This window comes from Pseudohongiella acticola, from assembly GCF_001758195.1.
Taxonomy (GTDB): domain Bacteria; phylum Pseudomonadota; class Gammaproteobacteria; order Pseudomonadales; family Pseudohongiellaceae; genus Pseudohongiella; species Pseudohongiella acticola.
This window is the reverse complement of sequence record NZ_MASR01000003.1, coordinates 1-57,545: the sequence shown is the minus strand read 5'-3', so window position 1 is coordinate 57,545 and position 57,545 is coordinate 1. Positions and strand designations below refer to the sequence as shown.

Sequence of the window (57,545 nt, the reverse complement as noted above, 5' to 3'; positions counted from 1 at the left end):
GGCCCCGGCAGCGCTATAATGCCGCCCTTTCCCGAACTGACACGCTGCTGGATGGTATAGCAATGAGTGATATTGACGCCTACATGAACAGGCTTGGCAAGCAGGCCCGCGCCGCTTCCCGCCTCATGGCTGCTGCGACCACGTCACAAAAAAACGCGGCATTACTGGCGATGGCCGATGCCATTGATGACAGTCGAGAGCGTTTGCAATCCGCCAACGAACTGGACCTGGCGGCAGGCCGGGAAAAGGGTCTGGATGCAGCCATGCTCGACCGTTTGGCACTGACGCCAGCCCGCATTGACGGCATGCTGGAAGGTCTGAGTCAGGTCGCCGCATTGCAGGATCCGGTGGGTGAAGTGACGGATATGCGTTATCGGCCCAGTGGTATCCAGGTCGGACGTATGCGCGTCCCGCTGGGTGTCATCGGCATCATTTATGAGTCCCGCCCCAATGTTACCTGTGAGGCCGCCAGCCTGTGCCTGAAGTCAGGCAATGCTGCCATCCTGCGCGGTGGTTCCGAGGCCATTCACTCCAATCAGGCGATTGCTGAATGTATCAGTCGTGGTCTGGCCGCGGCAGGTTTGCCGGCCCATGCTGTGCAGGTTGTGGAGACCACTGACCGGGCTGCTGTTGGTTTGCTGATCAGCATGCCCGAATTTGTAGACGTGATCGTGCCGCGCGGTGGCAAGGGTCTGATTGCGCGTATCAGCGCCGATGCCAGAGTGCCAGTGATCAAGCATCTGGATGGCAACTGCCATGTCTATATTGATGACAAAGCCGATCTGGACAAAGCCCTTCAGATAGTCGTCAATGCCAAGACCCAGCGCTATGGAACCTGCAATACGCTCGAGTCATTGCTGGTTGCCGATGCTGTCGCCGAGCGCGTATTACCCGAGCTGGCCACCCGGTTTGCCGAGCACGGAGTCGAGCTACGGGCCTGTCCACAATCTCAGGAGCTACTGCCAGGCGCCGTTCCCGCCAGCGAACAGGACTGGGGCGAAGAATATCTGGCGCCGGTTTTGTCGGTGCGCCGGGTGCCGGATCTGGATGCGGCCATTGCCCACATCAATCAATACAGTTCAGGGCATACCGAAGCGATCATTACGGAAGACTTCAGTCGCGCTCAGCGGTTTCTGCGCGAGGTGGACTCCAGCTCTGTCATGGTCAACGCGTCAACGCGATTCGCAGACGGGTTTGAGTATGGCCTGGGTGCAGAAATCGGCATTTCCACCGATAAACTACATGCACGGGGGCCGGTCGGGCTGGAAGGGCTGACGTCGCAGAAATATATTGTCATTGGTGATGGTCACATTCGCACATGAGCCTGCGTGTCGGTATCATGGGAGGCATGTTTGATCCCGTGCACCGGGGTCATCTGCAGGTCGCATTGACGGCATTGAATGCGCTGGCACTGGATCATCTCAGGCTGATTCCCTGTGCTTTGCCCAATCACCGTGAGGGTGCCAGCGCGCCTGCCAGCCACAGGCTGGTCATGCTGGAGCTGGCGCTGACGGAAATGAATGAGCCGCGTTTGCAAACCGACGACCGCGAATTTCACCGTCCGGGTGTGTCCTATATGGTCGATACCGTGGCCTCACTGGCACAGCAGTTTCCCGAAGCCTCGCTGGTTTATGTGATGGGCCGGGACAGTTTTAATACCTTGCCGAATTGGCATCGGTGGCAGCACATGCTGGATTATTGCCATCTCTGTGTCGTCAGCCGTCCGGGGGTGAGCCTGGCGCTGGACACGATGTCGGCGCCGGCTGCGCAGTGGTTGCGGGCCCGCCAGGTTACGGACCCGATGGCTCTTTTTACGGCCGGTGAGGGTTCTGATGCCAGAGCGGGACGCGTTTGCATGCTCGACGAACTGGAAGAACCAGCATCCTCCACTGATATTCGCCACAAGCTGGCCGCTGGCAGTCAGCAGATGACAGGCATGCCGGCCGTGGTCCTGGAATACATTAAGCAACATCAACTCTATACAACGCCCTAACATAACGCTCTAACACAACGCTCTAACACAACGCTCTAAGACAATGCCTGACGGCAGGAGAAACGTTTCATTGGATACTAAAGATATTATCGCGCTGGTGACTTCTGCGCTGGAAGATGTAAAAGGTCAGCATATCGAGACCTTTGATGTGAAAGACCTGACCCCGGTGACAGATGCCATGATTATCTGCACAGGTACCTCCAATACGCATCTGAAGGCCCTGTCTGATGAAGTTGTGGTCAAAGCCAAAGCGGCGGGTCTGCACGTTAGTGGTGTTGAAGGCCGGCTGCAGGCTGAATGGGTGCTGGTCGACCTGGGTTCAGTCATTGTCCATGTCATGATGGGCGCGACACGCGCTCTGTATCGGCTGGAAGACCTCTGGGACTTCTCACTGGAACCGGAAGACCGTAAGATGCCGCGGGACAACGGTGAAGATTAATCTGATTTCAGTCGGCACCAAAATGCCGGCCTGGGTGGAGCAGGGCGTGCAGGAATACAGCAAGCGCCTGCCCGCCGAGTTCAGCTTCAGCTGTGTCGAAGTGCCTCTGGGCAAGCGTGGAAAAAGCAGCAGCATTGAGCAGGCCATGCGGCAGGAACAGGAGGCGCTGCTGGCACGGCTGGGTGCGCGCGATTATGTGGTCGCCCTGGATGTGCAGGGCAAGACGCTGAGCACCGAAGCGATGGCAGCCAGAATTGGCCAGATACGGGACGATGGTCGTCACCTCAGCCTGCTCGTGGGTGGCCCTGACGGCCTGACCCCGACCTGCCTTCAGCAAGCCGACGAACGCTGGTCGTTGTCGGCATTGACCTTGCCACATCCTCTGGTCAGAACTGTGATGGCGGAGCAGATTTACCGGGTCTGGAGTCTGCTCTCCGGACATCCCTACCATCGCGCTTGAAAGCAATGTAAACTTATTCCGCAAAACCTTGTCTTATCTGCAATAAATTCAAAAATTACCCGGTCGATATCGGGTATCGGGCAAAACCGGGCAGTTTCATTTTTACGCGGTCAGTATAGAGACTATGGCACCAAAATTTCGTCTCGACGGACATAAGCAGGAAATCCAGATTTTCAACCGGCGACTCGTGTTTGCCTGCGTTGTGGTGATGCTGCTGGTACTGGCACTGATCGGCCGCATGGTGAATCTGCAGTTTCTGAACCATGAATATTTCTCTGCCCGCTCCGATGGCAATCGCCTGCATTCACAGTATATCCCGCCAACCCGCGGCCTGATCTATGACCGCAATGGCAATCTGCTTGCCGACAATCGACCCATTTTCAATCTCACCGTCGTACGCGAAGCGGCCGAAGGGTTTGAGCAGTCATTGTCGATTCTGCGTGATGTGATCGGACTGACCGATGAAGAGTTGGAGCAGTACTACACGCGCCTGGGTCGCCGTGCTGTGCCGCAATCCTCAGTGACCCTGAAGTTTCAGCTCAGCGATGACGAGATCGCGCATGTAGCTGTCAATCAGCACAAGCTGCCGGGTATTGCCGTTGAGGCCCAACTTGTGCGTTATTATCCGTTTGGCCAGAGCGCTGCCCATGCGCTGGGATATGTCTCGGAAATCAATCGGGATGAGTTGCAGAGCATGACCGAAGAGGAAGTGCGCAACTATCGTGGCACCAACCAGATCGGCAAGAACGGCATAGAAAAAACCTACGAAGATTATCTTCACGGCAGTGTTGGCTTTGAAACTGTTGAGAAAAATAACCGGGGCCGCGTCATGCGTTCGCTGGGGCGAACCGACCCACAGCCAGGTGCTGATATCCAGTTGCATCTGGATATTGCCTTGCAGACGGCGGCAGAACAGGCGTTAGGTGATCGACGTGGCGCCATCGTCGCCATTGACCCGGCGACCGGCGGAATTCTTGCCATGGTCAGCCAGCCTGGTTATGACCCCAACCTGTTTGTGACCGGCATCAGTCGCAGTCAGTTGGCAGAATTGAATAACTCACGACATTCGCCCATGTTCAATCGCGCCACGCACGCGCGCATTCCGGGTTCCACCATCAAACCGTTTATCGGTCTCGCCGGTTTGTACCACGGCGTTATCACGCCGGAATTTGTCATCAATGATCCCGGCTACTATCGAATACCGGAACGCAGGCGCCCTTATTATGACTGGACCTGGTGGGTGGATAAATCCGGGCACGGCCCGATAAATCTCGAGCGCGCCATTTACCAGTCCTGCAATACCTACTTTAGCCATGTTGCCGTGGAGCTGGGTATAGACCGTATTCACGATTATCTGCTGACCTTTGGTTTCGGCGATAACAGGGCGCTCGACGTACCGGACGCGTCCGCTGGTCTGGTGCCATCGCCACAATGGAAACGGGAAACCCGTGGTGAGCCCTGGTATCCGGGCGAGACACCCGCTGAAGGGTTTGGTAATGGCATGTTCCAGGCGACAACACTGCAAATGGCCAGCGCAGCGGCCACCCTGGCCAATCATGGCGTTTTCAAGCGCCCGCGCATGCTCAAGTCCATGGGCTCGGATGTCGATGATTTTGCCGACATCATTTTTGATGAGGGCGAAGTTCAGCAACCGCTACTGCCCGCTGCCGATGAAGTCGCGCTGGTGCGTAAGGCCATGGAGCATACCGTCAGCAAACCGCGTGAGCGCGAGCATCGCCGCCATGAAGGCACCGCATACGACTATGTGCAGGGGGCCAGGCCCTTGGCGTACCCGATGGCAGGCAAGTCCGGTACCGCCCAGGTCATCGGGGTGCAGGTGGATGCCAGAGGCAATCGCATAGAGCCCGATGAGATTCGTGACGAGCATCTCAACCACGCCATGTTCATTGCGTTTGATGCCTCGCCGGAGTCGCGCATTGCGGTTGCCGTGTTTGTTGAGAATGGCGAGGGTGGCAGCTCGGTCGCAGGTCCGCTGGCGCGGGAGGTACTGGATGCCTATATGTTGCCCATCATCGAGCAGGAGCGGGTGCTGGAGACGGGCGGCGAGGGTGGCCAGTTACTGACAAGCAGCCACTAATTGCGGTAACATGAAGCTGCATCCGGAAGCGCTCGTCAGCGTAAACTGCGTTGTTGCATGGGGAAGGTTAAGACATTGAATTATAAAATTATTTTGCTGCTGATTGGCAGCGTTCTGATCGCCGCCTGCAGCAGTGTGTCATCACCTCCGCAAACGTCCGGGTCGGCACCTGTTGCCAATGCTGGCCGCTACAGTATCTCTCAGGATCGTGCTCCAAGTACCCCGCTGGACCCCGGTCTGATCCGCGATGTTGAATTGTTACCGTTAAACCGGACCATGGCGGGCAATCGTTCACCTTACACGGTCAATGGCAAACGCTATCAGGTCATGGCCACCGAGGAAGGGTTTCAGCAGACCGGCCTGGCGTCCTGGTACGGGGAAAAGTTTCACGGCCACCTGACGTCCAACGGTGAGACATTTGATATGTACCAGGTGTCGGCGGCGCACACCGGCCTGCCCATCCCCAGTTACGCGCGGGTCACCAATCTGGAGAATCAGCGCAGCATCATCGTGCGCGTCAACGACCGCGGTCCATTTCACAATGACCGTATTATCGATCTTTCCTATGCGGCGGCCCACAAACTTGGTTTTTCCAATCAGGGCACGGCTCTGGTTCACGTCGAGTCCATAGTGCCCGGCCAGCACCAGGTGCTGCTGGCCGGGGCATCACCGCGCAGTGACGAAGCCGTCAGCGCACCGGCGGTCAGCGCACCCGTTGGGCGATACCTGCAGGCAGGCGCATTTTCAGATCTGCGGGCAGCGCAGCGACTGTCCGGCCGTCTCCGGGAGTTGACCACACGGCCGGTTTTTATCCGATCCGTGCAGGCACAGAATTCGCAACAATTGCATCGCGTCAGGGTCGGCCCGATTGCCGATGCTACGGAAATTGAACGAATCACTGAAATGATGGTTGCTGCTGATCTTGGGCAGCCTTATATGGTAGATGAATGAACACACAGACCGGGACTTTATGTATGAAAGGTTTTTTTAAGACAACAGCGACAGGTTTTTCCAGCCGGAGAGCGCGAGTTTCAACAGTGTTGTCTATGATACTGGCAGTTGTCCTGTCAACGGCAGGGGCAGGTGTACATGCCCAGTCCATCATGCCCCGGGCACCCGAAATAGCAGGCAGCAGTTATATTCTGATTGATGCGACGACCGGCCATGTCATCATGGAGCAGAACGCTGATGAGGCATTGCCGCCAGCGAGCCTGACCAAAATGATGACAGCCTATATAGCCGAGGTCGAAATCGACAATGGCAACATGAGCTACGATGACCTGGCGTTCATCAGCGAGAAAGCATGGCGCACGCAGGGCTCCAAGACATTTGTCGATGTTAACAGCCGGGTCCGCATAGAAGACCTGTTGCGTGGCATCATCATCCAGTCTGGTAACGATGCCAGTGTCGCGATGGCAGAGCATATTGCTGGCAGTGAAGAAGCCTTTGCCGACCTGATGAATCAGCATGCACGAGCGCTGGGAATGAATGATTCATACTTCGTCAATTCCAGCGGGCTTGATGATGACGGCAATACCAATCTGATGTCTGCCAGAGATCTGGCAACATTGGCGCGGGCCACGATAGTTGAGCACCCGACCCACTACGCCATGTACTCGGAGCGTGAATTTACCTTTAACGGAATCACTCAGCCCAACCGCAACACCCTGTTGTTCCGCGACCCGACCGTAGATGGTATGAAGACCGGCTGGACCACACAGGCAGGTTTTTGCCTGGTGGCCTCCGGTGAGCGAGATGGCATGCGCCTGATTGCGGTCGTGATGGGGACTGCCAGTGAAGATGCACGGGTTGTCGAAACCCAGAAAATGCTCAGTTATGGTTTTCGTTTTTTTGAAACCTACAGACTTTATGATGCCGGTGAAGTAATCAATTCCGCGCGTGTCTGGTCCGGTGCAGAGTCGTCCGTGGATCTGGGTATTCAGGAAGAGGTGCTGATCACTCTTCCGCGTGGTCGATCCGAAGACCTGGTGGCAACGTTGAACACCGATGACGTTATCCGTGGTGGTTTCGAAGCCGGAGAGGTCATGGGTACTGTCGAGGTCAGCCTGGAGGACGAGGTTCTCTATTCAGGCGATGTTGTTGCCATACAGGCGGTTGAGCGCGGTGGTTTGTTGCGCCGGTTGATTGATGCGCTGACCCTGTTCTTTATGGGGCTGTTCAGCTGAGATGACAACTGACAACCCAGACATGCCAGCCACGCCAGAGCAGCAAGCGCCCAAAATCGCATTTCCGTGTCGCTATCCGGTCAAGGTGATGGGTGAGGCAGCGGATGGATTTGAACAGGACGTGCTGGCCATATTTCAACGCCACGCACCTGCAACCAGCGTAGACGATATGGCCGCCAGGCCCAGCGCCAAGGGTAATTATCTGGCGTTGACGGTCACTATTGAGGCAACCGGGCTTGAGCAGCTGGAGGCGCTGTTTGCTGACCTGAAGACACTGTCGGCGGTTAAACTGGTGTTATGACAGCCCTTCGCCCGCTGATTGTTCGCCGCATGGGGCTGCGAGACTATGAGCCGGTCTGGCGAGCGATGCAGACATTCACCAGTGAACGGGACGAAGACACGCCTGATGAGCTCTGGCTATTGTCGCATCCGCCGGTATTCACTCAGGGGCAGGCCGGCAAGCCTGAGCATCTGCTGGCGCCCGGCAATATTCCTGTGATTCCGATAGATCGCGGTGGGCAGGTGACCTATCATGGCCCTGGCCAGCTCGTCATGTATTTACTGATTGATGTCAGACGGGTGGCGCTGGGGGTCAGGGACCTGGTTAATTTGATTGAGCAGGCAATTATCGATACCTTGTCTGGCGTTCGAATTACCGCGCAGACCCGACCCGGCGCACCGGGTGTCTATGTCGATGACGCTAAAATCGCCGCTCTCGGGTTGCGTATCAGACGGGGTTGTTCGTACCACGGCCTGAGCCTGAATGTGGCGATGGATCTGGAGCCATTTGCTCGCATCAACCCGTGCGGTTATCAGGGGCTGGCGGTGACTCAGGTCGCGGACTTTGTACACGATGCGGATGCGTCGGAACTGATGGTTACCATCGAAAAATTATTGTTGCAGCAATTGCTGCAATCACTTGGTCAATATAGCTGGATAGATGTCAGACAGGAGTTCGAATGAGTTTTTTGTGTAACCTGGGAAACAGTGTCTTTAAGCGCAGCTTTATGGCGGCTGTGCTCGGTGGCTCTTTGCTGCTGAGCGCGGGCGTGCAGGCAGATACTCTGGTGCGAGTGAGCACCAGTTACGGCAGCTTCACTGTCGAACTTTTTGATGAGGCGGCACCGGATACGGTGGCCAATTTCCTGGGTTATGTGGACCGGGGCGATTATGCCCGTTCGCTGTTTCATCGCTCAGAGCCCGATTTTGTTGTACAGGCAGGCGCTTATCAATGGCAGCGAAACTGTGCCACTGGTATGGATCCGGCTACTTGCTCAGTTGCATCAATACCCTCACAGGGCAATGTCCGCAATGAACCCGGTGCTTCCAATACCCGAGGTACACTCGCCATGGCCAAGCTCGGTGGGGCACCGGACAGCGCCACCAGTCAGTGGTTTGTCAATCTTGCCGACAACACCGATCTTGATACCCAGAATGGCGGTTTTACCGTGTTTGGCAAGGTGCTGGGCGATGGCCTGTCGGTAGCAGACGCCATCAATGATCTGCCGTTTATCAACGTCGGTGGGGAAGCACAGCAATTACCGGTTCGCGACTTTGATACACAACAAAATCAATTGCCGGTTGAGTCCAATCTGGTTTTGATCAACATGCACCGGGTTGAGCGTTTCAGCTCCTCGGTCAATGTCTTTGAATACGGCACTGCGCTGCTGACGACCTCGGTTGATGCCGGCGGGCTGGGCAGCCTGAGTCTGAACATGCGCCTGGTCAATGACGGCCCGGAAGTGGTGTTTGAAGTCATTCCTGACAGCATTGTGCCGTTGGCGAACCTGCCGGAAGGGCACGGTGTGTTTACGGATGCAGACCAGCGCTTGCGCCTGCCCCGGGTTGAAGTTAATGACAACGGTCAGGTCAGCGTCATTACCAATGTTGTAATGCGTCTGACGGACGCGGCCCAATTACGTTTTGTTGTTGAGTCCTACTAAGAATAATAAACATACAAGAGTCAATGTCCCTATGAGTGCTCCCCGCGGCGAATTCAGTTCACGTTTTGGTTTTCTGATGGCTGCGGCCGGCTCGGCCGTGGGGCTGGGCAACATCTGGGGTTTTCCGACCAACGCTGCCACCAATGGCGGCGCGGCTTTCCTGTTTACCTATCTCGTGCTGGCCTTTGCGCTGGCCTATCCTGCCCTGATGGCGGAACTGATTATCGGGCGTCACGCCAAGGCCAATGCCGTCACCGCGCTGCGCGGCCTGGCGCGAGGTCCGGCGACCGCCAGACTTGGCGTTGCCGTGGGTTATGCGGGCATGATTACGGTCAGCCTGATTCTCAGTTTCTACGCGATTGTCAGTGGCTGGATGATGGCCTTCATGTTTTCCTCGCTGGCCGATATTGCTGGTCTGTCGGCATTGTCACAATGGCTGGCGACCGGCAGTCTGGCCCGTGATAGCGTGTTCACGGCTGCGTTCATGGTGCTCACGCTCTATGTGGTCAATGCCGGTGTTCGGCACGGTATCGAAAAATGGGCATCTCGCCTGATGCCGGCGCTGGTGTTGATACTGTTGGCACTGATCATCTATGTTATGACCCTGGACGGAGCCATGGACGGGTTGCGTGTTTATCTGGTACCTGACTTCAGTCGTGTAGCCGATACCGGGTTGTTGCTCAGTGCACTGGGGCAGGCGTTCTTTTCGCTGTCATTGGGTGTCGGCACCATGTTGATTTATGGCTCCTATGTCAGCAAGCGTGAGAACCTGCCTGCACTTGGCGGCATGGTCACTTTGCTTGATATCGGCATTGCCGTGACCGCAGGTTTGCTGATCCTGCCGTCGATGTACGTGGCGCTGGCCAACGGCATCGAGATTTATAATGACCAGGGCGGTCTGATTGCCGGACCGGGATTGATTGTTGCGGTGTTGCCGGCGCTGTTTGATCAGATGGGAGAGGCCGGCGTGCTGGTGGGGCTGGCGTTTTTTGTGCTGATGACCATCGCGTCGCTGACCTCTTCCATATCCATGCTGGAGGTGCCGGTGTCCTATGTCGTGGAAGAGCACAACGCGTCCCGACGCAAGGCGGTGCTGGTGCTGGGGTTGTCGATTACCGTGATCAGTTTATTGCTGGTTCTCAACTTTAATACCCTGTTTGATCTGGTGGTGAGCCTGACCACTGAATACAGTCAACCGTTGCTGGGTTTCTTCTTTGCCGTGTTTGTTGGCTGGATCTGGCACCGGAACGGCGTGTTGACTGAAATCAGGCAGGGATGTCCGGATGCAGAGCAGGGCCTGTTCTGGAAAATCTGGCCTTTTTACATCCGGTACATCTGTCCGGTTGCCATTCTGGCAGTATATGCCCAGATGTTGCTGGGTTAGGTCAGAGACGGGCTGACAGCACGCGGCAAAAGGCGTCTATTTCCTGCTCCGCGTTGTAGTAATGCACCGATGCCCGGTTTACATCCGGCAAACCGCGCTTTGAGAAATCAAGCTGGTTGACCTGGTGTCGTACCACCGAGGTGTTGATGTGATGTTCGCGCAGATATTGATGCACAGCGGACGCATCTTTGCCGTCACAACTAAAGGTGACGATGCCGCTGAGTTTTTCTCCCTGCTCATGAACTTCAACGCCTGGCATCTGCCTGAGTTTCTCGCGCAGCAATGAAGCCAGCAGGCGAATCCTGTCTTCAATAATATTCATGCCCAGATCACAGGCATAGTCAGCGGCAACGCCCAGGGCTATTTTGCCGGCAACGTAGTGTTCCCAGTTCTCAAAGCGACGTGCATCGTCCCTGAACTTGAAGCTGTCTTTTCGCGTCCAGCTTGCCGACTGCAAGTCAGCACTGGGTGGTTCCAGATAATCCTGAGTACTTTGCCGGACATACATGAACCCGGTGCCACGCGGACCGCGCAGGTATTTGCGGCCACTGCCGGTAAGCATGTCGCAACCAATATCATCCACGTTCAGGTCTATCTGGCCGACTGACTGACAGGCATCCAGCAAATAAAAGATCCGATGTTTGCGGGCTATTTTTCCGACTTCGGCAGCCGGGTGGATAACGCCGGACTGACTGGGGACATGCGTCAGAGCGATCAGGCGGACATCTTCATCAAGCTTCTGTTGCAGCGTTTGCAGACAAATATGGCCGTTGCTGTCGTTGGGAATGACCTCAACACGAATATTCCGGGTTTTGGCCAGGTGCAACAGGGTCATATAATTACTGGCATATTCTGACTGGCCGGTAATGATACGGTCACCATGCACCAGAGGGATTGCCTGCAGCAGCAGGGTCCAGGCCCGGGTTGCGTTTTCCATGTAGGCGATTTCGCGCGGGTTGCAGCCCAGCAGGCGACCAAAGGCATGATAAAAGTTGTCTTGCGCGCTCAGGCTGGCCTCACCTGCCTCATAACCACCCACGCGCTGTTCAAGCAGCAGATGTTCGAACAGCGCGTCGCTGACCGGTTGTGGCGACAAGGCAGCGCCGGCGTTATTAAAATGAATCAGATCGTGGCAGGCTGGTGTGTGAGCACGCAACAGATCTGTATTCATGGCCTGACTCCTGATGGCACGTCATGGCTCGGCTAAGCCAGTTTGATCGCACGCCCGTGATTGTAAACTTCGACCAGCTGTTTGTGCATGGCTTTAATGGCTTTAGTGTAGTCTTCCTCATCCAGCACAAACTGAATGTCGACCTGCCGCATGCACTGATGCACACCCAGAATGTCGACACCGGCATCTGCCAGTGCCTGGGCGCTTCGAGCCAGCATGCCCGGTATTTTCAGATCACTACCGATGGCGGACACGATGCACACTTTGCGCACATTGATCTCGGCGCCGGGAAACAGATCGCCGAGACTGGCCTGAATACGTTTCACCGTTTTCAGATTGGCAGACAGGTAGTGCGTGATGGTGTTGGCATTGAGGTCCTTGTTGATGACCTGTGCCTTGAAGCGGGTGATCTGTGCCAGGAACTGTTTCTCGTAGTGAGAAAGGTCGCCCACCATATCCTGGTCAAACAGCTCGATAGCGTACACACCGATACGTCCGGCAATGATTTCCACGCAGGCAGAGTCACTGACATAGTCGCGAGTGATCAGTGTGCCGCCATGTTCGGGTTCAAAGGTGTTTTTTACCCGCAAATGGATGTTCTGCTGACGCAGGCCTTTTGCCGCCCGGGGGTGGATCGCCTCCATGCCCAGATTGGCCAGTTGGTCGGCAACATCGTAATTGGTTCGACCGATGGGAACGGCATTGTCTGCGCCGACAACGCCAGGGTCGGCGCTGCTGAGGTGGAACTCCTTGTGGATGATGGCTTCGCGTGCCCCCGTCAGAACAGCGATTCGGCTGAATATCATTTCACTGTAGCCGCGATCGAAAATGGCCATCAGGCCGCCCTCGCAATGGCTATAACCTGTGGTGACAGGCAGTTCCGTGCTTAAATCGATATCCTTGAAGGCATGGCTGATATTTTCATCCAGTGAGTACTGCTGGGTGCTGGCCCAGCCAGACAGGTCTACGAAGCGCGCGTTGATACCATTAAGCTGCAGGAGCCGGCTGGTATTATAGGCGCTGTGGATTTCGCCCAGGCTGGCAAGCATTTCCCGGATCGTCTGTATGTAGTCGTTCAGGGCAAAGTGGCCGTGCTGGCACAGACTGGAGACATCCTGCAGCACATGTTCGGCATCGTCCAGCCGGCCCATGATAAAGTCATTGGCGTCTTTCAGGTGCTCTTCTTTCTGGTCTGCAAACAGTTCGCTGTTGATCTCAAGTATGCGTGTGCGCACGGCTGCCATGGCGTCGCGCCAGCTTTGCGGTTCTTCCGCATCGGAAAATAGCGCGAAGATGCCGGGCTGGCCGGTCTTTTTGTGTTCCAGCAGCATGTTGGTGATGCCGGAATAGGCGGAGACCACAAAAATGCGTTGATAATAATTCCCCTGCAACGCCGGATTCATAAAAATATTCTTTTTGACGGCGTCAAACTGGCTCATTGAGGTACCGCCGATCTTCTCGACGGTGTGCTGGAGATGCGTGTCTGATGCTTGCGCGTCTGTCATTGCGAGTCCTGTGGTTTGGGGATGAATAAGGTCAGGATCAGCGCTGAGCTGATCAAAACGGGCGCAATTATAGCGCAAAGGCGAGGCGATTTCATGTCTGCCCCACGCTCGCGGCCAATGGCGGGTTATTCAAGTATGTGGAAGTAGACGTAGTGGGCGTCCGGGTCCTGCGGTACAGGGTAGCCAATTTCGGCCAGAGTGATGCTGTGGAACAGCTTTTTGTGACGATCACACAGGGAGTTAAAGATGACTTCCTGAATGATCAGGATATTGTAGTGAGTCAGTCCAAGCAGGCTCGCCTGCTGGCGAATAATATCCGAGATCATTGGGTTCTTGCGCATCTCTTCATAGCGATAGGCCTGGACCAGCGCATCGCCAAACATGTCGTAGGAGCGAATGCCGCTGCTCTGGAAGGTGCCCTGCACCGAATTGTAGGCCAGGCCCATTGCCGCCTTGATGGGATAACCGTAGGCAAATTTATCAACCTCGGTGTTGAACGCACGAAACATGAGCAGAGCCGTTTCCACGGCATGGTCAGCCAGCGTATCTTTCTGGTCAGTCAGAAACGGGTAGCCGATAGCGCTGATGAATCCATCCCCGGTTTCTTTCAGGCGGAATGCACGCGACTGCAGTGGGTTGTGCTGGTACCCCATCATGCAGATCTGCGAAAATGCCCGGAATATCTCGAGAAAGAAAGACTGTGTGCGCTCGTGCTTGATGGCGCTTGAATTCTGAACATCAAATACATTGATGATGGCTTCGCTCTTGGCCACCGGCATGGTGTCTTCAAGCTGGTCGCCGGCCTTGATGCGGGCGAGCTGGTGGGGATATACCAGCTTGGACAGTTGTTTGTACAGGTGCTGACGGGTGTCGGCATCAATCGACTTGTAGTAAAACCGGGTCTGGATACGGCGGAAGAAGATCCAGCTGACGATTATGCCGCCCAGATAACCCTGAACAAACTGCATGGCATTGATCGACAGATACTGGGGGTTTATCAGGTAAATCAGCATTGCCGCCAGCAACATGAACACGGTGTTACGGCTTAGCGTCACGGTAAAGGAAGCGTGGTAGGAAAAGGCCGTTGTCATCAGGATGACAAAATTTATCTGGCCCGAGAGTGCCAGAAATGTGTCCGACTGATCCACTGTGTTCATGTCTGGCGCAAATACATAGCTGAGTGACTGACAGAAGCCGATCAGGATACCCAGCAGAAATATGTCGAGTATGGTGCGGGCGTGTTTATCCAGTCGGGAAAAGATCAGTGATGCCCAGGGGTAGAAAAAGATCAGCAGTATTGGCAGGACATAAGCCAACAGGGCTTTGTTGGCCATGGGGTTGTCGGCCGCCCGGAGGCTGAGCCAGGTAAAGATTGATGAGGCAATCAGCAACAGGGCTGCGGTTTTTCCTGGCCAGTTGCGAAGCGCCCGCGAAGCGTCATCACGCAGCTCGTCCCTGAATTCATCAAGGTGTTCCTTGCAGTACGCCGAATATTTATCAAAGTTCATGTTGTTATGGGTCGTTATGGATCTGTGATAAAGGTTGTCATGTGAACGGTCGGCGTATTGGGAATGCCAGCAACGTTGAGTCCGCCTGCGTCTGACCCGGCTCGCGATTTGGGATCTGTACCAATATCTGCGAGTGCCACGATTATACAGATTTAGCTCCGATCAGCAATTGCGTAGGACAATGCCTGCGTGTATAAAAGCGGTTATACCCTTTTTCTGGCCGATGGAGTTTTGCTGCATGTTTTCCTTGTTTGTGTTTTCGGTTTATCTGCTTATCGTGATTAGTCTGTTGTGGGGAAGGCTGCGTTTCTTCAAGGTCAACGCCGGCACGCCGACACTTGCGGCCTGGATGTATGATCTGGCTGTGGCCGTGCAGATGATATTGACGGCGTACTATTTCTTTAGTGTGACGGATGTCACAAAACTTATGTTAGGGATTTGCCTGCTATTGTATCTGTTCTCTCTGGTGCTATTCTGGTGGGCAATTTTTACTGCGAAGTCACTCGACTTTGCTTTTAGTAATCATGTGGGGAGTATTGTGACAACAGGTCCTTTTGGTCTGTTCAGGCACCCGTTCTACGTCTCGTATATTGTCGCCTGGTCAGGCAGTACCCTGCTTTTCAATACCCCGCTGTTGTGGATAACATTGATTTACCTGGTCGCCTTTTACACACTTTCCGCCCGGAAGGAGGAAAGGTTGATCCTGAAGAGCACGCAAGCTGAGCAGTACCAACACTACCAACAACATGTAGGCATGTTCCTACCGAGGATAAAAAAATGGAAGCAATTAAATTCAAAACATTGACCAACGACCACGACATTGACATGTTTCTGAGCCGGTTTGAGAGTTATGTTGGTGTCAAGTTGCCGTATGACTACGCGCAACGCAGCACCTTCGTTGCCGGCTTCAAAGGTAGTGAAATGGTGGGCGGCTACATGCTTGTTACCAAACCCGAATTCCGTAGCCTGATGTTTGTACCTGATGCTGTCCGGGAAGAACATGAGTTTTTCAGGAACGACAGTTACGATATGATGGAGATTAATGGCGTCTGGATGAGTGCCTCGTTGAAAACGGCTTCCGAGCAATTCGGTATCTGGCTGAGACTGATCCTTGACGCCTTCAAGTGCCGTAAGCAATATGTGTTGCTGATGGCGAACCAGCGCAATCTCAATATTCGTCATGTTCATGCCATGACTGGGGCAAAGGATATTTATGAAGGCGAGCCCATGCTGATGGCTGGCGAAAAGAGTCATTCAACAATACGGGTCAGTTATACCACGCGCTGGTCTTTGCTGATGAATGTGCCGCGTTACTGGTTTGAATACAAGAGCCGTGAGCGTCGTTTTCATCGCCGCCTGAAGCAGCGAGCCTACTCCCGGGTAACTGCCGCCAAGGCCTGATATTGCAGGCTCAGCAAAAGTGCTTGTTGGTGCTTGATGGTTGTTGATTGATGTCTGGTATATGGATTGTTGGAGTGAAGGGTGACTCGCGAACCCGTCCCGCGCGCACGCGCACGGGTTCGCTTGTACCGGAGCCAGACAATGATTATGATTACCTGCATAGCCACAGTGACACGCGCAGGGGGAAGACATCTTGAATCAGGACAAGGTAAAACGGCTGCTTGAGGAACTCCGCACGGAGTTATCCAATACAGACTCGCTGGACGCGGATACGCGCAGACTCGCTGAAAAAGTGGATAACGACATCGACGATCTGGTTGAGTCCTCGCAGCCGAACAGTCGGGAGCTGGATGATGCAATAGCACTGGAAGCCCGGTTCGCGGCATCACACCCGGTTGCTGAGCGCATCATGCGCGAGTTGATTGCAACCCTAAGTCGAATCGGCGTTTAGCGGCGACTGGCTGTAGCTCAGGCCTCAGGCGCGGGCAAACCGGGTCACCAGTTGTTCCAGCACAACCCAGGGCGGCACAGGGTGCATGCCTTTGACCGCGAGATCAACTGTTCGCACGTGTTGTAATAATTGCAGAGTCGTGGCCGGCTTTAGCCTGCGTAATGCCCTGTCAGTCATGGCCTGTTTGTTCTTCCACACCTGATGGCTTTGATAAACTGCCGCTTGTGCTTCGCCACGCTGCAGCCGGCTGCCCATTTCTGTCAGCTGTCTCAGTTCCTTGCCCAGCATCGCTGTGATCATCAAAGCTTCCGAGCCTTCATCGCGCATCCTGCGCAATGTCTTGACCGCGCGTTGCGCATTTCCATCCAGGCACGCATCGACGAGGCCAAATATGTTATAGCGAGCGTTGTCGGCAACACTCCGGGCGATATGCTCGGCCGTGATCTGCGCGTTTTTGCCAAATTGCAGGCTTAGCTTCTCGATCTCCTGGTCAGCCGCCAGCAAATTGCCCTCAATTCGATCGGACAGCAGCTGAACCGCAGCGGCATCGGCCTGCAGCGAGTGATGTTGCATACGTTGATGTATCCAGCGGGGCAGTCGTGACGTGTCTACAGGGTAGATCTGTACGACCAGAGAGGCTGCTTCCAGTTTCCGAAACCACTGGGTTTTGGTGCTGGCCGCCTCGATCTTTGGGCTGGTCATCAGCAAAATGTTGTCGGGCGATGGATCGTCGAGACAGCTTTGCAGGATTTTACGAGATGCATCATCCATCTTGCTGTTCTTCAACCTGAGCTCAATGAGCTTTTTGTCGGAGAATAAAGACATGCTGTTATTGGCATTGACCAGCTCGCGCCAGTCAAACGTGTTATCCACGTCATGCAGTTCACGCTCGTTGAACCCCTGCTGCCGACATCGTTGTCTCACCAGGTCAGAGGCTTCCCGCATCTGCAGGGGTTCGTCGCCGCTTAGCCAGATCATGGCAGGGAGGTTTTTTGTGAGCTGTGCTTCCAGCTGGTCCAGGTATATTTTCATGTCAGGTGATCACACTAGAGGTTGAGTGCCTGGAGTTGTCGCAGCATCTGCTCTGCCATGGTGCGGCGCATGTCTTCAAGTGCCAGCTCGCGAGCATTGTTGCTGCCGCTGATATTGGCGGTGTCTTCGTAGAAAGTGCCACGCGTGGTGATGGTCTCAGGGCCACCAATGAGCGTGCCGCCCTGATAGAGAGTGGCATCTACACTCAACAACAGTTCGTATTGTCCAGCGCCGGCCCGCGTATTGAGGCTGATTGTGCGCTGCTCCAGTGTTTCGGGACTGAGCGCCAGCGCATAACCATTGCCAATGGACGTGATGTCACTGCTGCTGACGGGTTCTGGTACCGAAACGCCATTGGTGCGCAACGTCTCTGCCAGTACGTCTGCCAGAGGATAAAAGCCTGACGGCTGAATGATGCTCATCTGATCAAATGACAGCGCTGCCTGACCGCCGCCGCGCAGGGCAAAACCACAGGCGCTAAGCATCGCTGCTGTTAAAAACGATACCAGCAGCAGCGTTAGAGACCTGCGACGTGTTTGCGCGACTGACATCAGCCCACCACAATGTTGATGAGCTTGCCTGGTACCACAATGACTTTGCGCAGGCTTTTGCCGTCAGTGAATTTCTGCACATTGGCATCAGCCAGGGCAAGGCTCTGCAGCGTATCCCGGTCAGTATCCTTGGCGACATCCAGTTTCCCGCGCAATTTGCCGTTGACCTGAATCACCAGCTGTATCTGATCCTGTTCCAGTGCGCTCTGGTCAACCGTGGGCCAGGGGCTATCGATGATCGCATCCTGATGCCCCAGGTGCTGCCACAGCACGTGACAGAAATGCGGCACGATAGGGGACAGCGTCAGCAGTACGACTTCCAGTGCTTCGTGCACAATACTGTTGTTCAGTGTCGAGTCGGCGTCCTCAGGCTGCACATTGTCATCCTGGAATTTATTGACGGCATTGACCAGTTCCATGACGGCAGCGACCGCGGTATTAAAGGTCTGCCGTCGGCCGTAATCATCTGCCACTTTCTGCAGTGTGCTGTGAATCTTGAAACGCAACTGCTTCTGTTCAGCCGACAATGTCTGCTTGTCGACCGGGACAAGGTTGCCTGCGTCATGGGCGCTCATTGTTCGCCACAGCTTGCGAAGAAACCGGGCACTGCCCTCAACGCCACTGTCGGACCATTCCAGGGACTGATTGGGCGGTGCCGCGAACATGGTAAACAGACGCACGGTATCGGCACCATAGTGCTCAATCAGCGTTGCCGGTTCTACTGTGTTGCCCTTTGATTTGGACATCTTGGTGCCATCTTTCAACACCATGCCCTGGGTCAGCAGACGTTTGAACGGTTCGTCGGAACCGATCAGCCCTTCGTCCCGCATCAGTTTATGGAAAAAGCGTGCGTACAACAGGTGCAGGATGGCGTGTTCGATACCACCGATATACTGATCTACCGGCAGCCAGTAGTCAGCGCGCTTATCCAGCATGCCGGTTTTAAGATCGTGACTGGTGTAGCGCGCGTAGTACCAGGATGACTGTATAAAGGTATCAAAGGTATCGGTTTCGCGTTCAGCATCGGCGCCGCAACTTGGGCAGCGGGTCTGATAAAATTCCGGCATCTTTTTGATGGGAGAGCCGGAGTCGGTAAAATTGACATCTTCCGGCAGAATCACGGGCAGGTCAGATTCCGGTACCGGCACAGCGCCGCAGGCAGCACAGTTAATAATCGGTATCGGTGAGCCCCAGTAACGCTGTCGGGAAATACCCCAGTCGCGCAGGCGGAAGTTGACGGTCTTCTTGCCTTTGCCGCGCTCGCGTAACCAGCTCTCAATACTGTCGAAAGCCTGCTCGAAGGTGAGGCCGTCGAACTCGCCGGAATTGATCAGGATGCCCTTGTCTGTGAATGCTTTTTCATTCAGGTCACAACTTACATCGGCGCTGGCCGGCTTAACGACCTGACGAATGTCGAGGCCATATTTGCGCGCGAATTCATAATCACGCTGGTCGTGGCCCGGTACCGCCATGACGGCGCCAGAGCCGTAGGCCATCAGTACAAAATTGGCAACATAGACAGGCACAGAATCGCCGCTGATCGGATGCACGGCCTTGAACCCGGTGTCCATGCCCAGTTTTTCCATGGTCGCCATGTCGGCTTCGGCCACTTTGATATGACTTTGCTGCTCGATAAAGTCGGCGATGGCAGGATCGCTGGCGGCAGCCTCTGTAGCCAGCGGGTGTTGTGGCGCCACGGCGACGTAGGTCACGCCCATCAAAGTATCCGGGCGTGTGGTATACACACTTAGCTCATCATCGCGGCCTTCGACACCAAAGCTCAGTTCAACGCCTTCCGAGCGACCAATCCAGTTGGCCTGCATGGTGCGGACTTCGGTCGGCCAGCCATCAAGGGTATCGATATCGTCCAGCAGTTCCTGGGCGTAGTCGGTAATACGGATAAACCACTGTGGTATTTTACGGCGCTCCACAACAGCGCCGGATCGCCAGCCACGCCCATCAACAACCTGCTCGTTGGCCAGAACTGTCTGGTCGATGGGATCCCAGTTCACCTCGGCTTCTTTTTTGTAAACCAGTCCTTTTTCAAACAGGCGGGTAAAGAACCATTGCTCCCAGCGATAGTAGTCCGGGTGGCAGGTGGCAAGCTCCCGGCTCCAGTCGTAAGCGTAGCCCAGTTGTTTGAGTTGCTTGCGCATGTAATCGATATTGCTCCAGGTCCAGGCGGCCGGGGCGGTCTTGCGCTGCATGGCAGCGTTTTCGGCGGGCAGCCCAAATGCGTCCCAGCCCATGGGTTGCAGGACGTTTTTGCCCTGCATGCGCTGGAAGCGCGCGATCACATCGCCGATCAGGTAGTTGCGCACGTGCCCCATGTGCAGATGGCCACTGGGATAGGGGAACATGGACAGGCAGTAGAATTTTTCCTTGTTGTCGTCTTCAATCGCTTTGAAGGATTGATGACTGTCCCAGTATTGCTGAGCCTGTGCTTCGACTTCCTGTGGCTGATATTGCGTTTCGCTAGTTGTGCTCATGAATGTTCGTGTTTCCCTGATAGGTCTGATGCGATAAGTCGGATGTCAATAAACCTGCCGTGTATGTTTCAACCGTCAATATTGTCGCCGGCTGGCGGAGTGTCCAGCAGCGTCAGTTTCAGCAGGCGTACCTGCCGGCTGTCGGCATTTAATACGGTAAACAGGAAAGTACCGATAATGATGGTTTCATCCCGTTCCGGAATGTGTCGCAGATGCTGCAATACCAGGCCACCCACGGTGTCGGCGTCATCGTCACTGAACTCAGTGCCAAAGTGTTCGTTGAACTCTTCGATCGGAGTCAGTGCCTTGACGATGTACTGGTTGTCATCGAATTTCTTGATGTAGCTCTCATCATCGACATCATACTCATCATCGATTTCACCAACAATCTGTTCAAGAATATCCTCAATGGTGACCAGGCCACAGACCACTCCGTACTCGTCGATTACCACGGCCATATGGTTACGGGTTTCGCGGAACTCGCGTAACAGCACGTTAAGTCGTTTGCTCTCCGGTACACAGGTCGCCGGGCGCATGATGTCTTTCAGGTTGAAGCGCTCGGCATTGTCTGCCAGTGCCAGCGGCAACAGATCTTTGGCCAGCAGGATGCCGATAACCTGATCAGGGTTCTCGCCGGTGACCGGGAAGCGTGAGTGCGCTGCCTCGACCACGATGTCGAGAATTTCCTGCAAGGACTGACGTATCGATACCGTCACCATCTGCGAGCGCGGAATCATGATTTCCCGCACCTGCATCTGGGATACCTGCAGCGCGCCTTCGATAATGCTGAGGGCCTCGGCATCAAGCACCTGGTCCTGTTCGGCATTGCGTAGCAAGGTCAACAGACTTTTGGTATCTGTTGGTTCGTCAGAAAAGACCTGAACGATGCGTTCCAGCCAGGAACGCTGCCTGGGCTCTGTACTCGGTGGTTCCTCAGTCATGCCTGAAATGTTCTCCGGTATTTAAATTTGTGAATTGCTGCTGTCAAGATACTGAGCTGCGCTGATATCAGGATGAAGTGTAAGGATTACTGAATCCCAGGGTGTCCAGTATCCGGACTTCCAGTGCTTCCATCCGTTCCGCATCCTGCTCGTCGACATGGTCGTATCCCTTTAGATGCAGAATGCCATGGACAACCATATGCGCCCAGTGCGCTGTACCCGATTTGTTCTGTTGGTGTGCTTCCTGATTGACAACGGTTGCACAGATTACCAGATCCCCCAGAGGAATCTCGTCCATTTGTGTCAACAATGTATCCGGTAACTCGCAGCCAAACGACAGCACATTGGTGGCATTGTCTTTGTCGCGATAACGCTGGTTCAGAGCAGCCGACTCATTGCTGTCGACAATGCGAATACTGAGCGACGCTGGTTTGTCCTCGTTGTTATCAGCACTGCTGGCTGTTCGCAGCGTCTGCAGGGTGGTGGCAGCCCAATGCTGGAAATGCCCGGCGTCGGGAATGTCAGCGTCGCTACTGTCATTGATCAGGTCAGTTATCACGGTCATGGCTTGAGTTGCTGTCGTGATTCAGGGAGGTGATGGTGTTTTTGCGTTCATATTCATCGTAAGCCTCCACAATTTTCTGTACCAGCGAATGGCGCACCACATCTTTGGAATCGAAGAAACTGAAACCAATGCCCTGTACGTTATGCAACACCTTCAGGCCATGCACCAGGCCGGACCGGGTGCCCTTGGGCAGATCTATCTGGGTGACATCGCCGGTGATGACCGCTGTTGAGCCAAACCCGATACGCGTCAGAAACATTTTCATCTGTGACACAGTTGTATTCTGACTTTCATCCAGAATAATAAAGGCCCCGTTGAGCGTGCGACCGCGCATATAGGCCAGCGGCGCCACTTCGATGACATTTTTCTCGATCAGACGGGTAACCTTTTCGAAGCCCAGCATTTCATACAGGGCGTCGTACAGCGGGCGCAGGTAAGGATCAATCTTTTGTGACAGGTCACCTGGCAAAAAGCCGAGTTTTTCGCCAGCTTCGACGGCGGGCCGCACCAGCAATACGCGTTTGACCTTGTCCTGCAACAGGGCTTCCACGGCGCATGCCACGGCGAGGTAGGTTTTGCCGGTGCCGGCGGGGCCGATGCCAAAATTGATGTCGAGGGCGCGGATGGATTCAACATACTGGCGTTGATGCTTGCCACGAGGCTTGACCGAGCTCTGTGGCGTCTTGATCAATACCGCCTTGAAATTGTCTTCAATCTCCTGCGAAGGAGCCCCGTCAGACTGCTCATCGCCGCTGTCGGGCTGGAAACCGGACTCTTTCAAGGTCAGATGCACCATGTCCGGCGTGATCACCGAGCCATCAGACGTGGTCTGATACAGGGATTCAAGTACGCGCGCGCCTTCACTCACGGCGGGCGCGCTGCCCGTGAGCTGCACAACACTGCCGCGTTGGCGGATTTCCAGCGTCAGCGCCTTTTCAATCTGGTGAATATTTTCATTCAGGTGTCCGCACAGATTGGCCAGACGAAGGGCGTTTTCCGGTGCCAGAGTGAGCTGCTGGGTCTGTTTTTCGGTAACCATGAAGCTGGGGTCATACCTCCGGTCAGTCCTGCGCGGGTTGTAGCGCCGACATGACAATGCGTCAGAATCGAATGATGTCAGCCAATGTGTACGTTAAGGCCAGTGGGATCAGTATAGTGCAAGTTAAAGTTCACCTGCCAGTGAGTTGGGGAATGCTTCCACAATCTTCACATCAACAAATGAGCCTTCCAGAGACAGGTCGTCACAACGGAAGTTTACCACCCGGTTGTTCTCGGTGCGGCCCCGCATCATGTCATCACCGCGTTTGGAGGCGCCGCTGACCAGAATGCGCTGGGTACTGCCAACCATGCCTTCGCTGATCGCCGCTGCCTGACGCAGGATTTGCGCCTGCAATACTGCCAGACGGTGCTTCTTCTCCTGCTCACTGGTGTTATCGGGCAGGTCGGCAGCCGGTGTCCCGGGACGTTGACTGTAAATGAAGCTGAAGGAGTGGTCATAACCGACGTCAATGATCAGGTTCATGGTGTCTTCAAAGTCTTTCTGGGTCTCGCCCGGAAAGCCGATAATAAAATCCGAGGACAGGCTGATGCCGGGCCGTATCGCCTTCAGTTTGCGGATGATGGATTTGTACTCCAGCGCGGTGTGGCCGCGCTTCATGGCCGCCAGAATGCGATCGGAGCCGCTTTGTACCGGTAAATGAAGGTGACTGACCAGTTCCGGCACCAGACCGTACATGTCTATCAGTGAGGCATTGAACTCCACCGGATGTGAGGTTGTATACCGGATGCGGTCGATGCCTTCGATGGCGGCAATATACTGCACCAGAGTGGCCATGTTGACGATCTGGCCATCGTGACTGAGGCCACGATAGGCGTTAACGTTCTGGCCCAGCAGGTTGATTTCACGCACGCCCTGACCGGCCAGATGAACCGCTTCGGCGAGCACATCGTCCAGCGGTCGGCTGACCTCTTCGCCACGTGTGTAGGGTACAACGCAGAACGAGCAGTATTTGCTGCAGCCTTCCATGATGGTGAGGAAGGCTTCGCAGCTTGATGCTTTGGGTTCGGGCAGGCGATCAAACTTTTCGATTTCCGGGAAACTGATGTCGACCACCGGGCCTTTGCCGCCTGAGGCATTGAGCATATCAGGCAGTTTGTGCAGGGTCTGTGGGCCGAATACCACATCGACGTAAGGTGCGCGTTTGCCAATGGCGGCGCCTTCCTGGCTGGCGACACACCCGCCCACGGCAATTTTCACACCCGGTCGCGCTTCTTTCAGGGCGCGCCAGCGGCCCAGTTGATGGAAAACCTTCTCCTGAGCTTTTTCGCGGATGGAGCAGGTGTTGAGCAGCAGAATATCGGCTTCTTCCGGCGTGTCGACCAGGTCAGCCTGCTGTGACTCGCGCAACAGATCCAGCATGCGCGATGAATCATATTCGTTCATCTGGCAGCCATGGGTCTTGATAAAGACTTTTTTGCGCGGTGCGCTCTGATCAATGGTTGTCATATCGAATCCGGAAAACGTCGAAAAGCCGCCGATTATAACAGCAAATTGCGGTGGATGCTGTATCTGAGGGGTGGGTTTGAGCTACAATACCCGGTCACAAAACGCCAGCAGCGCAAACTCCAGCCATGCGCACGGCGCGCACCATTTTTTATGCGCGCGACGTATGCGCTCTATTTATTCGCATTATTTAATTGCACTACGTAAAGAGTACCAAGCACCATGGCCAGTCGCCAGGAAATCTACCGCATCACCTTTCTCAACAAGGGCAAAGTCTACGAAGTCTTTGCCCGCCAGGTATACCAGAGCGAGCTCTATGGCTTCATCGAGGTAGAGGAATTCCTGTTTGATGAGCGTAGCCAGATGGTAGTGGATCCCAGCGAAGAAAAGCTGAAAATGGAGTTTCAGGACGTCAAACGCAGTTTTATACCCCTACAGGCCATTCTGCGGATCGATGAAGTCGAGAAAACCGGCGTCGCAAAAATCTCCAGCGGCGACAATATCATGCCGTTTCCCGTGCCTGGTTTTGGTACCCGCAACCTGAGCGATACCTGACCACCGGTATTGTCCTGTAGGCTCCTTACCCTGTTCAGTTCGGGTTCAGGGGGGCTGTTCTATAAACCTTGTTGAGAATTCAGCAATGTGGAGGAACAGCGAATGAAACCGCGAATGAGTAAAAAAACGCTTCTGATGGCAGCAGCGCTGATAGGCGCGCTGACCACTTCTCAGGCCTTTGCCGATCACGGCCGCCGGGTCGTGGTTCGCGAGGCGCACTACGCGGCGCCGATACTGACTTATCACAGCGGTCCGGTGTCAGTTTATGTCGGTTCAGCGCACAACACCCAGGTCATTACCACGACGCATAGGCCATCGTACTGGCGCACGTCTCATGATCACCGCAACTACCGTAAGCATCATGGTCATCAGGACTCTTATGGGCGTCATCATGGTCGTGACCATAAAAAAAGTCACAAACGCAATGACGGGCACTATGGTAGCCGTCACCACAGTGACTACCGATATTCGGGATACCATCGTATGCCGTCGCGGGGAAGCTGGTCTGATGGGCGTCGGGAGGTCATTTACGTGGACAAAGATGCACGCAAGCGATCCAACTATCGTCGAGTTGAACGCAACAGCGTGGTGATTCGGGAGCGCCGCCGCTAGTCTCGGCGACGCTTTCCGAATGGTGCTGGCAAACGCTACTGGTCCAGTGTGGCCAGTTCCACGCAAAGTACAAAAACCTGCATGGCCTCGTCGATCTCGCTCAGACTGGGGAAGGACGGGGCCAGCCGGATATTGCTGTTGGCCGGATCTTTCTTGTATGGCCAGGTAGATCCGGCCGGCGTCAGTTTGACACCTGCGCCTGCGCACAGCTTGACAACTTTGTCAGCGAGGCCGGGCTGGGTATCAAAAAGCACAAAATAACCACCCGCGGGTCGGGTCCATGTGCCCAACGGCTGGCCATTATGGGTTTTACCGGCCAGACCTTCCTCCAGGTGCTTGAGCACCAGTTCGAATTTTGGCTGCAGAATTTCCCGGTGTGCCTGCATCAATGCGCGCAGCGTCGGCATGTCTTTAAGGAAGCGCATGTGGCGCAGCTGATTGACCTTGTCGGGGCCTATGGTCGCAATGCCCAGCAGGTCTACAAAGCCGGCAATGTTGCTCTCCGAGCTTGCCATGAAAGAAATGCCGGCACCGGCAAAGGTTATTTTTGAGGTTGAGCCGATGACCACGGCGTTGTCCAGGGTGCCGTACTGCTCACTCAGCGCCAGCAGATTAGCCAGTTCGGGTGGATTCTCCACCAGATGATGCTCCGCGTACGCGTTGTCCCAGATGATACGAAAATTGGGGCCGGCAATCTTGCCCAGCCGGGCAAAGCGGTCGACGACCTCGTCAGAATAGACCACGCCGTTCGGATTGGCGTATTTTGGCACGCACCAGATGCCCTTGATCAGCGGGTCAGCGCGCAGCAGGGACTCCACCTGATCCATGTCGGGACCGTCTGCATCCATGCTCACCGGAATCATGTCTATGCCCAGGGTTTCGCAAATGCTGAAGTGGCGGTCATAACCGGGCGAGGGGCACAGAAACTTGATCTTGCCAGCCGTGCCGGCTTCTTCCTTCCAGGCCATGGCGCCAGCGTTGACGCCATGAAAATAAGCATTGGTCACAACCTGATACATCAGTTGCAGGGAGCTGTTGCCGCCGACCAATACCTGGGACGGTTTGGCGCCGAGATAGTCGGCAGCGAACTGACGTGCTTCAGGAAGCCCCAGTGCGCCACCGTAGTTGCGCGCATCGGTGCCATCTGCACTCGCGTAGTTACCCTGTAGAATTCCATCCAGCGCGTCGCTCAAGGCGAGTTGCGCGGTCGCAGGTTTGCCCCGGGTCAGGTCGAGGTTGAGTTTTTTGGCCTTGATCTGTTCATACCGGTTTAACAGGTTCTGCTGTTGGGCTTGTAGGTCATTGCTGCTCAAGAGTAACTCCTTACTGACTCTGGCGGCGCATCAGGGCGCTCGCGCAAGGTTGTCGCTGAAGATAGGATGGAAATGAAGTTTTCGGCTTCAGCGGGCATTTTACAGTATACTCGCGCCAAACTCGATCTACAGGCCAGCAAACCATGCAGGACAAGCCATTGTCATCATCCGTGCAGTCGCATCCCTATGAGCTATTGGGGCCCGATCAGGTGCTGGATGCCATCGAAAGTCTGGGATTGGAGACCACGGCGCGTGTGTTTGGGCTCAACAGTTACGAGAACCGGGTTTATCAGATTGGTCTGGCGTCCGGCGAGTATATTGTTGCCAAATTCTATCGACCCGAGCGCTGGAGCAACGAACAGATTCTTGAGGAGCATGGGTTTGCCCGGGAACTCGCCGACCTTGATATTCCGGTGGTGCCCCCTCTGTCTATCAGTCCGGGCGACGGACAGGCTGAGCAAACCCTGCATAATTTCGCCTGTGGCGAGCAGAATTTTCGCTTTGCGCTGTTTCCGCGACTTGCTGGCAGGGCGCCCGAACTCGACAACCCGGACAATCTTCTGGTGATGGGCCGCTTTCTGGGGCGAGTGCATCTGGCGGGCGCGCAACGTCTGTTTGATCACCGTGTCAACTTGAGCCTGGAGCAGTTCGCTGTGACCAGCCGTGAATTCCTGTTGAGCAATGATTTTATTCCGGCCTCGTTGCTTGCGGCTTACGAAAGCCTGAGTCGTGACCTGATAGACCGGTTATCGCCGGTGTTTGAGCAGACCCGCGGCTGCCGCACAGTGCGGCTGCACGGAGACTGCCATCCAGGCAATATACTGTGGCGGGAGGATCGCCCGCATTTTGTTGATTTTGATGATGCCATGAACGGACCGGCGATACAGGATTTGTGGATGATGCTGGCCGGAGACCGGGACCAGCAGCAGGGGCAACTGCTGGAGATTGTTGAAGGTTACGAGGAGTTCTACGACTTTGATGCGCGCGAGCTGGCGTTGATCGAGCCGCTGCGGACCATGCGTATCATGCACTACAGTGCCTGGCTGGCCCGTCGCTGGCAGGACCCGGCGTTCCCACACAGTTTCCCGTGGTTCAATACCGAGCGCTATTGGGCGGAGCACATTCTGGAGTTGCGTGAACAGATGTCGGCTCTGAATGAGCCCTTGTTGCGCCTGTTTCCCTGAGCGGGAAAGTAGGGGGCGGTTGGCTGGGTTGCCTGTTTACTCAGCCAGCAGCGGTAACAGTGTTTGCTCCAGCAATGCCGTGTCGCCTTCACGAAAGCCTTTGTGGACATGACGAATAATGCCGTCACGATCAATCAGAAATGAGGTCGGCATGCCCACGACGCGATATTGATCCATTACATCTGCAGTCGCATCCAGCACCACCGAATAGGCCAGCGGCACTTCCAGGTCATCCAGAAAATCGGTGGCATCTTCCACCGGATCATCAATGGTAATGGCAACGACCTCAAAACCCTGGTCGCGATACTGTTCATACAGGCCATTGATCTGCGGCAGCGAGCGCAGGCAAGGCAGGCACCAGGAAGCCCAGAAATCGACGTAGACGACCTTGCCCTGCAGTTCACTCAGTTGCACGGTGGCATCTGTGGTGCGAACGCCTGGCAGGGTAAAGTCCGGCGCCGGTTCGCCTTCTTCGGCAGCAAATGCCGGGGCCGCAGTCGCCAGCAGCGCCAGTAAGGACAGGCTGCCGGCGAGCACTGCGCGGCCGAGAAACTGACAAAAACGATTCATTGATAACCTTCGCAAGCGGTAGCTGTTGTCCCAATCATATTTACGCGATCTGCGGCACATCTGAGAAACTCTGCAGCAGTTCGCGCCAACGCTGGCGTCGCAATTTGAGCTGGTAGCGCACCTCGCGGTAGCTGTCACGCACTGCAATTTTTTCCCATTTTTCGTGCAACTGATCGTGAATCTGACTGGATTTGGCCGCGTACCACTGCTGACGATGCTGGGCCCACAGATCCAGCGTCTGTTTCAACTGCTGGTATTCGTCTTCCAGACGCGCGCGCAGTGTGTCAGCGTTGCTCAGTGTGTCGCAACGTTCTGTGGCCTTGCGGTATTGCATTTCCAGGCGTGCAGTTTCAATACTGAGCGGAGAAACCCGCTTGAGATCACTGGTCAGGCCGACCCAGGCGCAGCTGCGGATCAGCCACTTGGTGGGGTCATAGTGCCACCAGCGTATGCCGTTGCGATAATCCCACTGAAAGGTATGGTGGTAGTTGTGATATCCCTCACCGTAGGTCAGCAGTGCAATCACCGGGTTGTCGCGCGCGGAACTTTTTTCACTGAATGTCTGTTTGCCCCACATGTGCGCCAGTGAGTTGATCAGGTAGGTGACATGCTGGCTGAGCACCAGTCGCAGCAGGCCGCCGAGCATCAGGCCAGCGACAATGCTGCCGCCCAGATAGCCCAGAAATGCCGGTACCGCGATATTCATGAAAAGTACCAGAGCCAGGTAGTGTTTGTGCTGCCACTGCAGGATGGGGTCTTTTTGCAGGTCCTTGATATTGGAGAAATCCTGCGAACCACTGGGGTAGTTGTGCAGAATCCAGCCGATATGGGAGAACCAGAAACCGCGGCCAGCTGAGTACGGATCCTTTTCATTATTGTCTACAAAGGCATGGTGCCGGCGGTGGTCGGACGCCCAGTTGAAGACATCATTCTGCAGAGCGCAGGCGCCACCCACGGCGAACAGGAAACGCAATATCGGGTGTGCCTTGTACGCTTTGTGAGACCAGAGGCGATGGTAGCCAGCGGTGATGGAGATGCCGCAGAACCCCATCAGCAGGACAAAAACCGCCCAGTCATAGACGCTGTAGCCGTACGTGAAGCCATACCAGGGTACCAGGGTAACGGCAAACAGCGGCGTCAACGTGAACAGGATCATATTGGTCCAGTTGACAGGCGCATTATCCCAGGCGTCTGTATTTGACGAGTCTGCGGCGCTCTGTGACGAAGATTGTTGGGGAGAAGGTTGACCGGTCAAGACGTAATGCCTCCTGAGTTACCGCTGATGCAGATTGAATGTTTGACAGGGGCGACCGCGAAGGAACTCCAGCTCGCCAGCTGTGTCGAATTTTCACAATAGTATAGACAGTTATTTTCTGCAGATTATTACATGACTCGCGAGATATTATAAGACTGCTGGTTGCGCACCCAGCTCCCAATGTCCCTGAAACTGGCTGGAGTGGCCGCCCTGACCACGGTATCATGGCAACACGCCGTGTTATTCTTCGGCAGTATCAGCCATTGTTAAAGTCAGGGGAGGCGACAAATGTCTACAGAAGCGAAATTGATCGATCTGCAAACCCGGTTTGCCTTTCAGGAAGACAGCATTCAGGCATTGAATGATGTGGTTGCTGGGCAACAGAAACAAATCGAAATGCTCACGCGCGAACTGAGTCTGCATCGGGACAAATTGACGGAGCTGATGCAGGCGCAGTCAGAGCGAATGGTTCACTCAGGCGCCATTGATGACAGACCGCCACATTATTAAGTATGTCCGCTGCGTTTCAGCCCTGAACGGCGGCCACATCGTCCGCCTGCAGGCCTTTGTCGCCCTGGCTGACGCTGAACTCAACGCGTTGACCGTCTTTCAGAACCCGGTGGCCCTCGCCGCGTATTGACCGGAAATGCACAAAAACATCATCACCGCTGTCGCGGGTAATGAAACCAAAGCCTTTACTGGCGTTAAACCATTTGACACTGCCCAGTTCGCGGGGAGCGTTGCTGCTACTGCGGTTGCTGTCAGCCTTGTGTCTGCGTGCGGGTTTACGTTTTCCGGATTTGGCTGGTTTGCTGCCAACCTGAGCCAGCGCAGCTGTTGCCAGGCAGGCCAGGAAGATCAGGCCGGTGATAAAAACTGGATTGTTGATCAGGGGGTGCAGGAAAAATACGACCGGGGTGCTGATCAGGGTGATAAGAATGGCGGAAATAAGGGTTTTGCGAAACATGTGTAATCTCTTGGTGGGGCCGGTGATGAAGCCCGGTACAGCGTGATGAATTTTAATTTTTATTTTTTGAAGCAGCCCGGATTGTACCTGTATCTCCCGCCAAATCAATAGTCTATGTTTGAACCGGGATGGTTCATGTGGTCTGTTGTGATCAGCAGCAGGAATTACCATGCCGTTAAGTCTGGATTCAGCTGTCGCGCCTTACTCTGACAATCGAATCAGGACAATAATGAGGTGTGCTATGAAAAAGTCTGACGGGAAAAGGAAAAAAGCGGTCGGCATGTTGGGTCTCGGCGCCGCTGTTTTGTGGATGTCATCATCGGCGCTGGCGCAAACCCAGTATGTTTATGCCGATGTGCTGGAGTCGCGGCCGATTTACCAGGCAGTTACCGTGTCTGCGCCTCGGGAAGAATGCTGGCAGGAACAGGTACAGGTCAGGGATTCGCATCGTTCCGGCAGTCGGACGCCAGCGTTGATCAGCGCTATTGTTGGCGGCGCGATTGGCAACGCGGTGGGCAATAACAGTTCCAGTCGCAAGGTAGGCACTGTCGTAGGCGCTGTCTTGGGGCACTCAGTTGGCCGTGATATAGTGGCTGCCAACAGTCGTCATGAACCCGCCCGCTATGAAACCGTGCAGCATTGCAAGGTTGTTGACGAATACTACGATGAAGAGCGGCTGATGGGTTATCAGGTCAGATACCGGTACAACGGTGAAGACTTTTCTGTCCGGATGGACGATGACCCGGGTGAGCAGATCCGCTTGCGGGTGCAGGTTGAACCAGTGCGCTGAAGGCCTCGGTGGCGGGTTTGGCTGCCTGGCCAGTGGTGCCGGTTTTACAGTCAATGCCAGTCATTTTCAGTGGGGTTATATGAAGTTGCCAGTTTTGCTAAAGGATCATCGACGAAGCATCCGACAGTGTGTGTTGTCGTGCACTCTGGGTTTGCTGGCCAGTGTTGTTGTGATTGCCTCGCCGGTGATGGCAGTGGCGTCACAGCAGGGTGAGCAGGCCAGTGAGCAGTCAGGTCCGGTGAATCAGGAGCAGGCACTGGAAAGAGTACGGGCCATTTTTCCCGGTACCGTCATCAGTATCAACCAGGTCCGCCAGGACGGCCGTCTGCGGTTTCGGGTGAGACTGGATAACGAGGGCAACATCTACACAGTATTTGTAGATCAGGCGACAGGTGCGCTAAGCAGGGAGTAGAACATGCGGTTGTTGGTCGTCGAAGATGAAAGCCTGTTGCGGCAGCAACTGAAATCGGGACTGGAGCGTGCGGGTTATGTTGTCGATGATGCTGCAGACGGTGTTATCGGCCTGTATCAGGCCACCGAATATGAATACGATGCCGCCATTATTGATCTGGGTCTGCCAAAACTTGATGGCATCAGTGTCATCCGGCAATTGCGTGAGGCCGGCAAGCGATTCCCGGTGCTGATACTGACTGCGCGCGGCGACTGGCAGGACAAGGTGGCAGGACTGGATGCTGGCGCGGATGATTATGTTGTCAAACCTTTCCGCCTGGAGGAGATTCAGGCTCGTTTGAATGCTCTGCTGCGACGTGCTGCGGGGTTTGCGAGTCCGACAATCACGTGCGGCCCCGTGCAACTGGACACTTCCGCCAAACGGGTGAGCGTCCATGGCGCTAATGTCGAGCTGACTGCTTATGAGTACAAGACGCTGGAATATCTGATGCTGCACCCGGACCAGGTCATATCCAAGGCTGAACTGACCGAACATCTGTATGCGCAGGATTACGACCGAGACAGCAATGTCCTGGAAGTTTTTGTGCGACGCCTGCGACAAAAGCTGGATCCCGAGCAGACTCTGCAACCGATTGAAACTGTGCGTGGCCAGGGTTATCGAATGCGGGCACCGGATTGACATGGTGACGGCCCGTCTCGGTGGCTATTCCCTACAGAGTCGACTGCTGGTCGCCGTTACGGTATTACTGACGGTATTTCTGGGCCTGACTGGGGCGGTGCTTGACCGGGCTTTTCGCAACAGTCTGGAGACGGGTGTTGCCGAGCAGCTTCAGGTGCAGATTTATGTCCTGCTGGCGGCGGTTGATGAAGCCGATGGCAACTTCTATTTCAGCGAAAACCTTCGCGAGCCGCGATTCTCGCAACTGAATTCAAACCTCTACGGTTTTATCAGCAGCGCCAGCGAGGGCGAGCTGCTGCGAACGTCATCAGCACTTGATATTGATTATGAAACGCTGGGTCTGAATCACGACCTGGCGATTGGTGAAACCCGGTTCGGACGTTTGCGCACCAAGGCTGGCACTGAGTTTTTTGTGACCAGTTATGCCGTTACCTGGGAGAACAGGCTGTCACCGATTCTGTTCTCGGTGCTGGAGTCAACCGATACCATCGAGGCCGAGGCGAGCAATTTCAGAAACAGTCTCTGGTCCTGGCTTGGCGGCCTGGCAGTGTTGTTGCTGATATTGCAGATTCTGCTCCTGCGCTGGGGGTTGGCGCCCCTGCGTCGCCTGGCCCGAGACCTGAAAAAAATTGAGTCCGGCCAAAGTGAGACACTGGACCCATCCTATCCCCGGGAACTGAGTGCGGTGACCCAGAATCTTAATCTGTTGATTCAATCTGAACGCAAGCAGCAGTCGCGCTATCGAACCACGCTGGCAGATCTGGCGCATAGTCTGAAGACGCCACTGGCGGTTATTCAGGGCGAACTTGGCAGCCACACGTCCGACATCAACCAGGCGTCGCTGGTGCAGGAACAGCTTGATCGGATGAACCAGATTATCAGCTACCAACTGCAGCGCGCTGTCAGCACCGGCGACACTGGAACGCTGGCGCGGCAGGTTAATGTTGCCAGTGTGGTGGCGAAAGTGGCACGTACGCTGGAAAAGGTTTATGCCGACAAAGCGGTTGTCATCAAACGTGATATTGATACAGAGCTAAACTTTCTCGGTGATGAGCGCGATTTGCTGGAGATGCTGGGTAACCTGATGGACAACGCCTGCAAGTATGGCAGGGGTATGGTCGCGGTGTCTGCGTCGTTGGCATCAACCATGCCGCCACGTATGTCGCTGCGGGTAGAAGATAATGGCACCGGCATTTCGGTGCCGGATCGGGAGCGGGTGCTGCAGCGCGGTGTCAGGCTTGACACGCTGGCACAGGGCCAGGGGATCGGTCTGGCGGTGGTAGTGGACATTGCCACCAGTTACGGCGCCAGCGTCAGCGTAACCGACAGCCCAATGGGCGGTGCCAGTATTATTCTCGAGTTCGATAATATTCGAATAGCGGACTGACGCAGGCGGCCTTCTATTGTGGCCTCAGAACAGCACTGCGGCCGCGCATGACACCAGCGTCATGGCAAACAGAAACCACTTGATGGTGCTTTGCTGGACACTGATGGCAAAACGTACACTGAGATAGCTGCCCAGCATCGTACCCAAAGCCAGAATCAGGCCCGGGATCCACGCGACCTGATCAAACCAGATGAAAATCACCAGAGATACAGACGTAACAGCCAGCGTACACACCATCTTCAGGGCATTGGCACGAACCAGGTCATAGCGCAGACCACCTGCCAGTGCGGCGAGCAGTATGAAACCGACCCCGGCCTGCACAAAACCACCGTAAATGCCGGCTGCAAACACTCCCCACCAGGCCAGGCGGCTGTCATTAACGGACTTAACCGGGGTGCCCGGAGGCGGTGCGATAAACCCCGGGCGTAGCAGAATAACCGCGGACATGGTGAGTACGGTGCCCAGCAACAGTGGTTTCAGAGCGACATTGGGCACCAGTGCGGCGATCAGGGCGCCAACGCCGCCACCGGTCATACTGGGTACCAGAATTGACGCGATGGACGGTGTATCAAGCTTGCCGTAATGATGGAAGCCGCGCACGGCGACAACACCTTGCAGAATCACCCCAACGCGGTTGGTGCCATTGGCGACATCAGGCGGAAGGCCGAGCACCATTAACATGGGCAGGGTCAGATTCGAACCACCGCCGGCCAGGGTGTTTATCCAGCCGGCAATAAGGCCAAGAAAGGCCAACAATGCCAGTAACAGTGGATCGTATACCATAGCGTGCCCGGACGGCGCCGAGGCGCTGAATAAGTGAAGCGCGGATCATAGGGAAAAAGCCTGGTAAATGCCAAAGTCCACACGTGCTGTCAGGATGAGGCTTATGTGCGGCGCCGCACAGTTAAGCAAGTGTCGCGAAACATTATTTCTGGTTCGTCTAAACTTCAAAAGAGTTGGGTGTGTTTTGGGAGGACGGCTAGCGTATGCGATTTCCAATCCGGTGCAGCGCGCAGACGCGAAATATTGGGTCGCACCATGTTCTGGGCATTGCCCTGTTTGAAGTATTGTTGACCAGCTTTATCCTGGCTGCGGGGATTCTGGCGGTGCTCAACATGCAGGCCATGGCGGTTGCCACGTCACAAAACAACAGTCACCAGCAGCGTGCAGAATGGCTACTGCACGACATGCTGGAACGAATGAAGGCGAATCCCCAAGGCTTCTGGCATGCATTGCAGGTCTCACCTGATGGCGAACCAAACGCACAGTGCCTGACGATGACCGGTTGTTCGCCTGCCGAACTCGCAGCGCACGATCTTGCGAATTGGCAACAACAGCTTGTTGAAACATTGCCTGTCGGTTCTGGCGAGATTAAATCAACAACCCTCGCAGGTTATCCCCATACAGCTCGGGCCTACCGGGTATCGGTGCACTGGCAAGGAAGCCAGGGTAGTGGCAGCGCTACGCAAAGGCCGGACAGTAGCGCAATCGTGGTGTTATGAAAGGTGCTGCGAATAGTCCTGCGAGGCGTGGCCATGGCAGCGCTGCGATGACTCAGTCGTGTTTCTCCAGTCGTGGGTTCACGTTAGTGGAGCTGCTAATGGCGCTTGGCCTGGGCGCCAGCCTGAGCGCGGTCACCCTTCAGGTTTTTACCGACAGTGTGCAGTTGCAGCTTGTGCATACTGGCGTGCTGGAGGTGCAGCAACGTTCGGCTTATGCCCAGTTCCTATTGCGAACAGCCATTCGAGAGTCAGCATCGCCATGTCCGACACCCAGCGCCGACCTCGCCGTCAATCCGGCGCATCATCTTGACGTGGTTGCTGCAAATGAAGCTGCAGTCAATGCGTTGCCGAATACTCAGGTGCTGCGAGTACGCACGGGCAACTGTGAAGAACCGGCTCACCTGTTTTACGTTGGCAGGCGTGGTAATGACAGCGTCAATGACACCGGGCTGTTCCGGCGCGTGCAGCGTAGCGACGGGTCCTACCGCGCAGCAGAAGAACTGATTGCAGGTGTAACGGCAATGTCGTTTGTGGTGGGTATCGCAGTAACGCCGACGACATCGGTGTCCGATGCTGACCTTGCATTGGCCTATGTCGAACCCAGGCAGGTCGCCTCCTGGTCTCGCGCGTTCAGTGTGACAGTGGCCCTGTCCTGGCCAGCAGCCTCGATAGCAACTGACACGGTGGCGGAGACCGCCGACGGGTTGACCATGACGTTCACGACAGCGCTACGTCAGGTGGAGGTGAATCGCATTTTTGGAGGACCGGTATGAAAACCGGTCTGAGAACTGTTGCGAGAGCACGAGTCGCCCGCTGCCAGGCAAGCGCGCAACAACGCGGCTCGGCCCTGTTAATGACCCTGATTTTCATGGCGGTACTGGCCAGGGTGGCGCTGTCGGCCGTTGATGCGGCGTCGCTGGGTACGTCGCTGGTTCTGAATTACCGGGATCATGAACGTGTTTTTAGTTCTGCCGAAGCACTTCTGTTCGCGGTTGATGCCCGCTTGCTGCAGCGCATCCAGATCGATGGCCCGCAGGCGGCACTGGACGCGGTGCCGGAGGCTGAGGTGGAACTGGGCGTGCCGCCTGCTGCCAGTTTAGAATCTGGTGCTGCGATGCTTGCCTATCAAATACACGTGGTGGACTTCATGGCCGGTCGAGGCCCAGATGGCGGAGCCGACGGAGTCTACTGCAATCCTCTGTATCAGCTAACGGTGCGGGCATCAGGGCTCAGGGCGGGGACCAGGGTGCGGCTAAGTCTGGAGCGCAGTGCCTGCTGCAGCGACAACGCCACCTGTGCGGCAGGAGATTTTTATTCAATGAGTCGACGCTGGCGCCGATTCAGTCAGGAGCAGCGCAGCGGTTGACCCTGACTGTTTTCCCGCAATCCATCCCCGTCATTGTCTTGCGCATAACGAAAGCGGCCACTGCCATTGAGAATGATTTGATGCGCCGCCTCGGTGCCGTCGTCGGGAGGGCACCAGGTAAAGTTGCCATTCTGGCCGGTCAATCCGCCAAAGGCATCAATCAACAGGTATTGCCGATTGCCAAAGGCGCGCCAACGCAATTGCCCCTGCAGTTCTGGCCACTGGACGCTGGTCATAATGTTCTCGTCAGCAGAGCGCTGTCTGTCCTCGTCAATATCAATAAACAACATGGCACCGTGTTGCCAGTCACGGATGCATTGCTGGTGTTCATTCACGGGGCACAGGGTGACCGTTCGGCGGCGTCGGATGGCAACACTGCGGGCAGTTTCTGCCAGTGCCTGGAACTGGCGTAACACGCGTGTCGATTCTTCGCCGTCAATCAGGGTAAACACAGGCAACGCAAGTGTTGCCAGTATTGCTATAATTGCCAGCACGATGGACAACTCCAGCAAATTTGCGCCGCGTTGACGTGGTGGTATCGATATGTGGGGCATGATCAACCTCTCTGCCAACAGTGTAGCGTGTGTCTGCCAGCCCCTGCCGGGATTTTTAGCCGTGTTCACCAGAAAAGAGGTTTGCGTGTCGGGTTGCCGGAAACGCTTCCAGGACAGGTGCCAGGTCTGTTGCCAGGCCAATTGTCATAGTGGCCACCGGTGCCGTCGCAAGAACTGTTGCAGGACGGGTTACAAGGACAAACGTTGTGAGTGATTTTCTTATCTGTGGCGGTGGCGTCTCTGGCATGCTGGTCGCCCGTGGCCTGAGCCATCACGGTGCCCGGGTGCAACTGATTGAGCGTGGCACCTGCGGGCAAGAAGCCTCATGGGCCGGTGGCGGCATTGTCTCGCCGCTGTACCCCTGGCGTTATTCGGATCCGGTGACGGCACTGGCGAATCGGGCACAGGATGCTTACCCCGAACTGGCGCAGGCGCTCGCCACGGAAACGGGTATCGACCCCGAGCTGTCGGTGTGCGGGCTGTTGATGCTGGATGCAGCAGATCATGAAGAGGCATTGCAATGGGCGCATCGCCACGACCGCCCGATGCAGACCTGGCAGCCGGCACAGATACAGGTCCGAGAACCCGAACTGGCCGAAGGCAGCGAACGTGCACTGTACATGCCGGCTGTTGCCAATATCCGCAATCCCCGACTGGTAAAGGCGCTGGCTGCCAGTTTGCGTCTGCAGCCCCGCGTTGATGTGTGTGAACAGTCGGAGATTCTGCGCATTGAAACCCGTGGCGATCGCATGACGGCAGTCTGGGTGCGGCAGCAGAATGAGGAAGTCAGGTTGCAGGCAGATGTGTTTGTGTTGGCCGCGGGTGCCTGGACGGGGCAATTGCTGGCGCAACTGGGTCTGGCCTTGCCGGTAACGCCGGTTAAAGGTCAAATGCTCTTATACAAGGCGGAAGAAGCCCTGTTGCGCGGTGTTGTTTTGAGCCAGGGACGCTACCTGATCCCTCGCCGTGACCATCATATTCTGGTGGGCAGTACGCTGGAGCATGCGGACTTTGACAAGTCGATTACCGAGCACGCGTGTGACAGCCTGCGCGCGTCCGCGGAACGAATGTTGCCGGCACTGTCCGCCTTACCGGTGGTACAGCAGTGGGCTGGGTTGCGTCCGGCCGCACCGGATGGAGTTCCGTTTATTGGCCGACTGCCCGGGTTCAGCAATGCGTTTGTTAATGCCGGACATTACCGCAACGGCCTGGTGCTGGCGCCAGCGTCTGCTGATTTGCTGGTTGAGTTGCTGGCGAACGCCCCGACCGGCCTCGACCCTCGTCCCTATGATCCGGTACTGCGCGGTATCAAGCCAGCCCTCAGGTGACAGGACCGCAAACGCCCTGGTCGGCATCATGGTGGCCAGGGCATAGTCGGGTCAGCGCAAATTTGGCGTTTTACTTCTGCTATCGGTATGACCGACAATACCGCAGCTTTTTATATGATCAGCAGGATCAGCAGGATCAAACCAACAGAGGACCGTATGGCCAGCCCGTTAACGATAGTAATGGCGCAATTGAATTTGATAGTGGGGGATATTCCCGGAAATACCCAGACCATCCTGCATGCTGCGCGTGAAGCTGTCCGTGACCACCATGCTGATGTTGTGGTTTACCCCGAATTGAGCCTGACCGCTTATCCGGCTGAAGATCTGTTGCTGCGACCCAGCCTGGCACCGCGAATTAATACCGCCCTGCAACAGCTTTGTGATGCACGTATGGACGCCTATCTGATCGTGGGGTATCCACTGACTGACAATGGCCAGTTGTTTAATGCCGTGTCGGTCATTCACGAAGGCGAGATAAAAGCGACCTACTGCAAGCAGAGTCTGCCCAATTATCAGGTCTTTGATGAAAGGCGCTATTTCCAGTCCGGCAACTCCCCCTGCATCGTCAACATAAAAGGATTGCCGGTAGCGCTGACCATCTGTGAAGATCTTTGGGACCCATTGCCAATCCGGCAGGCATCGCAGGCAGGTGTGGGCCTTTTGATCAACATCAATGCCTCGCCTTTCCATACCGACAAGCTGGAGCAGCGTCAGCGATTATTGGCAAGGCGTGCCATGGAATCGGGCACCCCGATTCTGTACGTGAATCAGGTGGGTGGGCAGGACGAACTGGTGTTTGATGGCAACTCCATGGTTGCCGATGCTGATGGTAGGGTGACCACGGTTGGCCCGGCATTTCGTGAAGCGCTGATCCCGGTTAGTTTTCGCATAGAGCAGGCGCTGGCATGGCCCGAGCTGTCTGATACGGCAAGTGTGAGTGTTACCCCGGATTCGCTGCCTACGGTGCCCGCAGACCGTGACGTCGAGCAACGTTGCTACCAGGCCATGATACTGGGATTGCGTGACTACGCGCGTAAAAATCGTTTCAGTTCGGTGATTCTTGGTTTGTCCGGCGGTATCGATTCAGCGTTAACATTGGCACTGGCTGTGGATGCGCTGGGTGCCGATCAGGTGACTGCGATCATGATGCCGTTCACATACACGTCGGATCTCAGCGTGCGCCTGGCCGCAGCGCAGGCAGAACGCCTGCACGTCAATTATGATGTTATCCCAATAACTGATTGCTATCAGGCCTTCGCTGGCGCGCTGGCCAATCAGTTTGCCGGCTTGCCTGCAGATCTCACTGAGCAGAATATCCAGGCCCGTTGCCGGGGTGTCATGTTGATGGCTATCTCCAACAAAAAAGGCGCTCTGGTGCTGACCACCGGCAATAAAAGTGAAATTGCGGTAGGTTATTCCACTCTGTACGGTGACATGGCCGGTGGTTTTAATGTACTCAAGGATGCCAGTAAAACCCTGGTGTATCGGTTGGCACGATACCGCAATGCCATTGCCCGCGCGGACGGAGAGGCGGACATCATCCCTGTTGAAGTGATTGAGCGGCCGCCTTCGGCTGAGCTGGCGCCGGGGCAGCAGGATGACGACAATCTGCCGCCTTATGATCGGCTGGATCAGATACTGGCGCTGTATGTCGAATCCGACCTTGGCGCTGACGCCATCATTGGCCATGGTTTTGATGAAGAGGAAGTTCGCCGGGTGCTTCGCCTGGTCGACATCAATGAATACAAGCGCCGACAGGCACCCATCGGTGTGCGCCTGACGGAGCGGGCATTTGGCCGGGACCGGCGCTATCCGATCACGCAGGGCTGGGCTGCAGGTGAGTAGGCCCTTGGTACGCCTGTTGCGCTGATACACAATCCGGACTGACAGCAAACCCGGCAAGGAGGTAGGCTTGAACGACACTAAACAAGTGATAACTGGCACGCTCGTAGACGCACGCGACTATCTCGACCGGTTTCTGTCGGACGCAGACAATGTCGATGCAATTGACAGTGCAGCAGACGTTCTGATCGCTGCGCTGCACAACAATGGCGCGATCTACAGTTGTGGTAATGGTGGCTCGATGAGCGATGCCATGCATTTTGCTGAAGAGTTGACCGGTCGCTACCGGGACAATCGTGCTGGCTTGTCAGCCACCGCCATCAGTGATCCGGGACATATCAGCTGTGTTGCCAATGATTTTGGATATGAGCACATTTTTTCGCGCTATCTGCAGGCACGAGGCAGAGCCGGCGATTGCCTGTTTGCCATCAGCACCAGTGGTAGCAGCAAGAATGTGATCAAGGCAGCAGAATATGCGCGCGATAACGGCATACAGGTTATCAGTCTGACCGGGGCGGGTGGGTCGACACTTGGCAAACTGGCGACTGTTGATATCAGTGCGGGTGCCAGCCGCTACGCGGATCGGGTGCAGGAGGTGCATATCAAAGTGATACACATACTGATCGAACTCATCGAACGGGCTTTTTTTCCGGAAAACTATGCTTCCTGAAGTCCGCCCGGCCGTTCACTATTGCGGCTTCCGGTTGCAATCAGCTGTCGTCCGTTCACCCGTCCCACGGTGCGCGATGGTTCGCCAATGCTGACGAACCCGGCCTAGATCGGATTGGGGGAGCCGGGTGGTGGCTCGCCAGGCATGGGCGCTGTTGTTGCGTCACGGCCGTAGCGGCCCAGTGTCAGAATATTGAGCAGGGAGCGTCCTCGTTCCGGCGCAGCTTCCGGTGCAATTGAACGCTGCGGACGGCTGGTTGGCGCCAATGGGGTGTTATCTTCATTGCTGCCCAGCAAACCAAAGGTCACCGTATAAAGCAGCGACGGGTTGGTGACATGGTTGCGCACGATGAATTCGCCATTGTTGTCCAGCGTGGCGTGATCCGGGTAATTGTCGCGCAGCAGGGCCAGCGATGTGTCGGCCAGGTCATTCAGGCCAAGACGAAGATAACACTCCACCATGATGGCAACGGCATCGGCGACAACCGGGCTGCCCTGAAAATTCTCAACCACATAACGGCCACGATTCAGTGCGGCTATGTATGCCCTGCGCTCCAGATAATAATCTGCCACGTGGATTTCATAGGCGGCCAGATTGTTGCGCAGGAACACCATGCGGGCGCGGGCATCAGCGGTGTAGTCGCTATCAGGATACAGAGTCATCAGCAGGGAAAACTCGTTGAATGCATCGCGGGCGCGGCTGATATCGCGTTTTGACGGGTCGGTAGGCAGAAAGCGGCTCATGAAGCCGGTGTTTTCCGAGAATGTCGCTACCCCTTTCATGTAGTAGGCATAGTCGATACTCTCATGATCAGGGTGGAGTCGAATAAAACGGTCGGCCGCGGCGCGCGCACCTTCCACATTGGAAGCACGATAGTGAGCATAAATCAGTTCCAGTTGCGCCTGAGCGGCGTACTGGCCAAATGGGAACCGGGACTCCAGAGCCTGATAGGTTCGGACCGCGCCGGAGAAATTGGATGCATTCAGCTGCTGATTGGCAGTTCGGTAAAATTGCTCCTCAGTGGACATGGAAGCAAACTCATCGCGATCACGTCCCAGGGAAGAACAGGATACGACAGTTATCAATAACGCAATGGTTAGCAGTACTCGCACGCTCAAAACACCTCTTGACTGGCAAAACAGACTATAATGCCTGTCGATAATCGCTTATTTAACCACACCATCCGGTCGATACCCAAATATGTCAGAACGAATCTCTTTATCCGCCATTGTACCCGATGATCTTGATGGCGCCAGATTAGACCAGGCAGCAGCCCGTTTGTTCGCAGATTATTCGCGAGGACGTCTGCAGCAGTGGATCAAAGACGGCTTTTTACTGGTCAATGCCGCACAAAAGCGGGCCAAAGACCGTTTGAGTACCGGTGACAGGCTGGAACTGAAAGCGGAGTTGGATGAAGCGCCAGACAATGGCTGGCAGGCGGAAGCTCTGGCGCTGGACATTGTTTATGAAGATGATGCGGTGCTGGTGCTAAACAAGCCCGCCGGCACCGTTGTGCACCCGGCTGCCGGCAATCGCACAGGTACCCTGATGAATGGTCTGCTGCACTATTGCCCGTCCCTGCAGCACCTGCCGCGAGCGGGCATTGTGCATCGTCTGGACAAAGACACCACGGGACTGATGGTGGTGGCAAAAACCCTGCCTGCACACCACAAACTGGTTCGCCAATTACAGAAGCGCACCGTGACCCGGCAATACGAGGCCGTAGTGCAGGGTGTCTTGACCGCGGGTGGCATGGTTGACGAACCTCTGGGCCGGCATCCGGTGCAGCGCAAAAAGCGGGCAGTGGTGCAAAGCGGCAAACCATCGGTGACGCACTATCGGGTGATTACACGGTTTCGCGCCCACACACACGTGCAATTGAAACTCGAGACCGGCCGCACACATCAGATTCGCGTCCACATGAGTCATGTCAGACACCCCCTGATCGGTGACCCGCTGTACGGCGGGCGACTGCATATTCCGGCAGGTTGCAGCCCTGAGCTGGCCGAACACCTGCGGCTGTTCCGCCGTCAGGCACTACACGCTGCACGTCTGGGATTTATTCACCCGGATACAGAAGAAGAGGTGAGTTGGGAGGTCCCGGCGCCGGATGACATGCAATTGCTACTGGGCACCCTGAAGCGGGATACAGACTGATGGCAAGCGCCGGCAGCAATACCACAGACGGGAAGCCCGGCGCCGACCTGGACTGGCAAACTCCCGACTGGCCGGCACCTGACAATATCGGCGCACGGGTCACCGGTCGAACCGGTGGTGTCAGTCTACCGCCCTACGACAGCTTCAACCTGGGCACGCATGTGGGGGATGTGGCCGCAACGGTAGCGCGCAATCGCCGTGCATTACGCAGGGCCTTACCCGGACTCCATCGACTGCAATGGTTAAACCAGGTTCACGGCACACGTGTTGTCTCTGTGGCCGCAGGAAGCCAGGGTCTGCGGCGGCGTCAGGCCGATGCCGCCTGTCTGTCTCAGACCGGTGATGGCGTGGCAGTGTTGACGGCTGACTGTCTGCCGGTGCTGTTATGTTCGCATGATGGGCGCGTTGCGGCAGCCGCGCATGCCGGCTGGCGTGGGCTGTTGAACGGTGTTCTGGAGAACACGGTGCGGGCCACGCAATACCCGGGCACGGACCTGATGGCATGGCTCGGGCCGGCAATCGGGCCGTGTTGCTTTGAGGTGGGTGCAGAGGTCAGATCAGCGTTTATGGCTGCCGGGACGTCGTCCGCCGGCGCCATGGCGGCAGCCTTTAAACCGGTTGCAGGTAGCCACGATAGCCGTGGCCAGAATAAAAGCATGATGGATATATATGCAGCAGCGCGACAACGCCTGCAAATGCTGGGCGTCACGGCAATTTACGGCGGAGACCAGTGCACGGTCTGTTCTGCATCCCGGTTCTTTTCCTACCGCCGTGATGGCGTGACCGGACGCATGGCCAGCCTGATCTACCTCAAGGATGGTTGAATCAGTCTGCACTTCAGATTGTTAAATCTTAGTATGCGCTTGAATTTTTCTGGCGTTACCTCAATCTATAAGCCATAGACAAATGAATTCTGAACTATCGTCCTGTAAAGACGCCAGTTCACTGAGGTGAATGATGAGAATGGAGCAATTGACAAGCAAGCTGCAGGCAGCGCTGGCTGACGCGCAATCGCTGGCGCTGGGCAACGACCATAATTTTATTGAACCTGTGCACCTGATGATCAGCCTTCTCGAGCAGAGAGGCGGTTCGGTGCGACCGTTGTTGTCGCAGACGGGGTTTGACCTGACGCAATTGCGCAAAGGCCTCAACGACATCCTGCAAAGACTGCCAACTGTGGAAGGCAATGGTGCGGATGTTGCCATGTCGAATGAACTGGGTCGTTTGCTGAATCAGGCTGACAAGTCGTCCCAGAAAAACGGTGACAAATTCATTTCCAGTGAGGCCGTGATGCTGGCTGCGTTAGCAGATAAAGGCGAACTGGGCCGTTTACTGAACAGTTTTGGTATCTCGGAGAAAGCGCTGCAAACCGCCATCAGTAATCTACGGGGCGGAGACAAAGTTACCGATGCCGATGCCGAGGAATCCTGGCAGGCGCTGTCAAAATATTGCATTGATCTGACCGAACGTGCCGGCAAGGGGGGGCTGGATCCGGTGATCGGCCGCGATTCCGAAATTCGTCGCACCATTCAGGTCCTGCAGCGGCGCACCAAAAACAACCCGGTTTTGATAGGCGAGCCGGGTGTGGGTAAAACCGCCATTATCGAAGGCCTGGCACAGCGCATTGTTAACGGTGAAGTGCCGGAAGGTCTGAAAGACAAAAAAATTCTGGCGTTGGACATGGGCGCACTGATTGCCGGTGCCAAATTCCGCGGAGAATTTGAAGAGCGCCTGAAAGGCGTACTGAAGGAGCTTTCCAAACATGAAGGCTCGGTCATTCTGTTTATCGATGAGATACATACCATGGTCGGCGCGGGTAAAGCCGAAGGCTCCATGGATGCGGGCAACATGCTGAAGCCCGCGCTGGCGCGCGGAGAGCTGCATTGTGTTGGCGCCACCACGTTGGATGAGTATCGCAAATACATTGAAAAAGATGCAGCTCTGGAACGCCGGTTTCAGAAAGTGCTGGTGGACGAGCCGTCAGAGGAAGACACCATTGCCATTCTACGTGGCCTGAAGGAACGTTACGAAGTGCATCACGGTGTGCAGATTGCCGATGCCGCCATCATTGCGGCCGCGCGCCTGTCACAACGCTACATCCCGGATCGGCAGTTGCCGGACAAGGCCATTGATCTGATTGACGAAGCCGCCAGCATGATCCGCATGGAAATCGATTCCAAGCCGGAAGAAATGGACAAGCTGGAACGTCGCCTGATTCAGTTAAAAATCGAGCGGGAAGCGCTGAAGAAAGAAGAGGATGATGCGTCACGCAAGCGCCTGGAGAAGCTGGCTGAGGACATTCAGCGAGTAGAGAGAGAGTTTGCCGATCTTGACGAAATCTGGAAAGCTGAAAAAGCTTCGGTGCAGGGTACACAATCAGTTAAAAGCAACCTGGAAAAGGCCCGGGCGGACCTGGAGTCAGCACGCAGGGCAGGTGACCTGGCGCGCATGTCAGAGCTGCAGTACGGCGTCATTCCCAATCTGGAAAAGACCCTGGACATGTCCACACAGGCGGAAATGATGGACATGCAATTGTTGCGCAGCCGGGTGACCGAAGAAGAGATCGCTGATGTAGTGGCGCGCTGGACCGGTATTCCGGTGGCAAAAATGCTGCAGAGCGACAAGCAGAAGCTGTTGCAGATGGAAGAGGCGTTGCACGGACGAGTGATAGGGCAGCATGAGGCTATCTCGGCCGTCGCCAATGCGGTGCGGCGCTCCCGCTCGGGGTTGTCAGATCCCAATCGCCCCAATGGCTCATTTCTGTTCCTGGGGCCGACCGGCGTGGGTAAGACTGAGCTGTGCAAAGCACTGGCTGAATTTCTGTTTGATACCGAAGAGGCGATGGTCCGTATCGACATGTCTGAGTTCATGGAACAGCATTCGGTGGCTCGTCTGATCGGTGCCCCTCCTGGTTACGTGGGTTACGAAGAGGGCGGGTATCTGACAGAAGCGGTGCGTCGCCGGCCTTATTCAGTGCTGCTGCTGGACGAGGTGGAGAAAGCCCATCCGGATGTGTTCAACATTCTGTTGCAGGTGCTTGATGACGGCCGTTTGACCGATGGTCATGGTCGCACCGTGGATTTTCGCAATACGGTGATCGTGATGACATCGAATCTGGGCTCGGACCGTGTTCAGGAGATGCTGGGGGATGATCCCACAGATGAGGCGGCCTATGACCGCGTGAAACATGATGTGATGTCGGTGGTGACCCGGCATTTCAGGCCCGAATTTATCAACCGCATTGATGAAACCGTGGTTTTCCACCCGCTGGCGGCGAGTCAGATACGTGGCATTGCGGATATCCAGATAGCATCGCTGAACAAGCGGTTGCACGACAATGACCTGGCCATTGAAGTGTCTGATGCAGTGTTGGACAAGGTAGCCGAGCTTGGGTACGACCCGGTATATGGTGCCCGGCCGTTACGCCGGGCGGTGCAGAACTGGATTGAGAATCCGTTGGCACAGCGCGTTATTCAGGGAGAGTACGCACCGGGAGACTGCATTTTGGTTGATGTGACCGACGAAGGTTTTATTTTTGATAAACGCCCACAAGACGGGCCTCACGCTTGACAATGCGTCAAATCGTGGGAAAATCGCGTGTTGCTGGCGGGGATTCTTATCGGGCTCTCCCGCCGCACGCAGACTGAGAAGGTAATCCCCTCCCCCAATCTGCTCTGGCCGGGTTGCGTCGAAAAATGTCAGCCCCGGGGCTCGCTTAGGTGTCAGACAACATCCACCTAGGTTCCAGTACGTTACCGACGTCCGGAACTGGCATGTGTCAAATTTGATGGTCAGCTTTGACAGCCATGCTTGTTGATTGATCCTGAAAACTAAAAGATTAACTTTATCTGCGAAGATATTGCCCTCCGGCAGTGTCTTATTGATGCCATTGCAGGTGTCATATTTTTATTTGAGAGGCTATAACTGTGGAATTGCTTTCTGGTGGTGAAATGCTGATTCGTGCGTTGCACGACGAGGGCGTTGAGCTGTTGTTCGGATATCCGGGCGGCGCTGCGCTGCACATTTACGATGCGATATTCAACCAGGACAAGGTGGAACATATTCTGGTACGTCACGAGCAGGCGGCAACGCATGCGGCTGACGGTTATGCCAGAGCCACCGGCAAGCCAGGTGTGGTGCTGGTAACGTCCGGTCCGGGCGCCACCAATGCGATTACCGGTATTGCGACAGCATTTATGGACTCCATTCCCATGGTAGTGATCTCCGGCCAGGTGGATAGTTCCCTGATCGGATCTGATGCGTTCCAGGAAACTGACATGGTGGGTGTGTCACGCCCGATCGTAAAACACAGCTTTATGGTGCAGAGTGCCGAAGACATCCCCATGATAGTGAAAAAGGCGTTTCACATAGCCACCACGGGCCGTCCGGGGCCGGTGGTTATTGATGTGCCCAAGGATGCCAGCGATCCGGCGCGGAAATTCGAATACCAGTACCCGACTACCGTCAAGATGCGCTCCTATTCAGTGCCAGCCAAGGGTCATACCGGGCAGATAAAAAAAGCAGTCGAGATCCTGCTGGCTGCCAAGCGTCCGATCATATACGCCGGTGGCGGTGTCATTCAGGGCAACGCGGCGGAATTGCTGACGCAACTGGCGCGCAAGTTGGGATACCCGGTGACCAATACGTTGATGGGCCTGGGCGCGTTCCCGGCACCAGACAAGCAGTTCCTCGGCATGCTGGGCATGCATGGCACCTATGAAGCCAACAATGCCATGCATTTCAGTGATGTGGTGCTGGGTATTGGTGTGCGTTTCGACGATCGCGTCACCAATGCCATCTCCAAGTTCTGCCCGGGTGCGAAGATTCTGCATGTCGATATCGACCCGGCATCAATTTCCAAGACAGTCGCCGCCGATGTACCGATTGTGGGCTCGGTCACCAGCGTGTTGGAAGAGATGCTGGAGCTGATCGCGCAGGCAGACACAACAGTGGATCGCAAGTCGCTGGATTTGTGGTGGCAACAGATTGAAGGCTGGCGCGCCAAGCAGTGTCTAAAAGTGACGAACGCGGAAAATGATGTCATCAAGCCGCAGCAGGTGGTCGACAGTGTCTATCGCGTTACCAAAGGCGAAGCCTACGTGTCCTCGGATGTGGGGCAGCACCAGATGTTTGCGGCTCAGTACTATCACTTCAACAAACCGCGGCGCTGGATCAACTCCGGTGGTCTGGGCACCATGGGCTTTGGTTTTCCGGCGGCCATGGGTGTGCAGTTGGCGTTCCCTGATGCGATCTCGGTGTGTATTACCGGTGAAGGCAGCATACAGATGTGTATTCAGGAACTGGCGACCTGTCTGCAGTACGGTTTGCCGGTGAAAATTGTGTGCCTGAATAATGAGTCTTTGGGCATGGTGCGGCAATGGCAGGATATGCAGTACGGCGGGCGTTATTCCAACAGCACCTATTCGGAGTCGCTGCCTGATTTTGTCAAACTGGTGGAGGCTTACGGTCATGTCGGGGTTCGCATCGAGAAATTATCGGAGCTGGACCAGAAGATGACAGAGGCGTTTGCCCTGAAGGATCGACTGGTATTCATTGATGTGGCAGTTGACCCGTCGGAGCATGTTTATCCGATGGCGATCAAGGGCGGTTCGATGAAAGATATGTATCTGAGCAAAACGGAGCGAACATAAGATGAGGCACATTATTTCCATTTTGTTGGAGAATGAACCTGGCGCTTTGTCTCGTGTAGTGGGTTTGTTTTCTCAGCGCAATTACAATATTGAGTCGCTGACAGTGGCGCCAACGGAAGATCATACCTTGTCGCGGCTGACTATCACGACCATTGGTGATGACCGCAAGATCGAGCAGATTACCAAGCACCTGAACAAACTGATTGATGTGGTGAAGCTGGTTGATCTGACTGAGGGTGCGCATATCGAGCGCGAGCTGATGTTGCTGAAGGTGAAGGCAACTGGGGCTCAACGTGCCGAGATCAAACGTACAACGGATATTTTCCGGGGTCAGATTGTGGATGTCACCAGTACCGTGTACAGCATTCAGCTGACCGGGGCGTCGGATAAGCTGGACAGTTTTCTGGCGGCCATTGGCAATGCGTCGGTGCTGGAGGTTGCGCGGACCGGGGTGACGGGGATCTCTCGTGGGGAGAAGGTGCTGAGCCTGTAGGTTTGGACTCTGACAGAGTCGTTCGAGGGCAGGGGCGGCGCTGGCTGAGGAGCAGGTGGCAGTCGCGACCGACCGCTTCCTCCGCAAATCTGCCCGGCGCTGCGGAACTCGCCCTCAGGCGCTGAGCGCCTTGCGAGCTCAGACAGTCCTCGCGCTGTTTCGGGCAATTTTGCTACGGAAAAGCGCGGCCTGATTGGTCGCTCGTTGCCACCTGCTCCTCAGCCAGCGCCGTTCGAAGCCAGTGGCTAGCGTCGGGCATTAAATGCTGCGTACAAAAAAAGGCCGGGGCCGCTGACAGTATCAGTGGCTCCGGCCTTTTTTTATTGAGCGCTGGAAAAGGGCTTAGATGGCCTTTTTCATCGCGGTCATATACGAGCGCAGGCGACGACCAACAATTTCGATCGGATGGTTGCGCAGGCCCTGGTTAACAGCGATCAGTTCAGCGTTATCAACGCTGTTGTCTTTAACGCTGATGCCTTTGCCGATCACATCAGTGTCGACTTTCTGCATGAAATCTTTCAGCAGCGGCACGCATTCGTGCGAGAACAGGTAGCAGCCGTATTCTGCGGTGTCGGAAATTACCTTGTTCATTTCGTACAGCTTCTTGCGGCCGATCAGGTTGGCAATCAGCGGCGTCTCATGCAGCGACTCGTAGTAGGCAGACTCTTCGATGATGCCGGCTGCGGTCATGGTTTCGAAGGCCAGTTCCACGCCGGCTTTCAGCATGGCAACCATCAGGATGCCGTTGTCGTAGTATTCCTGTTCAGAGATGTCCATAGAGCCGGGTGTGGATTTCTCGAACGCGGTTTCGGCTGTCTGTTCGCGCCAGGTCAGCAGTTTCTTGTCGTCATTGGCCCAGTCTTCCATCATGTCGCGCGAGAATTCGCCGGCAATGATGTTGTCCATGTGCTTCTGGAACAGCGGCGCCATGATGGTCTTGAGTTCTTCTGCCAATGAATTGGCGACCAGTTTGGCCGGGTTCGACAGGCGGTCCATCATGTTAGTGATGCCACCATGTTTCAGACCCTCGGAAGTCACTTCCCAACCGTGCTGGATCAGCTTGGAGGCGTAACCGGCATCCACGCCTTTTTCGATCATGCGGTTGTAGCAAAGAATGGAACCGGCTTGCAGCATGCCGCAGAGGATGGTTTGTTCGCCCATCAGGTCGGATTTGACTTCGGCAATAAAGGAGGACTCCAGAACGCCTGCGCGGTGACCGCCGGTAGCAGCCGCGTATGCCTTGGCAATGTCGATGCCGTCGCCATTGGGGTCGTTTTCGGCGTGCACGGCGATCAGCGTAGGTACGCCGAAACCGCGCTTGTACTCTTCGCGTACCTCAGTGCCCGGGCACTTGGGAGCAACCATCACCACGGTCAGGTCGTCGCGAATCTGCATGCCTTCTTCAACAATGTTGAAGCCATGCGAGTAGGCCAGACAGGCGCCTTTTTTCATCAGTGGCATAACCTGTTTAACAACAGCAGTGTGCTGCTTGTCCGGTGTCAGGTTCAGAACCAGATCGGCCTGCGGAATCAGGTCTTCATAAGTGCCAACGTTGAATCCGTTCTCGGACGCGTTTTTCCAGGATTGACGTTTTTCGGCGATTGCCTCGGCGCGCAGTGCATAGCTGATATCCAGTCCACTGTCGCGCATGTTCAGGCCCTGGTTGAGACCCTGTGCGCCACAGCCCACGATGACAACTTTTTGCCCTAGCAGGCGGTTAACGCCGTCAGCAAATTCGGCGCGGTCCATAAAACGGCATTTGCCCAGCTGCTCCAGTTGCAGGCGCAAGGGCAGGGTGTTGAAGTAGTTCATGGTGGTTATCCTTTGGACTGTCAGTCCGGCTGTTTAATAGTCGGGGTGAATGATAGGGCTTTGTTGGGGTTGCGTAAAATGATATATTTGCAATTAACTATTTCACATATTGCAATACAGTGTATTGCAGCAAAAGCTAATGTCGAGCCAATAAATGTCGAGCTAATAAATGGACCTCAAAGACTTGCGGTTGTTTCTTCATCTCAGCAAGACCCTGCATTTTGCCAGAAGCAGCAAAGAATTACATATCAGTCCGTCCGGACTCACGCGCGCAATACAGCGTCTCGAGGAAGAGTTCGGGGTGGCATTGTTTGAGCGTGATAACCGCACGGTGCGCTTGACCGCGGCCGGCCTGCAGTTGCGGGATTATGCCGTGCAGACGCTTGATCAGTTACTGCAGCTCAAAGCTGACCTGCAGCGCTCGGGAGATGGGCTGCGCGGCAGTCTTAGCCTGTTTTGCTCGGTGACTGCCAGCTACAGCTTTCTGCACGAGTTGCTGCAACAGTTTCGCGCTGTTTACCCACAGGTTGAACTGCAGCTACACACGGGCGATTCGGCGCTAGCGCTGGAGCGGGTCATGGCCGGGCAGGACGACATTGCGATAGCCGCAATGCCTGACCGTTTGCCGGATTCACTGGCATTTCTGCCGCTGGGGGAGTCACCTCTGGTTTGCATCGGGCCTACGCTGCCGTGCCCGGTTCGTCATGCACTGGAACAGGCGCGGGCCAGCGGCGACTATGACTGGCAGGCGTTGCCGGTGATCATGCCAGAGACGGGCCTGGCACGATCGCGGCTGGAGCAATGGTTTGCGCAACGTGGCCAGAAACCCAGGGTATACGCCCAGGTCAGCGGTCATGAAGCGATGGTCAGCATGGTCAGTCTGGGTTGTGGTGTTGCCGTGGTGCCCAGGGTGGTTGTGGACAACAGTCCGGTCAGTGACCGAATTGAGGTGTTGCCGGTGATGCATGAGTTGCGGCCGTTTACGGTGGGCCTGTGTGCCCGGCGTCGCAAGTTCGTCAATCCGCTGGTCAATGCCTTGTGGCAGGTCGCCGCTGCGGGCCAGCAATAGCAGCGCGGCTGGCTGTCTGCAAGCCTCGCAAGCAGCAGCCTTATGTGTATAATCAAGGCTTGGAATTTGTCAGGGGTAGTGTATGCCAACAGAGAAAAATCCGCAGAGTGATGAAGCTCACGAGCTGGACGAAAGCTTTATCCCGATTGACGAACATGAGGAGTTTGTTTCCCAGGATGGTAAAAAAATCAGTCGCAAAGGAATTTATCTGTTACCCAATCTGCTGACGCTGGGTGCTCTGTTTGCGGGTTTTTACGCCATCATTGCCGGTATGAACGGCAATTTTAACGCCGCCGGCTGGGCAATTCTGATCGCAGCAATTCTTGACGGGCTGGACGGTCGAGTGGCGCGACTGACCAATACCCAAAGCTCCTTTGGTGAGCAATTCGACAGTCTGGCTGACATGGTGTCATTTGGTGTGGCACCGGCGTTGATTGTATTCAGCTGGACGCTTTCTTCGATCGGTAATGCTGGCTGGGCGGCGAGTTTCATTTTTATGTCGTGTGCGGCGCTGCGTCTGGCACGTTTCAATGTGCAGCTGGGGACCGTCGACAAGCGTTTTTTTATGGGGCTGCAAAGCCCGGTAGCGGCAGGACTGGTCACATTTGTGGTATGGGTTGCCTACAAGTACGAGGTGCAGCCGAGCGTCTGGCTGTCGGGAGCAACAGCAGGGCTCACGGCATTTGTAGGCTTGCTGATGGTGTCGAATTATCGTTATTACAGTTTCAAGGAAATTCATTTCAAGGGGACGGTGCCTTATGTTGTTTTCCTGATGGCGGTTGTTCTGCTGGTAGTCATTGCCCAGCGTCCGCATGAAGTTTTACTGACGATGTGCGTTGTTTACGCGCTTTCCGGTCCGGTTATTGCGATGTACAGAAAAGTTTCGGCCCGTAAACGAAAAACCGGCCGTGACTCTGCAGCGTAGAGGTTATCAAATGCTCGTGAATCGCCGGACCCGTGCGGGGCTGGCAATCGATGCCCGACTGAGGGCGCAAGAGGTTCAATTATGTTGATCAAATCAGCCCCCGATATCCTGTCTTCCGAAATTACGCCTGAGTCGGTTTACCGAAACCGGCGACAGTTCATGGCCGATGCGCTCAAGCTGGGTATCGCCACGGGCGGTCTGGCAGCAATGCCGGGTGCGGCATTGGGTGCATCTGGCGATGGGCTGCGTGCCCGGGCACCCGCTGATATGGAGCGATCGGCCCCGGCAGCCTGGTGGCAGGATAAGTTTGCCGGCATTGATGCCGCCGAGCGTGGCGGAAACTTCTGGACCGATGAAGATTTGACGCCTTATCGCGATGTGGTGACCTATAACAATTTCTACGAATTTGGTACCGATAAGTCGGATCCCTACCAGAACGCGCAAAGCTTTGATGTTGATCCCTGGTCAATCGAGATTGCCGGTGAGGTGGATAACCCCGGGACATATGATCTTGAGGATTTCATGAAACCGCACCAGCTGGAGGAGCGGATATATCGCCTGCGCTGTGTGGAGCGCTGGTCGATGGTGATCCCGTGGATCGGTTTTCCGCTGGCGGATTTGATCAAACGGGTCGGGCCGACATCAAAAGCAAAGTATGTGGCATTTGAAACCTTGTTGGATCCTGACCAGATGCCAGGGCAGCGTGGCCGGTTCAGCGTGATTGAGTGGCCCTATCGTGAAGGCCTGCGTATGGATGAGGCGATGAACCCACTTAGCTTTTTGGCGGTCGGTCTGTATGGCAATTACATGCCGCCGCAGAATGGCGCCCCGATCAGGCTGGTCATTCCGTGGAAGTACGGTTTCAAAAGCATCAAATCGATTGTCCGGATTCACTTCACTGAAACTGAGCCGGCGACGTCATGGAATATGCTGCAACCCAGTGAATATGGCTTTTATGCCAATGTGAACCCTGAAGTCCACCACCCGCGCTGGCGGCAGGACATGGAAACACGGTTGCCCAGGACGCTGTTCAGCTCGGGGCGCATGGAAACACAGATGTTCAACGGATACGCCGACCAGGTAGCACATCTGTATCAGGGCATGGATCTGGCGCGTTACTATTGAAGCAGCAGGCTCTGTCGTGAAATCTTTGTCTCGGCTACCGATGCTGCGCAACCCTCGCTTCTGGCAGGTTGCGCGGGTCATCATCTTCTGTCTGGCGTTGCTGCCTTTTGTTTTCCTGTTGCAGGGAGCGCTACTCAATACACTTGGGGCAGATCCGGCGCGTGAGCTTGCGCTTGAGACCGGGCGCTGGGCGTTACGCATGCTGCTTTTAAGTCTGGCGATTACACCGCTGCGTGAATTGACCGGGCTCACCGGGCTGTTTCCATTGCGCCGCATGCTGGGTCTGTTTGCACTGTTCTATGCGGTTTTGCATTTCATCGTTTATATGGTGTTTCTGCTGGCGTTGCGCTGGTCCGAGATCGGCAGCGACATTCTGGAGCGACCCTATATTACCGTCGGTTTTGTTGCGCTGCTGATTCTGGCAGCCATGGGAGTGACGTCAACAAAGGCGATGATGCGTCGTCTTGGGCCGCGCTGGAAGCAGTTACATCAACTGGTTTACATGGCGGCAATGCTGGCCTTGCTGCACCTGCTTTGGATCCTGCGCACAGACCTTTTTGATGCTGTATTTTATGGTACGATTCTCTTTCTGCTATTGGTATATCGATTGGTAACCCGGCTGAAAAAGCGGCGCACCAGGGCGGCTCGCCGCCAGGCCGTTTAGGCGGCCTGACCAGCGGAGAAAGGCGGACCCTGTGGCAGGCCTGCAGCATGGCCAGTAATTTCTTGATGAAATTTCGACAAAACACTTGCAGCAAAAAATCACTGTGGCATAATGCGCGCCCTTGACGAGATAACACCCTGGTCAAGGTTGGCAGGACAGCAGTATTTTCAGATGGAATTGTTGGCGATGAGCTGGCAAAGAAAGTGAAAAAAAGTGCTTGCCAGATTGCTTGAAACGCGTATAATACGCGGCCTCTTAGCCACGAAGGCTGAGGCGGAAAAGTTCTTTAAAAGACAGAGATTAAGTAATAGAGGTGGGTGCTTGCCGAGGTATTTTTGCGCAATCGTAAAGATATCAAAGGGAAGCAACCGCGTTAATTATCAGCCCTCCCAAGGGTTGATGATTTAAGTCAATAGACAGTAGTTGTAAACTTTGAGCATGATTTTAACTTGAGTGAATTGTCGGTTAAGTAGTACGGCGAGTAAGCTTGAGTGTAAAACCTTAAACTGAAGAGTTTGATCATGGCTCAGATTGAACGCTGGCGGCAGGCTTAACACATGCAAGTCGAGCGGAAACGATGGGAGCTTGCTCCCAGGCGTCGAGCGGCGGACGGGTGAGTAACGCGTAGGAATCTGCCTGGTAGTGGGGGATAGCTCGGGGAAACTCGAATTAATACCGCATACGCCCTACGGGGGAAAGCAGGGGATCTTCGGACCTTGCGCTATCAGATGAGCCTGCGTCGGATTAGCTAGTTGGTGGGGTAAAGGCCCACCAAGGCGACGATCCGTAACTGGTCTGAGAGGATGATCAGTCACACCGGAACTGAGACACGGTCCGGACTCCTACGGGAGGCAGCAGTGGGGAATATTGGACAATGGGGGCAACCCTGATCCAGCCATGCCGCGTGTGTGAAGAAGGCCTTCGGGTTGTAAAGCACTTTAAGCAGGGAGGAAAGGGGCAAGACTAATAATCTTGTCAGTTGACGTTACCTGCAGAATAAGCACCGGCTAACTTCGTGCCAGCAGCCGCGGTAATACGAAGGGTGCAAGCGTTAATCGGAATTACTGGGCGTAAAGCGCGCGTAGGCGGTTTGGTTAGTTGGATGTGAAAGCCCAGGGCTCAACCTTGGAACTGCATCCAATACTGCCAGGCTAGAGTACGGGAGAGGGGGGTAGAATTCCACGTGTAGCGGTGAAATGCGTAGAGATGTGGAGGAATACCGGTGGCGAAGGCGGCCCCCTGGATCGATACTGACGCTGAGGTGCGAAAGCGTGGGGAGCAAACAGGATTAGATACCCTGGTAGTCCACGCCGTAAACGATGTCAACTAGCCGTTGGGAGCGTAATGCTCTGAGTGGCGCAGCTAACGCACTAAGTTGACCGCCTGGGGAGTACGGTCGCAAGATTAAAACTCAAATGAATTGACGGGGGCCCGCACAAGCGGTGGAGCATGTGGTTTAATTCGACGCAACGCGAAGAACCTTACCTGGTCTTGACATCCCAAGAACTTTCCAGAGATGGATTGGTGCCTTCGGGAACTTGGAGACAGGTGCTGCATGGCTGTCGTCAGCTCGTGTCGTGAGATGTTGGGTTAAGTCCCGTAACGAGCGCAACCCTTGTCCTTATTTGCCATCATTTAGTTGGGCACTCTAAGGAGACTGCCGGTGACAAACCGGAGGAAGGTGGGGACGACGTCAAGTCATCATGGCCCTTACGACCAGGGCTACACACGTGCTACAATGGTTCGTACAAAGGGTTGCCAAGCCGCGAGGTGGAGCTAATCCCATAAAACGAATCGTAGTCCGGATCGGAGTCTGCAACTCGACTCCGTGAAGTCGGAATCGCTAGTAATCGTAAATCAGAATGTTACGGTGAATACGTTCCCGGGCCTTGTACACACCGCCCGTCACACCATGGGAGTGGGTTGCAAAAGAAGTGGGTAGCATAACCTTCGGGAGTGCGCTCACCACTTTGTGATTCATGACTGGGGTGAAGTCGTAACAAGGTAGCCGTAGGGGAACCTGCGGCTGGATCACCTCCTTAAA

General features: G+C 55.4%; 54 protein-coding genes, 1 rRNA gene and 1 pseudogene. 38 read left to right on the top strand and 18 right to left on the bottom strand.

The annotated features are described in order from the left end of the window. Positions 1-62: 62 nt before the first annotated feature. The 11 genes from PHACT_RS14460 (at position 63) to PHACT_RS14410 (ending at position 10,503) form a co-directional block, all read left to right on the top strand. Positions 63-1,322: a glutamate-5-semialdehyde dehydrogenase gene (locus PHACT_RS14460; protein ID WP_070119000.1), complete on the top strand. Its 1,260-nt coding sequence runs from the start codon at positions 63-65 to the stop codon at positions 1,320-1,322. After that, entirely contained in the window at positions 1,319-1,993 is a 675-nt protein-coding gene (gene nadD, locus PHACT_RS14455) for a nicotinate-nucleotide adenylyltransferase (protein ID WP_070118999.1), read from the top strand. The genes PHACT_RS14460 and nadD overlap by 4 nt, the downstream gene beginning before the upstream one ends. A gap of 70 nt (positions 1,994-2,063) precedes the next feature. After that, positions 2,064-2,432 carry a ribosome silencing factor gene (gene rsfS, locus PHACT_RS14450; RefSeq protein ID WP_070118998.1) on the top strand — a complete coding sequence of 123 codons (369 nt, stop codon included), beginning with the start codon at positions 2,064-2,066 and terminating at the stop codon, positions 2,430-2,432. After that, positions 2,422-2,892 carry a 23S rRNA (pseudouridine(1915)-N(3))-methyltransferase RlmH gene (rlmH, locus tag PHACT_RS14445; protein ID WP_070118997.1) on the top strand — a complete coding sequence of 157 codons (471 nt, stop codon included), beginning with the start codon at positions 2,422-2,424 and terminating at the stop codon, positions 2,890-2,892. Before rsfS ends, rlmH begins: the two co-directional genes overlap by 11 nt. 124 nt (positions 2,893-3,016) lie before the next feature. Next, a complete protein-coding gene (gene mrdA / locus PHACT_RS14440) occupies positions 3,017-4,990 on the top strand; it encodes a penicillin-binding protein 2 (protein ID WP_070118996.1) in 1,974 nt (657 codons plus the stop codon). Between the two features lie 75 nt (positions 4,991-5,065). Next, positions 5,066-5,941 (top strand): septal ring lytic transglycosylase RlpA family protein, encoded by an 876-nt coding sequence (locus PHACT_RS14435; protein ID WP_169819491.1) that lies wholly within the window; start codon positions 5,066-5,068, stop codon positions 5,939-5,941. Positions 5,942-6,036: 95 nt separating this feature from the next. Further along, on the top strand, positions 6,037-7,176 hold the full coding sequence (locus PHACT_RS14430) for a D-alanyl-D-alanine carboxypeptidase family protein (RefSeq protein WP_070118994.1): 1,140 nt from the start codon (positions 6,037-6,039) through the stop codon (positions 7,174-7,176). Position 7,177: 1 nt separating this feature from the next. After that, complete coding sequence (locus PHACT_RS14425; RefSeq protein ID WP_245730819.1) at positions 7,178-7,477, top strand: YbeD family protein; 300 nt, start codon at positions 7,178-7,180, stop codon at positions 7,475-7,477. Continuing rightward, positions 7,474-8,139, top strand: coding sequence for a lipoyl(octanoyl) transferase LipB (lipB, locus tag PHACT_RS14420; RefSeq protein ID WP_070118993.1), 666 nt, complete (start codon positions 7,474-7,476; stop codon positions 8,137-8,139). The genes PHACT_RS14425 and lipB overlap by 4 nt, the downstream gene beginning before the upstream one ends. After that, on the top strand, positions 8,136-9,119 hold the full coding sequence (locus PHACT_RS14415; RefSeq protein WP_070118992.1) for a peptidylprolyl isomerase: 984 nt from the start codon (positions 8,136-8,138) through the stop codon (positions 9,117-9,119). Before lipB ends, PHACT_RS14415 begins: the two co-directional genes overlap by 4 nt. A 31-nt stretch (positions 9,120-9,150) precedes the next feature. Then, positions 9,151-10,503: a sodium-dependent transporter gene (locus tag PHACT_RS14410; RefSeq protein ID WP_070118991.1), complete on the top strand. Its 1,353-nt coding sequence runs from the start codon at positions 9,151-9,153 to the stop codon at positions 10,501-10,503. 1 nt (position 10,504) lies between these two features. On the opposite strand, the gene PHACT_RS14405 is transcribed toward PHACT_RS14410, so the two are convergent. From PHACT_RS14405 to PHACT_RS14395, 3 genes are all read right to left on the bottom strand, one after another. Next, complete coding sequence (locus PHACT_RS14405) at positions 10,505-11,674, bottom strand: aminotransferase class V-fold PLP-dependent enzyme (RefSeq protein ID WP_083264679.1); 1,170 nt, start codon at positions 11,672-11,674, stop codon at positions 10,505-10,507. A 32-nt stretch (positions 11,675-11,706) separates the two neighbouring features. Then, a complete protein-coding gene (locus PHACT_RS14400; RefSeq protein ID WP_070118989.1) occupies positions 11,707-13,179 on the bottom strand; it encodes an aspartate kinase in 1,473 nt (490 codons plus the stop codon). A gap of 125 nt (positions 13,180-13,304) precedes the next feature. Beyond that, positions 13,305-14,687: a hypothetical protein gene (locus tag PHACT_RS14395; RefSeq protein ID WP_070118988.1), complete on the bottom strand. Its 1,383-nt coding sequence runs from the start codon at positions 14,685-14,687 to the stop codon at positions 13,305-13,307. Positions 14,688-14,925: 238 nt separating this feature from the next. On the opposite strand from PHACT_RS14395, the gene PHACT_RS14390 reads away from it, so the two are divergent. From PHACT_RS14390 to PHACT_RS14380, 3 genes are all read left to right on the top strand, one after another. Continuing rightward, complete coding sequence (locus PHACT_RS14390) at positions 14,926-15,492, top strand: methyltransferase family protein (protein ID WP_169819490.1); 567 nt, start codon at positions 14,926-14,928, stop codon at positions 15,490-15,492. After that, positions 15,465-16,088 (top strand): hypothetical protein, encoded by a 624-nt coding sequence (locus tag PHACT_RS14385; protein ID WP_070118986.1) that lies wholly within the window; start codon positions 15,465-15,467, stop codon positions 16,086-16,088. The genes PHACT_RS14390 and PHACT_RS14385 overlap by 28 nt, the downstream gene beginning before the upstream one ends. A 193-nt stretch (positions 16,089-16,281) precedes the next feature. Beyond that, on the top strand, positions 16,282-16,539 hold the full coding sequence (locus PHACT_RS14380; RefSeq protein WP_070118985.1) for a DUF4404 family protein: 258 nt from the start codon (positions 16,282-16,284) through the stop codon (positions 16,537-16,539). 24 nt (positions 16,540-16,563) lie between these two features. Here the strand turns inward: PHACT_RS14380 and holA are convergent, their stop codons facing one another. From holA to miaB, 7 genes are all read right to left on the bottom strand, one after another. Then, the gene (holA, locus tag PHACT_RS14375) at positions 16,564-17,571 is read right to left on the bottom strand and encodes a DNA polymerase III subunit delta (RefSeq protein WP_070118984.1); all 1,008 of its coding nucleotides are present in this window, start codon (positions 17,569-17,571) and stop codon (positions 16,564-16,566) included. A gap of 14 nt (positions 17,572-17,585) precedes the next feature. Beyond that, positions 17,586-18,122, bottom strand: a complete 537-nt coding sequence (locus PHACT_RS14370; RefSeq protein WP_070118983.1) for an LPS-assembly lipoprotein LptE — start codon at positions 18,120-18,122, stop codon at positions 17,586-17,588. Beyond that, positions 18,122-20,611, bottom strand: a complete 2,490-nt coding sequence (gene leuS / locus PHACT_RS14365) for a leucine--tRNA ligase (protein ID WP_070118982.1) — start codon at positions 20,609-20,611, stop codon at positions 18,122-18,124. Before leuS ends, PHACT_RS14370 begins: the two co-directional genes overlap by 1 nt. Positions 20,612-20,679: 68 nt before the next feature. Then, the gene (locus PHACT_RS14360) at positions 20,680-21,552 is read right to left on the bottom strand and encodes an HlyC/CorC family transporter (protein WP_070118981.1); all 873 of its coding nucleotides are present in this window, start codon (positions 21,550-21,552) and stop codon (positions 20,680-20,682) included. A 67-nt stretch (positions 21,553-21,619) separates the two neighbouring features. After that, entirely contained in the window at positions 21,620-22,117 is a 498-nt protein-coding gene (ybeY, locus tag PHACT_RS14355; protein ID WP_070118980.1) for an rRNA maturation RNase YbeY, read from the bottom strand. Beyond that, positions 22,101-23,156, bottom strand: coding sequence for a PhoH family protein (locus PHACT_RS14350; protein ID WP_070118979.1), 1,056 nt, complete (start codon positions 23,154-23,156; stop codon positions 22,101-22,103). The genes ybeY and PHACT_RS14350 overlap by 17 nt, the downstream gene beginning before the upstream one ends. A 123-nt stretch (positions 23,157-23,279) precedes the next feature. Continuing rightward, positions 23,280-24,623: a tRNA (N6-isopentenyl adenosine(37)-C2)-methylthiotransferase MiaB gene (miaB, locus tag PHACT_RS14345; protein WP_070118978.1), complete on the bottom strand. Its 1,344-nt coding sequence runs from the start codon at positions 24,621-24,623 to the stop codon at positions 23,280-23,282. Between the two features lie 219 nt (positions 24,624-24,842). Here miaB and PHACT_RS14340 point away from each other — a divergent pair, with 219 nt between their 5' ends. Then, on the top strand, positions 24,843-25,175 hold the full coding sequence (locus tag PHACT_RS14340; protein WP_070118977.1) for a DUF1820 family protein: 333 nt from the start codon (positions 24,843-24,845) through the stop codon (positions 25,173-25,175). Between the two features lie 102 nt (positions 25,176-25,277). After that, positions 25,278-25,787: a hypothetical protein gene (locus PHACT_RS14335; RefSeq protein WP_070118976.1), complete on the top strand. Its 510-nt coding sequence runs from the start codon at positions 25,278-25,280 to the stop codon at positions 25,785-25,787. A 35-nt stretch (positions 25,788-25,822) separates the two neighbouring features. Here the strand turns inward: PHACT_RS14335 and PHACT_RS14330 are convergent, their stop codons facing one another. Continuing rightward, entirely contained in the window at positions 25,823-27,100 is a 1,278-nt protein-coding gene (locus tag PHACT_RS14330) for an aminotransferase class I/II-fold pyridoxal phosphate-dependent enzyme (protein WP_070118975.1), read from the bottom strand. Positions 27,101-27,258: 158 nt separating this feature from the next. On the opposite strand from PHACT_RS14330, the gene PHACT_RS14325 reads away from it, so the two are divergent. Continuing rightward, a complete protein-coding gene (locus PHACT_RS14325; RefSeq protein WP_317622292.1) occupies positions 27,259-28,284 on the top strand; it encodes a serine/threonine protein kinase in 1,026 nt (341 codons plus the stop codon). A gap of 36 nt (positions 28,285-28,320) precedes the next feature. On the opposite strand, the gene PHACT_RS14320 is transcribed toward PHACT_RS14325, so the two are convergent. Together PHACT_RS14320 and PHACT_RS14315 are read right to left on the bottom strand one after the other, a co-directional pair. After that, a complete protein-coding gene (locus tag PHACT_RS14320; protein ID WP_070118973.1) occupies positions 28,321-28,854 on the bottom strand; it encodes a TlpA disulfide reductase family protein in 534 nt (177 codons plus the stop codon). A 40-nt stretch (positions 28,855-28,894) separates the two neighbouring features. After that, entirely contained in the window at positions 28,895-30,109 is a 1,215-nt protein-coding gene (locus tag PHACT_RS14315; RefSeq protein ID WP_245730818.1) for an acyl-CoA desaturase, read from the bottom strand. Positions 30,110-30,397: 288 nt separating this feature from the next. Here PHACT_RS14315 and PHACT_RS14310 point away from each other — a divergent pair, with 288 nt between their 5' ends. Continuing rightward, on the top strand, positions 30,398-30,619 hold the full coding sequence (locus tag PHACT_RS14310) for a SlyX family protein (RefSeq protein WP_070118972.1): 222 nt from the start codon (positions 30,398-30,400) through the stop codon (positions 30,617-30,619). A gap of 16 nt (positions 30,620-30,635) precedes the next feature. On the opposite strand, the pseudogene PHACT_RS16575 reads toward PHACT_RS14310, so the two are convergent. Next, positions 30,636-30,842 (bottom strand): annotated as a pseudogene (locus tag PHACT_RS16575) (cold-shock protein); the annotation flags it as partial. A 475-nt stretch (positions 30,843-31,317) separates the two neighbouring features. Between PHACT_RS16575 and PHACT_RS14300 the strand changes: the two are divergent. The 4 genes from PHACT_RS14300 to PHACT_RS14285 are packed head-to-tail and all read left to right on the top strand — an operon-like array spanning position 31,318 to position 34,343. After that, positions 31,318-31,866 (top strand): glycine zipper 2TM domain-containing protein, encoded by a 549-nt coding sequence (locus PHACT_RS14300; protein WP_169819489.1) that lies wholly within the window; start codon positions 31,318-31,320, stop codon positions 31,864-31,866. After that, positions 31,850-32,278: a PepSY domain-containing protein gene (locus tag PHACT_RS14295; protein ID WP_070118970.1), complete on the top strand. Its 429-nt coding sequence runs from the start codon at positions 31,850-31,852 to the stop codon at positions 32,276-32,278. Before PHACT_RS14300 ends, PHACT_RS14295 begins: the two co-directional genes overlap by 17 nt. 3 nt (positions 32,279-32,281) lie before the next feature. Further along, a complete protein-coding gene (locus tag PHACT_RS14290) occupies positions 32,282-32,956 on the top strand; it encodes a response regulator transcription factor (protein ID WP_070118969.1) in 675 nt (224 codons plus the stop codon). A 1-nt stretch (position 32,957) separates the two neighbouring features. Further along, positions 32,958-34,343, top strand: a complete 1,386-nt coding sequence (locus tag PHACT_RS14285) for an ATP-binding protein (RefSeq protein ID WP_070118968.1) — start codon at positions 32,958-32,960, stop codon at positions 34,341-34,343. Between the two features lie 24 nt (positions 34,344-34,367). On the opposite strand, the gene PHACT_RS14280 is transcribed toward PHACT_RS14285, so the two are convergent. Further along, on the bottom strand, positions 34,368-35,126 hold the full coding sequence (locus PHACT_RS14280; protein ID WP_070118967.1) for a sulfite exporter TauE/SafE family protein: 759 nt from the start codon (positions 35,124-35,126) through the stop codon (positions 34,368-34,370). Between the two features lie 203 nt (positions 35,127-35,329). On the opposite strand from PHACT_RS14280, the gene pilV reads away from it, so the two are divergent. Genes pilV through PHACT_RS14265 form a run of 3 tightly spaced genes read left to right on the top strand, consistent with a single transcriptional unit; the run spans position 35,330 to position 37,211 of the window. Further along, the gene (pilV, locus tag PHACT_RS14275; RefSeq protein ID WP_070118966.1) at positions 35,330-35,845 is read left to right on the top strand and encodes a type IV pilus modification protein PilV; all 516 of its coding nucleotides are present in this window, start codon (positions 35,330-35,332) and stop codon (positions 35,843-35,845) included. 47 nt (positions 35,846-35,892) lie between these two features. After that, a complete protein-coding gene (locus PHACT_RS14270; RefSeq protein WP_169819488.1) occupies positions 35,893-36,618 on the top strand; it encodes a PilW family protein in 726 nt (241 codons plus the stop codon). Beyond that, positions 36,615-37,211 carry a pilus assembly PilX family protein gene (locus PHACT_RS14265; RefSeq protein ID WP_139141588.1) on the top strand — a complete coding sequence of 199 codons (597 nt, stop codon included), beginning with the start codon at positions 36,615-36,617 and terminating at the stop codon, positions 37,209-37,211. The genes PHACT_RS14270 and PHACT_RS14265 overlap by 4 nt, the downstream gene beginning before the upstream one ends. Here the strand turns inward: PHACT_RS14265 and PHACT_RS14260 are convergent. Next, on the bottom strand, positions 37,190-37,765 hold the full coding sequence (locus PHACT_RS14260) for a GspH/FimT family pseudopilin (protein ID WP_139141598.1): 576 nt from the start codon (positions 37,763-37,765) through the stop codon (positions 37,190-37,192). The genes PHACT_RS14265 and PHACT_RS14260 overlap by 22 nt on opposite strands. Positions 37,766-37,971: 206 nt before the next feature. Here PHACT_RS14260 and thiO point away from each other — a divergent pair, with 206 nt between their 5' ends. The 3 genes from thiO to PHACT_RS14245 all read left to right on the top strand — a co-directional run bounded on the left by thiO (position 37,972) and on the right by PHACT_RS14245 (position 41,605). Continuing rightward, entirely contained in the window at positions 37,972-39,093 is a 1,122-nt protein-coding gene (thiO, locus tag PHACT_RS14255; RefSeq protein ID WP_083264667.1) for a glycine oxidase ThiO, read from the top strand. Between the two features lie 156 nt (positions 39,094-39,249). Then, positions 39,250-40,938: an NAD+ synthase gene (locus PHACT_RS14250; RefSeq protein WP_070119211.1), complete on the top strand. Its 1,689-nt coding sequence runs from the start codon at positions 39,250-39,252 to the stop codon at positions 40,936-40,938. A gap of 67 nt (positions 40,939-41,005) precedes the next feature. Beyond that, positions 41,006-41,605, top strand: a complete 600-nt coding sequence (locus PHACT_RS14245) for an SIS domain-containing protein (RefSeq protein ID WP_070118962.1) — start codon at positions 41,006-41,008, stop codon at positions 41,603-41,605. A 104-nt stretch (positions 41,606-41,709) separates the two neighbouring features. Here PHACT_RS14245 and PHACT_RS14240 read toward each other — a convergent pair whose 3' ends face one another. Continuing rightward, positions 41,710-42,717 carry an outer membrane protein assembly factor BamD gene (locus tag PHACT_RS14240; RefSeq protein ID WP_245730817.1) on the bottom strand — a complete coding sequence of 336 codons (1,008 nt, stop codon included), beginning with the start codon at positions 42,715-42,717 and terminating at the stop codon, positions 41,710-41,712. A gap of 88 nt (positions 42,718-42,805) precedes the next feature. Between PHACT_RS14240 and rluD the strand changes: the two genes are divergently transcribed. The 5 genes from rluD to ilvN all read left to right on the top strand — a co-directional run bounded on the left by rluD (position 42,806) and on the right by ilvN (position 49,906). Beyond that, positions 42,806-43,762 carry a 23S rRNA pseudouridine(1911/1915/1917) synthase RluD gene (gene rluD, locus PHACT_RS14235; RefSeq protein ID WP_070118960.1) on the top strand — a complete coding sequence of 319 codons (957 nt, stop codon included), beginning with the start codon at positions 42,806-42,808 and terminating at the stop codon, positions 43,760-43,762. Beyond that, entirely contained in the window at positions 43,762-44,586 is an 825-nt protein-coding gene (gene pgeF / locus PHACT_RS14230; protein ID WP_070118959.1) for a peptidoglycan editing factor PgeF, read from the top strand. Before rluD ends, pgeF begins: the two co-directional genes overlap by 1 nt. Before the next feature lie 133 nt (positions 44,587-44,719). Continuing rightward, positions 44,720-47,332, top strand: a complete 2,613-nt coding sequence (gene clpB, locus PHACT_RS14225) for an ATP-dependent chaperone ClpB (protein ID WP_070118958.1) — start codon at positions 44,720-44,722, stop codon at positions 47,330-47,332. A 356-nt stretch (positions 47,333-47,688) separates the two neighbouring features. After that, the gene (locus PHACT_RS14220; protein WP_070118957.1) at positions 47,689-49,413 is read left to right on the top strand and encodes an acetolactate synthase 3 large subunit; all 1,725 of its coding nucleotides are present in this window, start codon (positions 47,689-47,691) and stop codon (positions 49,411-49,413) included. Between the two features lies 1 nt (position 49,414). Beyond that, complete coding sequence (gene ilvN / locus PHACT_RS14215) at positions 49,415-49,906, top strand: acetolactate synthase small subunit (RefSeq protein WP_070118956.1); 492 nt, start codon at positions 49,415-49,417, stop codon at positions 49,904-49,906. Positions 49,907-50,248: 342 nt separating this feature from the next. Here the strand turns inward: ilvN and ilvC are convergent, their stop codons facing one another. Next, positions 50,249-51,718 (bottom strand): ketol-acid reductoisomerase, encoded by a 1,470-nt coding sequence (ilvC, locus tag PHACT_RS14210; protein ID WP_070118955.1) that lies wholly within the window; start codon positions 51,716-51,718, stop codon positions 50,249-50,251. A 169-nt stretch (positions 51,719-51,887) separates the two neighbouring features. Here ilvC and ilvY point away from each other — a divergent pair, with 169 nt between their 5' ends. The 5 genes from ilvY to PHACT_RS14185 all read left to right on the top strand — a co-directional run bounded on the left by ilvY (position 51,888) and on the right by PHACT_RS14185 (position 57,543). Then, on the top strand, positions 51,888-52,787 hold the full coding sequence (gene ilvY / locus PHACT_RS14205) for an HTH-type transcriptional activator IlvY (RefSeq protein WP_070118954.1): 900 nt from the start codon (positions 51,888-51,890) through the stop codon (positions 52,785-52,787). 82 nt (positions 52,788-52,869) lie between these two features. Further along, positions 52,870-53,712 (top strand): CDP-diacylglycerol--serine O-phosphatidyltransferase, encoded by an 843-nt coding sequence (gene pssA / locus PHACT_RS14200; RefSeq protein WP_070118953.1) that lies wholly within the window; start codon positions 52,870-52,872, stop codon positions 53,710-53,712. 81 nt (positions 53,713-53,793) lie between these two features. After that, entirely contained in the window at positions 53,794-54,837 is a 1,044-nt protein-coding gene (gene msrP, locus PHACT_RS14195) for a protein-methionine-sulfoxide reductase catalytic subunit MsrP (protein ID WP_070118952.1), read from the top strand. Between the two features lie 16 nt (positions 54,838-54,853). Continuing rightward, the gene (locus PHACT_RS14190) at positions 54,854-55,501 is read left to right on the top strand and encodes a protein-methionine-sulfoxide reductase heme-binding subunit MsrQ (RefSeq protein ID WP_245730816.1); all 648 of its coding nucleotides are present in this window, start codon (positions 54,854-54,856) and stop codon (positions 55,499-55,501) included. 503 nt (positions 55,502-56,004) lie between these two features. Then, a 16S ribosomal RNA gene (locus tag PHACT_RS14185) occupies positions 56,005-57,543 on the top strand. Positions 57,544-57,545 lie beyond the last annotated feature (2 nt).

Bases quoted from the DNA above. Each gene is read 5' to 3' on its own strand.
- PHACT_RS14300 (WP_169819489.1), top strand. From the start codon at position 31,318: ATGAAAAAGTCTGACGGGAAAAGGAAAAAAGCGGTCGGCATGTTGGGT.
- ybeY (WP_070118980.1), bottom strand. From the start codon at position 22,117: ATGACCGTGATAACTGACCTGATCAATGACAGTAGCGACGCTGACATT.
- msrP (WP_070118952.1), top strand. From the start codon at position 53,794: ATGTTGATCAAATCAGCCCCCGATATCCTGTCTTCCGAAATTACGCCT.
- PHACT_RS14335 (WP_070118976.1), top strand. From the start codon at position 25,278: ATGAAACCGCGAATGAGTAAAAAAACGCTTCTGATGGCAGCAGCGCTG.
- PHACT_RS14270 (WP_169819488.1), top strand. From the start codon at position 35,893: ATGACTCAGTCGTGTTTCTCCAGTCGTGGGTTCACGTTAGTGGAGCTG.
- PHACT_RS14370 (WP_070118983.1), bottom strand. From the start codon at position 18,122: ATGTCAGTCGCGCAAACACGTCGCAGGTCTCTAACGCTGCTGCTGGTA.
- PHACT_RS14360 (WP_070118981.1), bottom strand. From the start codon at position 21,552: ATGACTGAGGAACCACCGAGTACAGAGCCCAGGCAGCGTTCCTGGCTG.
- PHACT_RS14250 (WP_070119211.1), top strand. From the start codon at position 39,250: ATGGCCAGCCCGTTAACGATAGTAATGGCGCAATTGAATTTGATAGTG.
- PHACT_RS14385 (WP_070118986.1), top strand. From the start codon at position 15,465: ATGGAAGCAATTAAATTCAAAACATTGACCAACGACCACGACATTGAC.
- PHACT_RS14350 (WP_070118979.1), bottom strand. From the start codon at position 23,156: ATGGTTACCGAAAAACAGACCCAGCAGCTCACTCTGGCACCGGAAAAC.
- ilvN (WP_070118956.1), top strand. From the start codon at position 49,415: ATGAGGCACATTATTTCCATTTTGTTGGAGAATGAACCTGGCGCTTTG.
- rluD (WP_070118960.1), top strand. From the start codon at position 42,806: ATGTCAGAACGAATCTCTTTATCCGCCATTGTACCCGATGATCTTGAT.
- holA (WP_070118984.1), bottom strand. From the start codon at position 17,571: ATGAAAATATACCTGGACCAGCTGGAAGCACAGCTCACAAAAAACCTC.
- PHACT_RS14310 (WP_070118972.1), top strand. From the start codon at position 30,398: ATGTCTACAGAAGCGAAATTGATCGATCTGCAAACCCGGTTTGCCTTT.
- PHACT_RS14340 (WP_070118977.1), top strand. From the start codon at position 24,843: ATGGCCAGTCGCCAGGAAATCTACCGCATCACCTTTCTCAACAAGGGC.
- PHACT_RS14265 (WP_139141588.1), top strand. From the start codon at position 36,615: ATGAAAACCGGTCTGAGAACTGTTGCGAGAGCACGAGTCGCCCGCTGC.
- PHACT_RS14320 (WP_070118973.1), bottom strand. From the start codon at position 28,854: ATGAATCGTTTTTGTCAGTTTCTCGGCCGCGCAGTGCTCGCCGGCAGC.
- miaB (WP_070118978.1), bottom strand. From the start codon at position 24,623: ATGACAACCATTGATCAGAGCGCACCGCGCAAAAAAGTCTTTATCAAG.
- nadD (WP_070118999.1), top strand. From the start codon at position 1,319: ATGAGCCTGCGTGTCGGTATCATGGGAGGCATGTTTGATCCCGTGCAC.
- leuS (WP_070118982.1), bottom strand. From the start codon at position 20,611: ATGAGCACAACTAGCGAAACGCAATATCAGCCACAGGAAGTCGAAGCA.
- pssA (WP_070118953.1), top strand. From the start codon at position 52,870: ATGCCAACAGAGAAAAATCCGCAGAGTGATGAAGCTCACGAGCTGGAC.
- PHACT_RS14395 (WP_070118988.1), bottom strand. From the start codon at position 14,687: ATGAACTTTGATAAATATTCGGCGTACTGCAAGGAACACCTTGATGAA.
- PHACT_RS14390 (WP_169819490.1), top strand. From the start codon at position 14,926: ATGTTTTCCTTGTTTGTGTTTTCGGTTTATCTGCTTATCGTGATTAGT.
- PHACT_RS14425 (WP_245730819.1), top strand. From the start codon at position 7,178: ATGACAACTGACAACCCAGACATGCCAGCCACGCCAGAGCAGCAAGCG.
- PHACT_RS14460 (WP_070119000.1), top strand. From the start codon at position 63: ATGAGTGATATTGACGCCTACATGAACAGGCTTGGCAAGCAGGCCCGC.
- lipB (WP_070118993.1), top strand. From the start codon at position 7,474: ATGACAGCCCTTCGCCCGCTGATTGTTCGCCGCATGGGGCTGCGAGAC.
- PHACT_RS14430 (WP_070118994.1), top strand. From the start codon at position 6,037: ATGATACTGGCAGTTGTCCTGTCAACGGCAGGGGCAGGTGTACATGCC.
- PHACT_RS14405 (WP_083264679.1), bottom strand. From the start codon at position 11,674: ATGAATACAGATCTGTTGCGTGCTCACACACCAGCCTGCCACGATCTG.
- PHACT_RS14285 (WP_070118968.1), top strand. From the start codon at position 32,958: ATGGTGACGGCCCGTCTCGGTGGCTATTCCCTACAGAGTCGACTGCTG.
- PHACT_RS14410 (WP_070118991.1), top strand. From the start codon at position 9,151: ATGAGTGCTCCCCGCGGCGAATTCAGTTCACGTTTTGGTTTTCTGATG.
- pilV (WP_070118966.1), top strand. From the start codon at position 35,330: ATGCGATTTCCAATCCGGTGCAGCGCGCAGACGCGAAATATTGGGTCG.
- PHACT_RS14290 (WP_070118969.1), top strand. From the start codon at position 32,282: ATGCGGTTGTTGGTCGTCGAAGATGAAAGCCTGTTGCGGCAGCAACTG.
- PHACT_RS14260 (WP_139141598.1), bottom strand. From the start codon at position 37,765: ATGCCCCACATATCGATACCACCACGTCAACGCGGCGCAAATTTGCTG.
- PHACT_RS14400 (WP_070118989.1), bottom strand. From the start codon at position 13,179: ATGACAGACGCGCAAGCATCAGACACGCATCTCCAGCACACCGTCGAG.
- PHACT_RS14415 (WP_070118992.1), top strand. From the start codon at position 8,136: ATGAGTTTTTTGTGTAACCTGGGAAACAGTGTCTTTAAGCGCAGCTTT.
- clpB (WP_070118958.1), top strand. From the start codon at position 44,720: ATGAGAATGGAGCAATTGACAAGCAAGCTGCAGGCAGCGCTGGCTGAC.
- mrdA (WP_070118996.1), top strand. From the start codon at position 3,017: ATGGCACCAAAATTTCGTCTCGACGGACATAAGCAGGAAATCCAGATT.
- ilvC (WP_070118955.1), bottom strand. From the start codon at position 51,718: ATGAACTACTTCAACACCCTGCCCTTGCGCCTGCAACTGGAGCAGCTG.
- pgeF (WP_070118959.1), top strand. From the start codon at position 43,762: ATGGCAAGCGCCGGCAGCAATACCACAGACGGGAAGCCCGGCGCCGAC.
- PHACT_RS14280 (WP_070118967.1), bottom strand. From the start codon at position 35,126: ATGGTATACGATCCACTGTTACTGGCATTGTTGGCCTTTCTTGGCCTT.
- ilvY (WP_070118954.1), top strand. From the start codon at position 51,888: ATGGACCTCAAAGACTTGCGGTTGTTTCTTCATCTCAGCAAGACCCTG.